This window comes from Pseudomonas sp. S34, from assembly GCF_009866745.1.
GTDB lineage: Bacteria > Pseudomonadota > Gammaproteobacteria > Pseudomonadales > Pseudomonadaceae > Aquipseudomonas > Aquipseudomonas jessenii.
In genome coordinates this window covers 1,271,543-1,329,213 of the sequence record NZ_CP019398.1, presented here as the reverse complement: position 1 = coordinate 1,329,213, position 57,671 = coordinate 1,271,543, and the positions used below count along the sequence as shown (strand labels likewise).

Sequence of the window (57,671 nt, the reverse complement as noted above, 5' to 3'; positions counted from 1 at the left end):
CCGTCAAAGGTTTCGTGAGGCATAAAAAAACGGCCCGCTATCTAAATAGCGGGCCGTTTCAGTTCAATCGTCCATCCCTCGACCGCTGAACAGGCGGTTGATCATTTCCATGGAGTATCCCCGATACGCCAGGAACCTGCCTTGTTTGGCTCGCTCCCGGGCGTCTGCCGGCAATTGCCCGGAGAACTTGCGTCGCCAGGTATCGATCAATTGCTCCTGCCAATCGATACCGCTCTCACGCAGGGCGAGTTCAATATCGGTGCGCTGCAGGCCACGCTGGCCCAACTCTTCACGAATGCGTAAAGGGCCATAACCGGAGCGGGCGCGGTAGGAAACGAAACTTTCCAGGTAACGGGTTTCGGACAACAACCCCTCTTCCGTCAACCGGTCGAGTGCTGTTTCGATCATTTCAGGGAGGGCGCCGCGCTGACGCAGTTTACGCGTCAGCTCGACACGACCGTGCTCGCGTCGTGCGAGCAGGTCCATTGCGGTTCGCCGCACCGCGACGAGTGTATCGAGTACGGCGGTCATCGCTTCGATCAGATATCAGCGTCAGCCAGGTCGTCTTCGGTCTCTTTGACCGCAGAAGCTTTGGCGTCCGCAACCGATGCAGGCGACAGCAGCTTGTCACGCAGTTGCTTCTCCAGCTTTGCCGCGACTTCCGGATTGTCTGCCAGGAACTTGGCCGAGTTGGCCTTGCCTTGACCGATCTTGGTGCCTTCATAGGCATACCAGGCGCCGGATTTCTCGACGAAACCGTGCAGAACACCCAGGTCGATCATCTCACCGTTGAGGTAGATGCCCTTGCCGTAAAGAATCTGGAACTCGGCCTGACGGAACGGCGAAGCCACCTTGTTCTTCACAACCTTGACGCGGGTTTCGCTACCGACGACCTCATCACCTTCTTTCACCGCACCCGTACGACGGATGTCCAGACGAACCGATGCGTAGAACTTCAGTGCGTTACCACCGGTGGTGGTTTCCGGGCTACCGAACATCACGCCGATTTTCATACGGATCTGGTTGATGAAGATCACCAGGCAGTTGGCGTTCTTGATGTTACCGGTGATTTTACGCAGTGCCTGGGACATCAGACGGGCTTGCAGGCCCACGTGCATGTCACCCATTTCGCCTTCGATTTCAGCCTTTGGCACCAGGGCGGCCACGGAGTCGACGATGATCACGTCAACCGCGTTGGAACGCACCAGCATGTCGGTGATTTCCAGGGCCTGCTCGCCGGTATCCGGCTGGGAAACCAGCAGGTCGTCGACGTTGACGCCCAGCTTGCCGGCGTACTCAGGGTCGAGGGCGTGTTCGGCGTCGACGAATGCGCAGGTCGCGCCGGCTTTTTGAGCCTGGGCGATCACGGACAAGGTCAGCGTGGTTTTACCGGAAGATTCAGGACCGTAGATTTCAACAATACGGCCTTTTGGCAGACCGCCAATGCCGAGAGCGATGTCCAGCCCCAGAGAGCCAGTGGAAATGGCCGGGATCGCCTGACGGTCCTGATCGCCCATACGCATTACGGCACCCTTGCCGAATTGACGTTCGATCTGACCCAAGGCCGCAGCCAAGGCTTTCTTCTTGTTGTCGTCCATTAAAGTCCTCACGTAATCAATAAGGCCTGACGGCCAACACCTGTATAAGTAGCCAGTATTATTCCACAGCGTTTCCGGATCGCCTACCCCTGATTTGAGATTTCTGCCGCGGCATAGCGCAGCAGCCCCTCTAGCGCGGCCTTCACCGTTTGTCGGCGGACGTCATCGCGATTACCCGGGAAGTGCTGCCGTTCGCAGAACACCTGATCTCCGACGCCCCAGGCCAGCCACACCGTGCCAACCGGCTTGTTCGCCGTTCCACCATCCGGCCCGGCGATGCCACTGACCGCCACGGAGAAATACGCGCTATTTTTCTCCTGCGCCCCCCGGACCATCGCCTCGACCACCTCGCGGCTGACCGCGCCCACGGTGGTGAACAACTCCACCGGGACATTCAGTTGCAGGGTTTTCTGTCGGTTGGAGTAAGTGACATAACCGGCCTCGAACCAGGCCGAACTCCCGGGGATACGGGTGATTGCCTCGGCGATGCCTCCGCCGGTGCAGGACTCCGCCGTGGTGACGTGGGCATTGAGAACCTGCAGGCGTCTGCCGAGTTCGGCGGCGAGCTGGGTGATTTCGTTCACGGTCATCTCCTGATCGGGCGGGATGAGGTTAACCGTACACGAGCAGACCGCACTTGCAAGCGACAGGAACGATCAAAATGTAAAGAACCGGAGGCTCTGGAAAAGGCCTGTCGGAGAATCAATCCTCCACGTCACCGGAGGGGGTATGGCCGATACCCATGCGCTTGGCCAGCCAACGCTCATACAACCCCAGAACGACGTCTGTCCCGGCCATCGCCGCTAAACAACCACCCGCACAAGCAGCCCAGATGGAAACATTGGCAGCGTGCAGCAGCATGATGACCGAAGCGCCGCAGATCATGCTGGATCCAGACCGCAGGCTCAGGCGCCGGACAAGGGACCAGCCACGAACGCCCTCTTTTTCGGCACGCCACATTTCACCGGTAACGCCACCAAGTATTGGCAGACTGATGACCAGCCACAGAGGCATGTCCAGCAACGCATATTGCTCAGCGGTCATTTCATGCCTCCTTGAGTAGTGATCACAGCGCATTCTTTAATAGTCAGGCAGCAACATTATGCACTTATGCATAATCAGTCAATGCACAAACGCATGATCAAAGGATGTCCAATGCTTTCGGCACACGAAAAAAACCCGCTCGGGAAGCGGGTTTTATCTAAACGGATGAGTGTTAGCGGGCGTACATACCCCACCAGAAGACATGTCCGAGGATAACAATCGGCTCCTCCTGGATCTCCTGAAAGGTGTAATCTTCGTCCGGATGCTCGTCACGGTTGAAGCTGCGCAGGCGAATCCCGGTCGGCAGGCGATAGAGTTGCTTCACCCGCAATTGGCCGTTGTGATTGATTGCATAAAGGTCGCCGTCAACGATATCGCCAATGCCGCACTTGCCGGCATTGACCCCGACCGTGGCGCCGTCGCGCAGCACCGGCAACATGCTGTTGCCCCGCACTGTCACGCATTTGGCCTGGTCGAACTGCACGCCGTTATGGCGCAGGCTCCGCTTGCCGAAGCGCAGGCTAGAGCGCTCGCTCTCCTCGATAACGAATCTTCCCGATCCCGCAGCCAATTCAACCTCGCGAAGAAAGGGGACCGACACCTCGTCGTCATCGACTGGGGTATCGTCGTCCCACAGACTTATATCCTTGAGTTCCGAATGCACAGGAGCACGCCCGGCATTGGCGGCAGACGAGACGTCCGCGCGACCACGCAACTGGTCGGTGCTCAAGGCGAAATACTCGGCAATCTTCGAAATATGTTTATCCGAAGGATCGACGATCTTCCCGCTGAGAATGCGCGAGAGCGTGGATTGAGGCACGCCGGTGCGACGGTGAAGCTCCGTGGGGGAGATCCCGTGCTGATCGAGCAATGCCCTTAATACAGTAGATACGTTGCGCTTTTGCATAACGCGCATAGTGCTTGCACTTTTCGAAGAAGACAATGCCGATTTGCATAATCGATGCATAACATGATTTTGCATCGTAAAGGATGTCACCCGGCCGTGGCGCCTGCGTCGGGCAGACCGCCCATGGTAACCTTGCGCCCATCGCGGAAAAGCCCGGCCGTTGCCCTGCTTTTGCCCCACCTCTTTCAACGAGCTTCCTGACAATCCGATGAATAAAGCCGTCTCCGACCTGTCCTCCCACACCCCGATGATGCAGCAGTACTGGCGCCTGAAAAACCAGCACCCGGACCAGCTGATGTTCTACCGCATGGGCGACTTCTACGAGATCTTCTATGAAGACGCGAAGAAGGCCGCCAAGTTGCTGGACATCACCCTGACGGCCCGCGGGCAGTCGGCTGGCCAGGCGATTCCGATGTGCGGGATTCCTTACCACGCCGCCGAGGGTTACCTGGCAAAACTGGTGAAGCTTGGCGAATCGGTGGTGATCTGCGAGCAGGTCGGCGACCCGGCCACCAGCAAAGGGCCGGTGGAGCGGCAGGTGGTACGCATCATCACGCCGGGGACGGTGAGTGACGAGGCGCTGCTCGACGAGCGCAGGGACAACCTGATCGCCGCTGTCCTGGGCGATGAGCGCCTGTTCGGCCTGGCGGTGCTGGACATCACCAGCGGCAACTTCAGCGTGCTGGAAATCAAGGGCTGGGAAAACCTGCTGGCGGAACTGGAGCGGGTCAACCCGGTGGAGTTACTGATCCCGGATGACTGGCCCAAGGACTTGCCGGCGGAAAAACGCCGCGGCGTGCGTCGCCGTGCGCCGTGGGATTTCGAGCGCGATTCGGCGCTCAAAAGCCTGTGCCAGCAATTCTCGACCCAGGACCTCAAGGGCTTTGGCTGCGAAAACCTGACCCTGGCGATCGGTGCCGCCGGTTGCCTGCTGGCCTACGCCAAGGAAACCCAGCGCACCGCCCTGCCCCACTTGCGCAGCCTGCGTCATGAACGCCTGGACGACACCGTGGTGCTCGATGGCGCCAGCCGTCGCAACCTGGAGCTCGACATCAACCTGGCCGGGGGCCGCGACAACACCCTGCAATCGGTGGTGGACCGTTGCCAGACCGCCATGGGCAGCCGCCTGCTGACCCGCTGGCTGAATCGCCCATTGCGCGACTTGACGGTGCTGTTGGCACGCCAAAGCTCGATCACTTGCCTGCTCGACGGTTATCGCTTCGAAAGACTGCAACCGCAGCTCAAGGAAATCGGCGACATCGAGCGGATTCTTGCGCGGATCGGCCTGCGTAATGCCCGCCCCCGCGACCTCGCCCGGTTGCGTGACGCCCTCGGCGCACTGCCCGAACTGCAAGTGGCAATGACGGAGCTCGAAGCCCCACACCTCCAGCAACTCGCCACCATCACCAGCACCTACCCGGAACTGGCGGCACTGCTGGAAAAAGCCATCATCGACAACCCGCCCGCGGTCATTCGTGATGGGGGCGTGCTAAAAACCGGCTACGACAGCGAACTCGACGAATTGCAGTCGCTGAGCGAAAACGCCGGACAATTCCTGATCGACCTCGAGGCACGGGAAAAGGCCCGCACCGGCCTGTCGCATCTGAAGGTTGGTTACAACCGCATCCATGGTTACTTCATCGAGCTGCCAAGCAAGCAGGCGGAATCGGCACCGGCCGACTACATTCGCCGCCAGACGCTCAAAGGCGCCGAGCGTTTCATTACGCCGGAACTCAAGGCGTTCGAAGACAAGGCACTGTCAGCCAAGAGCCGCGCCCTGGCCCGCGAGAAGATGCTGTACGAAGCGTTGCTCGAAGATCTGATCAGCCAGCTGCCACCTTTGCAGGACACCGCCGGTGCCCTGGCCGAGCTGGACGTCTTGAGCAACCTGGCCGAACGTGCACTGAACCTCGATCTGAACTGCCCACGCTTCGTCAGTGAGCCGTGCATGCGCATCAGCCAGGGTCGTCACCCGGTGGTCGAACAAGTGCTGACCACGCCGTTCGTGGCCAACGACCTGAGCCTGGACGACAACACCCGCATGCTGGTGATCACCGGTCCGAACATGGGCGGTAAATCCACCTACATGCGTCAAACCGCATTGATTGTGCTCCTGGCGCACATCGGCAGCTTCGTGCCAGCGGCCAGTTGCGAATTGTCGCTGGTCGACCGCATCTTCACCCGGATCGGCTCCAGCGATGACCTGGCCGGCGGGCGTTCGACCTTCATGGTGGAAATGAGCGAAACCGCGAACATCCTGCACAACGCCACCGAGCGCAGCCTGGTGCTGATGGATGAAGTCGGGCGCGGCACCAGCACCTTCGACGGTCTGTCCCTGGCATGGGCGGCGGCCGAGCGCCTGGCGCATCTGCGTGCCTACACGCTGTTCGCCACCCACTACTTTGAACTGACCGTCCTGCCGGAAGCCCAGCCGCTGGTGGCCAACGTGCACCTCAATGCCACCGAGCACAACGAGCGCATCGTGTTCCTGCACCACGTGCTGCCCGGGCCGGCCAGCCAGAGTTATGGCCTGGCAGTTGCGCAGCTGGCAGGCGTACCGAGCGAGGTCATCACCCGTGCTCGCGAGCATCTGAGCCGCCTGGAAGACACCGCCTTGCCCCACGAAACACCGGCACCGGCCAAAGGCAAACCGGCCGCGCCGCAGCAAAGCGACCTGTTTGCCAGCCTGCCGCACCCGGTGCTGGATGACCTGGCCAAGCTCGACCTGGACGACATGACGCCACGTCGTGCTCTCGAAATGCTCTATACACTAAAGACACGGATCTAACGCAGCGGCTTGCAAGCTGTTAGAATCTCGCGCGGTTTGGGATGCTGCTGGCTAATAGCCTGGCCAGCAGACTATCGCTCCCGAACCTGGCGACCCCTACGAGAAGGGGCGCAGCAAGCCGCGCCTGAGGAGAAAATTAGAAATGACCTTCGTCGTCACCGACAACTGCATCAAGTGCAAGTACACCGACTGCGTAGAAGTCTGTCCGGTGGACTGCTTTTACGAAGGCCCGAATTTCCTGGTGATCCACCCGGATGAGTGCATCGATTGCGCGCTGTGCGAACCTGAATGCCCTGCCGTGGCTATCTTCTCTGAAGATGAAGTTCCGGCCGGCATGGAAAACTTCATTGAGCTGAACGCTGAGTTGGCCGATATCTGGCCAAACATCACCGAACGCAAAGATCCAATGCCCGATTCCGCAGAATGGGACGGCAAGCCAGGCAAGATCGCAGACCTCGAACGCTGATTACCCCCGCGTTCGCGAAAAAGGCCCCACAAGGGCCTTTTTGCTTTTCTGCGGGCAAAAAAAAGGGGCGGTTTGACCCGCCCACATTTTTTCCCTATTCCCTGTGTTCCTTTTCATCGTCCTGATGAATCGCGTCCTGCGATATCCATATCCCTCATCCATGAAGGACGTGTCTGTCCGTCGACACAACCTCAATACTAGAGTGTTCCCCTCCGGGATCAATCGGCCCCTGGCGCGAGATTCTGGTGTCACACATCATTAATACTAAAAAATATTAATATAAATCAAACATATATATGCGGTCAGCGCTCCGAATGGACGACTGCCGGGGTGTAAAAATAACGAACACTTACGCAAGAGTAAGCCTAGGCTTACAGCACGAAACCAAAATCCCGAGGGGGCTCGGTCTCCTGGCCAGGCAATAAAAAACCCCGAGCCAGTCGGGGTTTTTCATGCCATCGCAGTGAGTGCCTTATTGGAACAGCGACTCGCTCGACAGACCATTTTTTTCCAGGATCTCGCGTAGCCGCTTCAAGCCCTCCACCTGAATCTGTCTGACCCGCTCCCGGGTCAGGCCGATTTCCAGGCCGACGTCTTCAAGGGTGCTGCTTTCATGGCCGCGCAGGCCGAAGCGGCGTACAACCACTTCGCGTTGCTTGTCGGTCAGTTCCGAGAGCCATTGATCGATGCTCTGGGACAGGTCGTCGTCCTGCAACAACTCGCATGGATCGGTTGGACGATCGTCAGTCAGGGTGTCCAGCAGGGTTTTATCCGAATCCGGACCCAGCGAGACGTCGACCGAAGAAACCCGTTCGTTAAGGCCGAGCATACGCTTGACCTCTCCCACCGGTTTTTCCAGCAGGTTGGCGATTTCTTCGGGTGAGGGTTCATGGTCGAGTTTTTGCGTCAGCTCCCGCGCAGCCCGCAGGTACACGTTCAGCTCCTTGACCACATGGATCGGCAGCCGGATGGTCCGGGTCTGATTCATGATTGCGCGTTCGATGGTCTGGCGAATCCACCAGGTCGCGTAGGTCGAGAAGCGGAAACCGCGTTCCGGATCGAACTTCTCCACCGCCCGGATCAAGCCGAGGTTGCCCTCTTCGATCAGGTCCAGCAGCGACAGCCCACGATTGACGTAGCGTCGGGCGATTTTCACCACCAGTCGCAGGTTGCTTTCAATCATGCGTTTGCGCCCGGCCGGATCGCCACTTTGCGACAGGCGCGCAAAATGAACTTCTTCTTCGGGTGATAGCAGGGGAGAGAAACCAATTTCATTGAGATACAACTGCGTGGCATCAAGTGCCCGCGTGTAGTCAATGTACTTGTGCTGTTTCAAGGATGCGGAGTGTTTGGATTTGGCACGAACGGAAGGTGGAGCCGCCCCTTCATCATTCGACATCGAATCCGTATCGATGCTGCTCTCCATCAGGAGAACCTCATCGTCGATGTCAAACTCCGGCACTTCTTTACTGAGAGCCATTGTTATAGTCCTTTGGTGAGTTCGACCTCAAGCTCAAGCGGCGCCTTTCTCCCTGGCAACGCTGGAGCCTGTCCCCTCTACGCGACGGAACAGGCTGGTAGCGATCAACGGCGTGGCAGGAATTGCAGCGGATCTACAGGTTTACCTTGGCGGCGAATCTCAAAATGCAGTTTCACCCGGTCTGTACCCGTTGACCCCATTTCGGCAATTGTCTGTCCGACCTTGACCTGCTGCCCCTCCCGAACCAACAGCCTGCGGTTATGTCCGTAGGCACTGACGTAGGTTTCACTGTGCTTGATGATCACTAATTCGCCGTAGCCCCTTAAGCCACTCCCGGCGTATACCACCGTCCCATCAGACGCAGCTAAAACAGGCTGTCCCAAATCTCCGGCGATATCAATTCCTTTATTCAAACTACCGTTTGAAGAGAATTTTCCAATCAGAATGCCATTAGATGGCCATCCCCAGCCGGTCGGGGCTGGCCCGGGAGGTGGCAAAGGAGCAGGGGCTGGCTTGCTCGCGACGGACGGTACAACCGTCGTTGTGCTGGTGGTCGTACCGTTTGCCGAACGACGGATGACCGTGGTTTTACTCGACGACGAAGGTGTTGAACTGGACGAGCTGACCACCGCCGTCGACGTTGAATTGGTACGACCATCAAAGCGAATCGTCTGACCCGGACGGATGGTGTAAGGCGCAGGAATGTTGTTGCGTGCCGCCAGGGCCTTGTAGTCCCAGCCGTAACGGAAGGCGATGGAGAACAGGGTGTCCTTGGGCCGAACAATGTATTGCCCGGTGGTCACGGCTGGACGCTGAGCCGCGGCATTGTTACGGTCCACGACACGAACATCGCTGGACTTGTTGCTGGAACAACCGACCAGCAAAGTGCTCAAGACAAGGCCAGTCACCAGGCGCTGAAAGCTCGTTTTACTCATACGCTGCGCAATGACTGTGAGACTCACCCGCCGCTCCCTCTGTGGTGGCTGAAAATGTGAAATGCCGGAGTCCGGCATGAACTGTCGCAAGTATAACGGGCCGTGCACGCTTTACCTTTAATGTGGCGAATCGGTGCCGCGCACACGTTTGCTGCCTGACGATGAATCCCGTTTAACACAACGATGCCGCTGTAAGACAAAGGCAATCGAAGAGAATTCAGCGTGCCGAAACAAATGCTCAGGCCAGTGGCCCATTGAGCAGTGGCACGAAGCGCACAGCCCCCAGGACATGCCTGGAAAAACCTTGTTCCTCGCGGATGATCAGCATCAATTGCTGGACTTCGCCGGCCCCGACCGGGATCACCATTCGGCCTCCCGGTGCCAACTGGTCAAGCAATGCCTGGGGCACGTCGGTTGCCACTGCGGTGACGATAATCCCGTTGTATGGTGCCAGTGCCGGCCAACCCTCCCAGCCATCGCCCCAGCGGAACACCACGTTGCGCAGGTTCAGTTCGACCAGGCGTTCCTTTGCCCGATCCTGCAGAACCTTGATGCGCTCGACCGAGAACACACGCTCGACCAGTTGCGACAGCACCGCCGTCTGATAACCCGACCCGGTGCCGATCTCCAGCACCTTGTCGAGGGGACCGGCCTCCAGCAGCAGCTCGCTCATGCGCGCCACCATATAAGGCTGGGAGATGGTCTGGTTGTTGCCAATCGGCAGCGCGGTGTCTTCATAGGCACGGTGCGCCAGCGCTTCGTCGACGAACAGGTGGCGCGGGGTCCGGCGAATGACCTCCAGTACCCTGGCATTGGAGATGCCTTCTTCGTACAGGCGCTGGATCAGCCGCTCCCGGGTTCGCTGGGAGGTCATGCCGATGCCGCGACGCAGCATATCGTCTTGTTCGCGACCCATCAGCGCAGCCCCTCCAGCCAGCCGTCCAGACTTCTGAAGGCATCATTGAAGGTGCGATCCAGTTGCAGCGGCGTGATCGAAACATAACCCTGCATCACTGCATGGAAATCGGTACCCGGGCCGCCATCTTCGGCATCCCCGGCCGCCGCGATCCAGTAACCGGACTTGCCCCGCGGATCCACCACTTTCATCGGTGCCGCGGCTCGGGCGCGATGGCCCAGGCGGGTCAGCTGGATACCGCGGATGCGGTCCAGCGGCAAATTGGGAATGTTCACGTTCAGTACCGTACGCGGTGGCAGATCCAGGTCAGCATGGGCTTCAACCAGTTTGCGCGCGAAATGGGCAGCTGTGGGAAGGTTCTCTACCTGGCGTGAGACCAGCGAAAAGGCAAACGAGGGGTGATTCAGGAAACGCCCCTCGAGGGCCGCCGCCACCGTGCCGGAATACAGGACATCGTCCCCCAGGTTCGCACCCAGGTTTATTCCGGAAACCACCATGTCCGCTTCGCGCTCCAGCAGGCCGTTGAGGCCCAGGTGCACACAATCGGTTGGCGTGCCGTTGAGGCTGATAAAGCCGTTGGCCAGGGTTTGCGGGTGCAACGGACGGTCGAGCGTCAGCGAACTGCTGGCGCCGCTCTTGTCCTGGTCCGGGGCGATAACCACGCACTCGGTGTAATCCGCCAGCGCAGCATAAAGCGCGGCGAGACCGGGTGCGGTTACCCCATCGTCGTTAGAAATCAGAATACGCATGGGCTGTCCGTCTGCCCCACCGGCACCAGATCAACAAGCTCGCGCACCAATACGGTGGCGAAGCATCCGGCCGGCAGGACGAATTCCAGTTGCAGAATGTCAGGCTCGGGATAATGCCACGTCAACCCGCCAATGGGCAGCCGCAGGATGCGACGTTCGTGGCTCATACCGGCGTTAATCAACCAATCGCGAAGGTCCGCTTCGCGCGCGGCGATTGCCTGCTCCAGTTCATGGACAACACCCGTGGCCGGCGAGTCACCTTCGCCCCACTGCGGGCCGGTCGGGTGCAGATCGAGAATCGCCAGGCGCGGGTCGCTGCACTCGGCTTCGCCTGCCGGGAAAAAGCTGCGGCTGTCGGTGAACGCCAGCAGGTCACCGACCTGGGCACGCTGCCAGGTGCCATCGGCGACGCGGGCGGCCAGCACCTGATTGAACAGAAAACTGCGCGCCGTGGAGAGCAGACGCGAGCGCACGTTGCGCTGCTCCGGCAAGGCCTTGCGCGCGGCCCAGGCGCGAGCATCGACGACGTTGCCGCCGTCATGGCCGAAGCGCTGTGCGCCGAAATAGTTAGGGATGCCGTGTTTAACGATCAGTTGCAGGCGTTCTTCGATAGCAGCCTTGTCGCCAGCGAACTGGGTGAGGCGCAAAGTAAAGCCGTTGGCCGAGTGGGCACCGCGTTGCAGTTTGCGCTTGTGGCGGGCGGTCTTGAGGATCTTCAGCGTATCGTTTTCCGCAGCCGACAGATCAGGGTCGGCCTTGCCCGGCAATTGCACGCTGAACCACTGGCGAGTCAACGCCTGACGGTCCTTGAGCCCGGCATAACTGACGGTGCGCAATGGCACGCCGGCAGCCTTGGCAATCCGTCGCGCCGCTTCTTCAGTATTCAGACCACGCTTTTCCACCCAGATCCACAGGTGTTCGCCCTCGCCGCTGAGGGGAATGTCGAGGACTTCGTCGACCTGGAAATCTTCGGCGATCGCTTTCAGGACCGCCGTGCCGAGGGCCTCACCGTACGCCCGCGGGCCGAGCAATTGCAGTTCGTTCATGCGCGCAGCAACAAGGCAACGGAGTGCACGGCAATGCCTTCTTCGCGACCGACAAAGCCGAGCTTTTCGGTGGTGGTAGCTTTCACGTTCACTTGATCCAACTCTACTTGAAGATCCGCGGCAATCAGCGCGCGCATCGATTCGATATGCGGGGCCATTTTCGGCGCCTGGGCGACGATGGTGTTATCGACGTTGCCGACTTTCCAGCCTTTGGCATGGACCAGTGCGACGACGTGACGCAACAGCGCACGGCTGTCGGCGCCCTTGAATTGCGGGTCGGTATCCGGGAAATGCTTGCCGATGTCGCCCAGCGCCGCGGCGCCGAGCAAGGCATCGCTCAAGGCGTGCAAGAGGACGTCACCGTCAGAGTGGGCGAGCAGCCCGAAGCTGTGTGCAATGCGCACACCGCCCAGAGTGATGAAATCGCCTTCAGCGAAACGGTGCACATCATAGCCGTGGCCAATACGCATAAAAAAACGCCCCGATTTTTGTCAGGGCGTGATTCTACCTGCATTAGCCAACCAGAGCATGCGCGTGATGCCGCAAGTGCTCATCGATGAAACTGGCAATGAAGAAATAGCTGTGGTCATAGCCCGGTTGCAGGCGCAACGTCAGCGGGTGACCGGCCAGTTTGGCCGCCTGCTGCAAGGCTTCCGGCTTGAGCTGGTTGGCGAGGAAATCGTCGCGATCACCCTGGTCGACCAACAGCGGCAGCTGTTCATCGGCCTCGGCAATCAACGCGCAGGCATCCCATTCGCGCCATTTCGAACGGTCCTCTCCCAGATAGCGGGAAAAGGCTTTCTGCCCCCACGGGCAATCCATCGGGTTGTTGATTGGCGAGAACGCCGACACCGACAGATAGCGCCCCGGATTGCGCAAGGCGCAGACCAGCGCACCGTGGCCGCCCATGGAATGGCCACTGATACCGCGCCTGTCCGACGCAGGGAAATGGGCTTCGACCAATGTCGGCAATTCCTGCACGACATAGTCATGCATCCGATAGTGACGCGACCAAGGCTCCTGAGTGGCATTCAGGTAAAACCCGGCGCCGAGGCCAAAGTCCCAGGCACCATCCGGATCGCCCGGCACTTCAGGACCGCGAGGGCTGGTGTCCGGTGCGACGATGATCAGCCCGAGCTCCGCGGCCATGCGCATGGCGCCGGCCTTCTGCATGAAGTTCTCGTCGGTGCAGGTCAGGCCGGACAACCAGTACAACACCGGCAGCTTGCCGCCCTGCTCCGCTTGCGGCGGCAGGTAGACGGCGAACACCATGTCGCAGCCGAGTACTTCCGAGCGATGGCGATAGCGTTTGTGCCAGCCGCCGAAGCTTTTCTGGCAGGAGATGTTTTCCAGGCTCATGGCGGACCTCAGAAATGGATGACGGAGCGAATGCTTTTCCCTTCGTGCATCAGGTCAAACGCCTTGTTGATATCTTCCAGGCCCATGGTGTGGGTGATGAAGGTATCCAGCGGAATCTCGCCGGTTTCGGCCATTTCCACATAGCTTGGCAACTCGGTACGGCCGCGCACGCCGCCGAACGCCGAACCGCGCCAGACGCGGCCGGTGACCAGCTGGAACGGACGGGTCGAGATTTCCTGGCCGGCACCGGCAACGCCGATGATCACCGACTCGCCCCAACCCTTGTGGCAGCACTCCAGTGCGGCACGCATCAGTTGCACGTTACCGATGCACTCGAAGGAAAAATCCACGCCGCCATCGGTCATGTCGACGATGACTTCCTGGATCGGACGATCGAAGTCTTTCGGGTTCACACAATCGGTTGCACCCAGTTGCTTGGCGATCTCAAATTTGGCCGGGTTGATGTCGATGGCGATGATGCGGGCAGCCTTGGCTTTTACGGCGCCGATAACAGCCGACAGACCGATGCCGCCAAGACCGAAAATGGCGACCGTATCACCCGGTTTCACCTTGGCGGTGTTGAGCACTGCACCGATACCGGTAGTGACACCGCAGCCCAGCAGGCAGACTTTTTCCAGTGGCGCTTCCTTGGCGATTTTCGCAACGGAAATCTCCGGAAGCACGGTGTACTCGGAGAACGTGGAAGTGCCCATGTAGTGGAAAATCGTTTCGCCCTTGTAGGAAAAACGCGAAGTACCGTCGGGCATCAAGCCTTTGCCCTGGGTCGCGCGAATCGCCTGGCAGAGGTTGGTTTTTCCCGACAGGCAGAATTTGCACTGACGGCATTCCGGGGTGTACAGCGGGATCACATGATCACCGACTGCAACGGAGGTCACACCCTCGCCGATCGCTTCCACGATCGCACCACCTTCATGGCCGAGGATCGACGGGAAGATGCCTTCCGGATCAGCGCCGGACAAGGTGTAGGCATCGGTATGGCAAACACCGGAGGCCACCACGCGCAGCAAGACTTCGCCGGCCTTGGGCATGGCGACATCGACTTCAACGATTTCGAGGGGCTTCTTGGCCTCGAAGGCAACGGCGGCGCGCGACTTGATCATGGTGATTCTCCAGTGAATTAAAACGAGACAAGGAGTGTAATACATGGCTCAACGATGAATAATCGATGCAAATGCAAAATATTATTGCCACACGGGGATAATCATTGATGTCCGAAAATCGCTGGGAAGGGATCGACGAGTTTGTCGCCGTTGCCGAATGCAGCCAGTTCACCGCTGCCGCGCAACGCCTGGGGGTTTCTTCCTCCCATATCAGTCGACAAATCGTACGCCTCGAAGAGCGCCTGCAAACCCGCCTGCTCTACCGCAGCACCCGCCGGGTCACGCTGACCGAGGCCGGGCAAACCTTCCTGCAACATTGCCAACGCTTGCAGGATGGCCGCGAAGAGGCGTTGCGCGCGGTCGGCGATTTGACCAGCGAGCCCAAAGGCATGCTACGCATGACCTGTGCCGTGGCCTATGGCGAACGGTTCATCGTGCCGCTGGTGACCCGCTTCATGGGCCTGTATCCGCAATTGCGCGTCGATATCGAATTGAGCAACCGCCAGCTTGATCTGGTGCATGAAGGCCTCGACCTGGCGATTCGCCTCGGGCGCTTGCAGGACTCACGGCTGGTCGCCACCCGCCTCGCGCCGCGACGCATGTTTCTCTGTGCCTCTCCGTCCTACCTTGAACGGTACGGTCGCCCACACAGTTTGTCGGAACTGAGCCGCCACAACTGCCTCATCGGCAGTTCGGACCTGTGGCAGCTGGAACAGAACGGGCGGGAATATTCGCAACGGGTGCAGGGAAACTGGCGCTGCAACAGTGGGCAAGCGGTGTTGGACGCGGCGCTACAAGGCGTGGGGCTGTGTCAGTTGCCGGACTATTACGTGCTGGAGCATCTGAAGAGCGGTGCGCTGATTTCGCTGCTGGAGGCGCATCAACCACCGAACACAGCGGTTTGGGCGCTGTATCCGCAGCAGCGGCATCTGTCGCCGAAGGTGCGCAAGTTGGTGGATTATTTGAAGGAAGGGTTGGCCGAACGGCCGGAGTACCAGTGCTAGTGTTTTGTTGGTGTGTCAGCGAGATGTCAGCTGCCTGGACCACCGCTTTCGCGAGAAAGCCCGCTCCCACAGGGGATTAGGGTTGTTCACTAGTATTGCGGGTAACGCCGATCAAATGTGGGAGCGGGCTTGCTCGCGAAAGACGCGACGCAGTCCAGCAGTTACCCCCAAAACCCTCTAGCGGCGGTTAGCCCAACGCTGCTTCAACCATTCCAGATCCTCCGGCCGAGTGACTTTGAGGTTGTCAGCTCGACCTTCAATCAAGCGTGGCGCCAGCCCCGCCCACTCCATGGCCGACGCCTCGTCGGTGATCACCGCGTCAGCCACCAGACTGTCCGCCAAAGCCCGATGCAACGCCCCAAGGCGGAACATCTGCGGCGTGTAGGCCTGCCAGATCACACTGCGATCCACGGTTTCGACCACACGACCGTGCTTGTCGACCCGCTTGAGCGTATCCCGCGCAGGAACCGCCAGCAGCCCGCCGACAGGATCGTCAGCCAGTTCAGCCAGCAATTTGTCCAGATCGTCACGGCTGAGGTTCGGCCGTGCGGCATCGTGAACCAGTACCCAATCCTCATCATCAGCGCCCTGCGCATGCAAGTGCAGCAAGGCGTTGAGCACCGACCCGGAACGCTCCGAGCCGCCCTCGACCCGGGCAATACGCGGATCACTGGCACACGCCAGGTTCGGCCAATAAGGATCGTCCACAGCAACACTGACCACCAAACCTTTCAGGCATGGATGATCAAGGAAACAGCCAAGGCTGTGTTCGAGAATAGTGCGCCCGCCCAGTTGCAGATACTGCTTGGGACGGTCCGCGGCCATACGGGCACCGACGCCCGCGGCAGGAATCACGGCCCAGAAGGCCGGTAACGAATTAATCATTGGGCCAACTGGTAAAGGGTTTCACCGTCCTTGACCATACCCAACTCATGGCGAGCCCGTTCTTCGACGGTCTCCATGCCCTTTTTCAACTCACTGACCTCGGCGTCCATCACCCGGTTGCGTTCCAGCAATGCCTGGTTCTCAGCCTGCTGATCCGCAATCTGCTGAGTCAACTCGGCCACTTGCGCCAGACTGCCATTTCCCACCCACAGGCGGTACTGCAGGCCAGCCAGCAACAAAAGCAGGATGAGGAACAACCAATTGGGACTGCGCATCGAATATCAGGTATCCAGTGAAAAAAGACAGCCATGCCAAACGTGAAGCTTCTGATAGCACGAAGCCTGGAAGAACCAGGCTTGTGCATATAAGGCATCAGATTAGTGGCAAAAACGTCGCTGTAGCGATTTTTCCGACACAATCCGGTGTCTTTTTACCAGTTACCGCTTAACCGCGGAACTCGCCGCGACCGTTGTACTTGGCTTTGCCGTTCAACTGCTCTTCGATACGCAGCAGTTGGTTGTACTTGGATACGCGGTCGGAACGGCACAGGGAGCCGGTCTTGATCTGGCCAGCCGAAGTGCCCACGGCCAGGTCGGCAATGGTCGAGTCTTCGGTTTCGCCGGAGCGGTGCGAGATCACGGCAGTGTAACCGGCGGCCTTGGCCATCTGGATGGCTTCCAGGGTTTCGGTCAGGGTGCCGATCTGGTTGAACTTGATCAGGATCGAGTTGGCGATCTTCTTGTCGATGCCTTCTTTCAGGATCTTGGTGTTGGTGACGAACAGGTCGTCGCCTACCAGCTGAGTCTTCTCGCCGATCTTGTCGGTGAGGATCTTCCAGCCAGCCCAGTCGGACTCGTCCAGGCCATCTTCGATGGAGATGATCGGGTAACGCTCGGTCAGGCCTTTGAGGTAGTCAGCGAAACCTTCGGCGGTGAACACCTGGCCTTCGCCGGACAGGTTGTACTTGCCGTCTTCGTAGAATTCGCTGGCTGCGCAGTCCAGGGCCAGGGTCACGTCGGTGCCCAGCTTGTAACCGGCGTTGGCCACGGCTTCGGAGATCACTTTCAAAGCGTCTTCGTTGGAGGCCAGGTTCGGCGCGAAACCACCTTCGTCACCGACGGCAGTGCTCAGGCCACGGGCCTTCAGCACGGCTTTGAGGTGGTGGAAAATCTCGGTGCCCATGCGCAGACCTTCCGAGAAAGACTTGGCGCCAACCGGCTGAACCATGAATTCCTGGATGTCGACGTTGTTATCGGCGTGCTCGCCGCCGTTGATGATGTTCATCATCGGAACCGGCATCGAGTAGACACCCGGGGTGCCGTTCAGGTTGGCGATGTGAGCGTACAGCGGCAGGTCCTGGTCCTGTGCTGCTGCCTTGGCCGCGGCCAGGGAAACGGCGAGGATCGCGTTGGCGCCCAGGGAACCTTTGTTTTCAGTACCGTCGAGCTTGATCATTGCCAGATCGAGCGCTTTCTGGTCGCTTGGGTCCATGCCTTTCAACAGGTCGCGGATCGGACCGTTGATGTTGGCTACGGCCTTCAGAACGCCCTTGCCCAGGTAACGGCTCTTGTCGCCATCGCGCAGCTCGAGCGCCTCACGCGAGCCAGTGGAAGCACCGGACGGCGCGCAGGCACTGCCGATGATGCCGTTGTCGAGAAGCACGTCCGCTTCCACGGTGGGATTGCCACGGGAGTCGAGAACTTCACGACCTTTGATGTCGACGATTTTAGCCATTGTTGTAAACACTCCAAAGTTGACGAAAACGACGCAGCTGTAGGAAATCTTTGATCGTCGGCAAGTGATGTGCAGCGGGCAGTCTTGCAGACGATAAGGCTCAGGCCCGAGGGCCTGAGCGTTAAATCGTGCGGTACTTTACCGGAGAATTGAGGATTACGCGGTTTCTACCGTCGGAAAACTCTTCACCAGTTCGTCCAAAGCTTTGAGCTGGGCCAGGAATGGCTCCAGTTTGTCCAGGCGCAAGGCGCAAGGACCGTCGCACTTGGCGTTGTCCGGATCCGGGTGGGCTTCCAGGAACAGGCCGGCCAGCGACTGGCTCATACCGGCTTTTGCCAGGTCGGTGACCTGGGCGCGACGACCGCCGGCGGAATCGGAGCGACCACCAGGCATTTGCAGCGCGTGGGTCACATCGAAGAACACCGGGTATTCGAACTGCTTCATGATGCCGAAGCCGAGCATGTCGACGACGAGGTTGTTGTAGCCGAAGCTCGAACCACGCTCGCAGAGGATCAACTGATCGTTACCCGCTTCCACGCACTTGTTCAGGATGTGCTTCATTTCCTGGGGGGCGAGGAACTGGGCTTTCTTGATGTTGATCACGGCGCCCGTTTTGGCCATCGCGACCACGAGGTCGGTCTGGCGCGACAGGAATGCCGGCAACTGGATGATGTCGCAGACTTCAGCGACGACCGCGGCCTGGTCAGGCTCGTGGACGTCGGTGATGATCGGCACGCCGAAGGCTTGCTTGATGTCCTGGAAGATGCGCATGCCTTCTTCCAGGCCAGGACCACGATAGGAGGTCACAGAAGACCGGTTGGCCTTGTCGAAACTGGCCTTGAACACGTAAGGGATACCGAGCTTTTCGGTGACCTTCACATACTCTTCGCAAACCTGCATGGCCATGTCACGGCTTTCCAGCACGTTCATGCCGCCGAACAGCACCATGGGTTTGTCGTTGGCAATCTCGATGTCGCCGACGCGGATGATCTTCTGTGCCATCGGGGTTACGCCTTCTTCTGGTGTTGAGCCAACGCGGCCTTGACGAAACCGCTGAACAGCGGGTGACCGTCGCGTGGCGTCGAGGTGAACTCAGGGTGGAACTGGCAAGCGACGAACCATGGGTGATCCGGAGCTTCAACCACTTCAACCAGTGCGCCATCACCGGAACGACCGGAGATTTTCAAACCGGCTTCCATGATTTGCGGCAGCAGGTTGTTGTTCACTTCGTAGCGATGACGATGACGCTCGACAATCACGTCCTTGCCGTAGCAACCGTGGACCAGGGAACCCGGCTCCAGCAGGCAATCCTGCGCGCCCAGGCGCATGGTGCCGCCCAGGTCGGAGGTTTCGGTACGGGTTTCGACGGCGCCGGTGGCATCTTCCCACTCGGTGATCAGGCCCACGACCGGGTGACCGCTTGCACGATCGAACTCGGTGGAGTTGGCGTCTTTCCAGCCCATCACGTTACGTGCGAACTCGATAACGGCCACTTGCATGCCCAGGCAGATACCCAGGTACGGAACCTTGTTTTCGCGAGCGTATTGAACGGCAGTGATCTTGCCTTCAACGCCACGCAGACCGAAGCCGCCCGGTACCAGGATGGCATCGACGCCTTCGAGCAGCGCGGTGCCCTGGTTCTCGATGTCTTCGGAATCGATGTAGCGCAGGTTGACCTTGGTACGGTTGCTGATGCCCGCGTGACTCATCGCTTCGATCAGCGACTTGTAGGCGTCCAGCAGCTCCATGTACTTGCCGACCATGGCGATGGTGACTTCGTGCTCAGGGTTGAGCTTGGCGTCGACCACGGCTTCCCACTCGGACAGATCGGCACCGCCGCATTGCAGGCCGAAACGCTCGACGACGAAATCGTCCAGGCCCTGGGAGTGCAGGATGCCCGGGATCTTGTAGATGGTATCGGCGTCTTCCAGCGCGATTACCGCACGTTCTTCGACATTGGTGAACTGCGCGATCTTGCGACGCGACGACACATCGATCGGGTGGTCGGAGCGGCAGACCAGCACGTCTGGTTGCAGGCCGATCGAACGCAGTTCCTTCACCGAGTGCTGGGTAGGCTTGGTCTTGGTTTCGCCGGCAGTGGCGATGTACGGCACCAGTGTCAGGTGCATCAGCATCGCGCGCTTGGCGCCGACTTCGAAACGCAGTTGGCGGATCGCCTCGAGGAACGGTTGCGACTCGATGTCACCCACGGTGCCACCGATTTCGACCATTGCCACGTCAGCGTCGCCGGCACCCTTGATGATGCGGCGCTTGATTTCGTCGGTGATGTGCGGGATCACCTGGATGGTTGCACCCAGGTAGTCACCACGGCGCTCCTTGCGCAGGACGTGTTCGTAGACACGGCCCGTGGTGAAGTTGTTGTTCTGGGTCATGGTCGTGCGGATGAACCGCTCGTAGTGACCCAGGTCCAGGTCGGTCTCGGCGCCGTCGTGAGTGACGAACACTTCACCGTGCTGGAACGGGCTCATCGTGCCCGGGTCGACGTTGATGTACGGGTCCAGCTTCAGCATGGTGACCTTAAGTCCCCGCGCCTCCAGGATGGCCGCCAATGATGCCGATGCAATGCCTTTCCCCAATGAAGAAACAACACCGCCCGTGACGAATATGTAGCGCGTCATGAAAAACCCTAGAAGTCTGCGTTAAAGCGGTCCGAGCCGCCGGGGAAAGCGAAGGAAGGCCGAAGCCCCCGATCACCTGCATTAATCACAGTGCACCTTTCGAAAAAACCGCCGCGTTGGGACAGACCGGAAAATGAAACACCGGTTCGTTGCTCGCTACACATTTTTTGGAATCGCCCAGCAAAGACTGCTTGGTAATCGGCAACTCCTGCAATTCAGGCGAATCCACAGAAGTTGTATCAAGAAGGGAGCGTAGTCTACCGGAAAGCCCCTTTCAGCTCAAACCTTGATCTTCGTTCAGTGGCTGCCAATGCAAATGCCAGTCGCCGAGTGCACCACCATCGAGCCCCTTGAGGTTCGCTACCGCCAGCAGTTGCCCGTCTTTGTAGAGCAGCGGCAATCTGCCGCGTACGAAGGACGGTACAGCGCTTTCATTGAGCAAACGTTTCAGGTCCCTATGGCCGCGGCCTGGCAATGCCATGACCTCTCCCCCTTCACGATAGCGGATATGCAGCGGGCCATCGGGGATTTGCCCGGTCAGCGAAAGCACGCCGCTGCCCGGGATAACCAGCGGTGAAGCCGGATCCAGCCACACCCCGGCGCCGGGCAGAGGCCTCAGCCAGTGGCCGGACAGCCACCAGATCCGCCCGCCCGCCCGATGCAGTTCGCCATCGGCCAGCCGCCACACCGGGCAGGCATCGCCGGTGGCATCGCGCAAATCCTCCCAACCCGACCAATGGTCAGTGTCCGGCAAGCGGGTCAGCGGTTCGAGCCAATGACTCAAGGCATTGCGCTGCCGGGCACCGGACATTTGCGCAAGCGGCGCCAGCTCAAGCGACCGCAAGCCCAGCCAGGCAAACTCACTGGCAGAGCTGGCCTCACGCAAATCCATGTCCGCCAGTTCTTCAAGCAGTCCCTGAGCCTCACTCAAATGCGTCGCGCTGCGGGCCATGGTCGCCACCGCTTGCGGCCAGCGCTGGATCAGCACGGGCAAGACTTGATGCCTAAGGTAATTGCGCGAGTACTGCCGATCCTGATTCGAGGGATCTTCGACCCAGCTCAAGCCATGCGCACTGGCATAAGCCTCCAACTCAGCCCGCGTGACATCAAGCATTGGCCGCAGCAAATGCCCCTTGCCCAAAGGGCGCTGACGCGGCATCCCGGACAGTCCGCGCACGCCCGCTCCGCGCAACAAGCGAAACAGCAGCGTTTCCGCCTGATCGTCGCGGTGCTGGGCCGCCAGCAGCACTTCGTTGGCCTGAAGGGCTTCAGTGAAGGCGTGATACCGCGCATCCCGGGCTGCACGTTCAAGGCTGGCACCCGGTTGCACCTGCACGCGAACCACTTGCAGCGGCACGCCCAGCGCAGCGCACACGGCACGACAATGTTCCGGCCACGTATCGGCTACGGCTTGAAGGCCGTGATGCACATGGATGGCGTTGAGCGCCGGCAGGGATTCGGTTTGGGAGAGTGTTGCCAGAAGGTGCAGCAGGACAGTGGAGTCGAGGCCGCCGGAGAAGGCGATGCGCCAGGTCGCAGCATTGCGCCACGAGGCAAGATTCAACAAGAGTCTGGCGGGCAAATCAATATTGGACCGACTCATATCCATCACCTTGCACAAATCAAATGTGGGAGCGGGCTTGCTCGCGAAGGCGGATCAACATTCAACGCACCCGTTGACTGTTATACCGCTTTCGCGAGCAAGCCCGCTCCCACATGGGCACTGCGTGTACGGCTTAGAGACCGTAGCTCATCAGTCGATCGTAGCGGCGCTTGAGCAGCGCGTCGTTATCGAACTTCTTCAGCATCGCCAGTTGCGAGCTCAGCTCGGCGCGAATCGATGCGGCTGCGGCGGCCGGGTCGCGGTGCGCGCCGCCCAGTGGCTCGCCAATCACCTTGTCCACGATGCCCAGGCCTTTGAGGCGCTCGGCGGTGATGCCCATCGCTTCTGCGGCATCCGGTGCCTTCTCGGAGGTTTTCCACAGAATCGAAGCGCAACCTTCCGGCGAAATCACCGCGTAGGTGGAGTATTGCAGCATGTTCAACTGGTCGCAGACACCGATCGCCAGTGCACCACCGGAACCACCCTCACCGATCACGGTGGCGATGATTGGGGTTTTCAGGCGGGCCATGACACGCAGGTTCCAGGCAATCGCTTCGCTCTGGTTGCGCTCTTCAGCGTCAATGCCAGGGTAAGCGCCCGGAGTGTCGATGAAGGTCAGGATCGGCATTTTGAAACGTTCGGCCATTTCCATCAGGCGGCAAGCCTTGCGGTAGCCTTCCGGACGCGGCATGCCGAAATTGCGGCGAACTTTCTCGCGCACTTCACGGCCTTTCTGGTGACCGATGATCATCACCGGCTTGTCGTCCAGACGGGCAATACCGCCAACGATGGCAGCGTCGTCCGAGAAGTGACGGTCACCGTGCAGTTCGTCGAACTCGGTGAAGATGTGTTCGATGTAGTCCAGGGTATACGGACGTTTCGGGTGACGCGCCAGACGTGCGATCTGCCAGCTGGTCAGCTTGCCGAAGATGTCTTCGGTCAGCGTTTTGCTCTTGTCCTGCAGGCGGGAGATCTCATCGCCGATATTCAGCGAATTGTCATTACCGACCAAGCGCAACTCTTCGATCTTGGCTTGCAGGTCGGCGATCGGCTGTTCGAAATCTAGAAAATTCGGGTTCATAGGCGTCCGTCTTGGGTCGAGTCCCAAGGGTTCTTGGGCCGGCCGGTTGTCTATTCGCGCCCTACCTTAAGGGACAGGCGCGTTGAGGTCGAGATTAAAAATTCAGGTCAAGGTCAGGGCAATCTGATAGCACTGACCGTCAACGGTATTGGAGGAAGACGTTGTCTCGCCCGAACTGGTCACGCAGGGCTTGAATCAACGCATCCGCCGGATCGATTCGCCAGCCTTCGCCGAACTGCAACAAGGCCTTCGCATCGGGGCTGGTGTAGTCCAAGGTGATCGGGCACGCGCCGCGGTGACGCTTCAACAGTTCACCCAGCCAGCGTAGCTGATCGCCCTTGAGGTCCTTGGTATGCAACTTCAGGCGCAGGCTTTCGGCCAGATTGGTGCGCGCATCCTCCATGCTCATCACCCGCTTGACCCGCAATTTCAGGCCACCGGAGAAGTCGTCGTTGCTGACCTCGCCTTCGACCACCACCATCGCGTCGGTCTGCAACAACGATTGCGCGGAATGGAACGCCTCGGAAAACAGCGAGGCCTCGATTCGTCCGGAGCGGTCGTCGAGGGTGATGAACCCCATCTTGTCGCCCTTTTTGTTCTTCATCACCCGCAAGGCGATGATCATCCCGGCAACGGTCTGGGTATCACGCGCCGGTTTCAGGTCGATGATGCGCTGGCGGGCGAAGCGACGGATTTCACCTTCGTACTCGTCGATCGGGTGACCGGTCAGGTACAGGCCGAGGGTATCTTTCTCCCCCTTCAGGCGCTCCTTGAGGGTCAGTTCCTTGGCCTTGCGGTGATTGGCGTAGACGTCGGCGTCTTCTTCGACAAACAGACCGCCAAACAGGTCGGAGTGACCGCTGTCCTGGGTGCGCGCGGTCTGTTCGGCCGCCTTGATCGCCTCTTCCATGGCCGTCAGCAGCACCGCGCGATTGCGGTCGATGTTGGCCTGGTAGGCTTTCTGCTCGTCGTGGAAATACGGCCCGAGGCGATCCAGGGCGCCGCTGCGGATCAAACCGTCGAGGGTGCGCTTGTTGATGCGCTTGAGGTCGACCCGTGCGCAGAAATCGAACAGATCCTTGAACGGACCGGCCAGACGCGCTTCGGTGATTGCCTCGACCGGACCTTCACCCACGCCCTTGATGGCGCCCAGGCCGTAAATGATCCGGCCTTCGTCGTTCACCGTGAACTTGAACTCGGACGTGTTCACGTCCGGCGCGTCGAGACGCAGCTTCATCGTCCGCACTTCTTCGATCAAGGTCACGACCTTGTCGGTGTTGTGCATATCCGCAGAGAGTACCGCGGCCATGAACGGCGCCGGGTAGTGCGCCTTCAGCCATGCGGTCTGGTACGACACCAGGCCATAGGCGGCGGAGTGGGATTTGTTGAAGCCGTAACCGGCGAATTTTTCCACCAGGTCGAAAATGTTACCGGCGAGGTCCGCGTCGATATTGTTGGTGGCGCAACCTTCAATGAAGCCACCGCGCTGCTTGGCCATTTCCTCGGGTTTTTTCTTACCCATGGCTCGACGCAGCATGTCCGCACCACCGAGGGTGTAACCGGCCATGACCTGGGCAATCTGCATCACCTGTTCCTGGTACAGGATGATGCCGTAAGTCGGTGCCAGTACCGGCTTGAGGCCTTCGTACTGGTAGTCCGAGTGCGGATACGCCAGCTCGGCGCGACCGTGCTTACGGTTGATGAAGTCGTCCACCATGCCCGATTGCAGCGGGCCCGGACGGAACAGTGCCACCAGTGCGATCAAGTCTTCCAGGCAGTCGGGCTTGAGCTTTTTGATCAGCTCCTTCATGCCCCGGGATTCAAGCTGGAACACCGCCGTGGTTTCGGCTTTTTGCAGCAAGGTGTAGGTCGGTTTGTCATCCAGCGGGATGAACGCGATATCCAGCGGCGGTTCGTTGACCTTGGCACGGTCGCGGTTGATCGTTTTCAGCGCCCAGTCGATGATCGTCAGGGTCCGCAGGCCGAGGAAGTCGAACTTCACCAGGCCGGCCGCCTCGACGTCATCCTTGTCGAACTGGGTTACCAGGCCATCACCGGCTTCGTCGCAATAGATCGGCGAGAAGTCGGTCAGCTTGGTCGGGGCGATTACCACACCACCGGCGTGCTTGCCGACGTTACGCACAACGCCTTCGAGCTTGCGGGCCATCTCCCAGATTTCTGCGGCCTCTTCATCGACCTTGATGAAATCGCGCAGGATCTCTTCCTGCTCATAGGCCTTTTCCAGGGTCATGCCGACTTCGAACGGAATCATCTTCGACAGACGATCCGCCAGGCCATAGGACTTGCCCTGCACCCGCGCCACGTCGCGGACCACCGCCTTTGCCGCCATGGAACCGAAGGTGATGATCTGGCTCACGGCGTTGCGGCCGTACTTCTCGGCTACGTAGTCGATTACCCGGTCGCGACCGTCCATGCAGAAGTCGACGTCGAAGTCGGGCATGGATACCCGTTCCGGGTTGAGGAATCGTTCGAACAGCAGGTCATATTCCAGCGGGTCGAGGTCGGTGATCTTCTGCACATAGGCCACCAGCGACCCGGCACCCGATCCACGGCCAGGACCCACCGGTACGCCGTTGTTCTTGGCCCACTGGATAAAGTCCATCACGATCAGGAAGTAACCGGGGAACCCCATCTGGATGATGATATCCAGCTCGAAATTCAGCCGGTCGACATAGACCTGGCGCTTGGCCTCGTAGTCTTCGGTGGTGTCCTTGGGCAGCAGAACGGCAAGGCGCTCTTCCAGACCGTCGAAGGACACCTTGCGGAAGTACTCGTCGATGGTCATGCCATCGGGGATCGGGAAGTTGGGCAGGAAGTGCGTGCCCAGCTTCACTTCAATGTTGCAGCGCTTGGCGATCTCGACGGTGTTTTCCAGCGCTTCGGGAATGTCGCTGAACAGCTCGGCCATTTCCTCGGCGCTTTTGAGATACTGCTGATCGCTGTAATTCTTCGAACGCCGCGGATCGTCGAGGGCGCGGCCCTCACCGATGCAAACGCGGGTTTCGTGGGCAGCGAAGTCTTCCTGCTTGATGAAGCGCACGTCGTTGGTCGCCACCAGCGGCGCACCGAGCTTCTCGGCCAGGGCCACGGCACCGTGCAGTTGTTCTTCATCGTTGGGGCGGTTGGTGCGCTGGATTTCCAGATAGAAACGATCCGGAAACACGTCCATCCATTCGCGGGCCAGGGTTTCGGCCTCGGCGGGGTTGCCGCTGAGCATGGCCTGGCCGATCTCGCCTTCTTTGGCCGCCGACAGCATGATCAAGCCCGAGTTGGCTTCAGCGACCCATTCGCGCTCGATGATGATCGCGCCGTTGCGCTGACCATCGATAAAGCCGCGGGAAATCAGTTCGGTGAGGTTGCGATAGCCTTCGGCGTTCATCACCAGCAGGCTGATCCGGCTCAGGGGGTTGTCCGGATCCTTGTTCGACAGCCACAGGTCGGCGCCGCAGATCGGCTTGATCCCGGCACCCATGGCGTTTTTATAGAATTTGACCAGGGAACACATGTTGTTCTGGTCGGTGACCGCCACGGCAGGCATGTTCATGCCCACCAGGGTCTTGACCAGCGGTTTGATCCGCACCAGACCGTCGACCAGAGAGTATTCAGTGTGCAGGCGTAGGTGAACGAATGAAGCCGGCATAGTGATCCTGTCTATAAACATGAAGACAACAAGGCCCGGATTGTACCGGGCCTTGGTAAAAAAAATCAGCCTTGCGACTAACTCTCTACGGCGCTCTCTAGCGCCTCATACGCCAGCCGCACCGGGGCAAACGAACGCCGATGAATCGGGGTCGGCCCAAGCCGTGCAAGCGCTTCCAGATGAACAGGCGTCGGGTAGCCTTTGTGCCCGCCGATGCCGTAACCCGGGTAGATCAATTCGAACGCGGCCATTTCACGATCACGGCTGACCTTGGCCAGAATCGATGCGGCGGCGATGGCTGGAACCTTGCTATCGCCCTTGACCACGGCTTCGGAGCGCATCGGCAGTTTCGGGCAACGATTACCGTCGATCATCGCCAGCTTCGGCTGAACGTGCAGCCCGGCGACCGCGCGCTGCATGGCCAACATGGTGGCGTGCAGGATATTCAGTTCGTCGATTTCTTCGACTTCGGCGCGAGCGATGCACCAGCTCAGGGCTTTTTCGCAGATTTCGTCGTAGAGCTTTTCGCGACGGGCTTCGGTGAGTTTCTTCGAGTCATTCAGGCCGAGGATCGGACGGTTCGGATCGAGGATCACCGCCGCTGTCACCACCGCACCACAGAGCGGACCGCGACCCACCTCATCGACACCGGCAACCAACTCTTCGATTTCAGCGACCAAGGTGAAATCCAGCCCCATCTGCATATTCGTTTTACTCATTTTACTTGGCCGATCAGGTTCAGCACTGCGTCCGCAGCCTGGTTGGAGGCATCCAGACGCAGGGTCCGGTGAATCTCGTCAAAACCGCGGGTCTGCTCTTCCCCATCCTCGATCAGTGGCGACAAGGTCTGGGCCAGCGCTTCGACCGTGGCATCGTCCTGCAACAACTCGGGCACCAACAGACGTTGGGCCAACAGGTTCGGCAACGAAATGTAGGGGCTTTTCACCATGCGCTTGAGAATCCAGAACGTCAGCGGCGCCAGGCGATAGGCGACCACCATCGGTCGCTTGTACAGCAGCGCTTCAAGCGTCGCGGTACCGGAGGCGATCAACACCGCATCGCACGCTGCCAGGGCCAGATGAGATTGCCCGTCGAGCAGGGTCAGCGGCAGATCGCGACCGGCCAACAGTTCTTCGAGCTGTGCGCGACGTTGCGCACTGGCGCACGGCATGACAAACCGCACCCCCGGGCGCAATGCCCGCAGGCGCTGCGCCGTATCGAGAAACAATGAACCGAGCCGGCCAACTTCACCGCCACGGCTGCCTGGCATCAACGCCACCAGCGGCCCGTCAGGCAAACCGAGTTCGGCCCGCGCAGCAGCGCGATCGGCCTGCAGTGGAATGGCATCGGCCAGGGTATGGCCGACGAAACGCACCGGCACGCCTTTCTCTTCGTAGAATCTGGCTTCGAACGGGAACAGCGTGAGCATCAGGTCGCAGCCTTCGCGAATCTTCAGCACGCGTTTCTGACGCCAGGCCCAAACCGACGGGCTGACGTAATGCACCGTCTTGATCCCGGCCTGGCGCAGCTTGAGTTCGATATTGAGGTTGAAGTCCGGCGCGTCGATACCGATGAATACATCGGGTTTCGCGTCGATCAGGTCGGCGACCAGCTTCTTGCGCCGAGCCAGCAACTCGCGCAATCGGCCCAGCACTTCCACCAGGCCCATGACGGACAGACGCTCCATCGGGAAATACGAGGTCAGGCCTTCAGCCTGCATCAACGGACCACCGACACCGATGAACTCGACCGCCGGGTGGCGAGTCTTGAGCGCGCGCATGAGACCCGCACCCAGAATGTCACCGGAAGCCTCACCCGCTACCAGCGCAATACGCAGATTGGCCATGGTTAGCGGGTGATGCCGCGGGTCGAAGACTGGATGGAGTCACGGAACACCGCTACTTCCGGGAACTGCGCAGATGGCTCCGCCAGTTCGGCGAGCGCCTGCTCCACGGTCAGGCCCTGGCGGTACACCACCTTGTAGGCACGACGCAGCGCGTGGATCGCATCTTCGCTGAAGCCCCGACGGCGCATGCCCTCGAAGTTCATGCTCCGGGCTTCGGCTGGGTTGCCGAACACCGTGACATACGCAGGAACATCCTTGCCGATCGCTGTACCCATACCTGAAAAGCTGTGGGCGCCAATGTGGCAATACTGGTGAACCAGGGTAAAACCGGAAAGGATCGCCCAGTCTTCCACATGCACATGGCCCGCCAGTGCGGTGTTGTTCACCAGGATGCAATGGTTGCCGATAACGCTGTCGTGGCCTATGTGGGCATAGGCCATGATCAGGTTGTGGTCGCCCAGGGTCGTTTCCGAGCGGTCCTGGATGGTGCCACGGTGAATCGTCACACCTTCACGGATGACGTTGTGGTCACCGATCACCAGGCGGGTTTCCTCGCCCTTGTACTTCAGGTCGGGTGTGTCTTCGCCCACCGAGGAAAACTGGTAGATGCGATTGTGCTTACCGATTCGGGTCGGGCCCTTGAGAATCACGTGTGGCCCGATGATTGTCCCCTCGCCGATTTCCACACCTGCGCCGACGATCGACCACGGGCCGACTTCGACGCCGTCAGCCAGAACGGCTGCCGGATCGATGATTGCACGAGGGTCAATCAAACTCATAGCTTGCGTTCCGCACAGATGATTTCAGCCGAGCAGACAGGCTTGCCATCGACCGAAGCCTGGCACTCGAACTTCCAGATCTGACGCTTGCAGCTGATGAACTTGGCCTCAAGGATCAGCTGATCGCCCGGCAAAACCGGCTGGCGGAAGCGCAGCTTGTCGGACCCGACGAAGTAATAGAGCGTGCCGTCAGCCGGTTTCACGTCAAGCATTTTGAAACCAAGGATCCCGGCAGCCTGAGCCATTGCCTCGATGATCAATACGCCCGGCATGATTGGATGCGCAGGGAAGTGACCATTGAAGAACGGTTCGTTGATGCTGACATTCTTGTAGGCGCGAATGCGCTTGCCTTCAACATCCAGCTCCACTACCCGGTCCACCAGCAGGAACGGGTAACGGTGAGGCAGGTATTCGCGAATCTCGTTGATGTCCATCATTTCGGGGGGAAGCCTATGTAAAGATTGGGAGCGCACGACTGACACACGCCCCTCTAGCAAATCAAGCAGGCCGTCTAACGGCTGTGCACACTTGATATGGAAATGGTATCAGCCATCTGATGAAGCATTACCGTCAGGGGTCACTTCCCCTACACGCTTTTCCAGCTGTCGCAGGCGCCGCGCGATGTCATCGAGCTGACGGATGCGAGCCGCGCTTTTGCGCCATTCGGCTGCTGGCTGCATTGCCGTTCCGGAAGAATAGGAACCCTTTTCGGTAATCGAGTGGGTCACCATGGTCATTCCGGTGATGAAAACGTTGTCGCAAATTTCGATATGCCCCACCAGCCCTACACCGCCAGCGAGCATGCAATGCTTGCCGATTTTGGTGCTGCCGGAGATCCCGACGCAGGCGGCCATGGCGGTGTGATCACCGACCTGAACGTTGTGGGCGATCTGGATCTGGTTGTCGAGCTTCACACCATTACCGAGAACGGTATCGGCCAATGCGCCGCGGTCGATAGCGGTATTCACGCCAATCTCTACATCGTCACCGACCAACACACCACCGATCTGGGCAATTTTCTGCCAGACACCTTTCTCATTGGCAAAACCGAAACCTTCGCCACCAAGCACGGCACCTGACTGAATGACCACACGCTTGCCGATGCGCACGTCGTGGTACAGCGTGACCCGCGGGGCCAGCCAGCCGCCTTCGCCAATTTCGCAACGGGCACCGATGAAGCAATGCGCACCGATGGTCACACCCGCAGCAATACGTGCCGCGCTTTCGATCACCGCAAAGGCACCAATACTCGCAGCCGGGTCAACCACCGCGTCCTCGGCCACAACGGCTGTCGGGTGAATGCCGGCAGCCGCTTTCGGCTTTGGATCGAACAGGTGGGAAACACGCGCGTAGGCCAGATACGGATCAGGCACCATCAGCGCATTACCGGCAAAACCTTCGGCATCAGCAGCCTTCAGTAACAGAGCTGCGGCCTGGCTATCTGCCAGGTACTTACGGTATTGAGGGTTTGCGAGAAAGCTCAACTGAGCTGGGCCAGCCTCTTGCAAAGTGGCTAGCCCAGTAATTTCTTTCTCCGGGTCGCCACGTAGCGTGGCGCCGAGGAACTCGGCCAATTGGCCGAGCTTTATAGTCGCGGTCATAGTTACTTCAGCTGATTCATGCGCTCGATAACCTGGCGAGTGATGTCGTACTGAGGCTTGACATCAATCACTGCGCCACGCTCGAAGACCAGGTCAAAAGCACCTTTCTTGATGACTTCTTCCACAGCGCTGTCCAGTTTCGGCTTGAGCTGCTTCAGCATTTCACGGTCGGCAACGGCTTTGGCTTCGTTCAGTTCCTTGGACTGGAACTGGAAGTCACGGGCCTTTTGCTTGAATTCAAGCTCCAGACGCTCGCGCTCGCCCTGCTGCATTTTGTCGCCACCGGCCATCAGGCGGTCCTGAATGCCCTTGGCGCTGCTTTCCAGCGTCTTGAGCTTGGTCAGCTGAGGACCGAACTTCTTCTCGGCATCCACGGCGTATTTCTTGGCCGCGTCGGACTCCAGCAGAGCCATCTGATAGTTCAGAACAGCAATTTTCATGTCGGCGAACGCCGGACCAGCGACCAGTACGCTGGCCAGGAGAACCAATTGAGTCAACTTACGCACGATGCACCCCTACAAAATTCATTGTCGTTATCTGGGTCAGACGCTTAGAACGTCTGGCCGAGAGAGAATTGGAACACTTGAGTTTCAGCGTCATCCGGTTTCTTGACTGGCATGGCCAGGGCGAAACTCAGAGGACCCAGTGCGGTGACCCAGGTCACACCCACACCGACGGAACTGGCCATGTTGCTCAGACTGATATCGTTGCACTTGGTGTTGGACTTCGAGCCATCCGCGTTTGTGGTATCCGAGCAAGATGAATCGAACACGTTACCCACATCCCAGAATACCGAGGTCCGCAGGGAGCGTTGATCCTTGATGAACGGCAGCGGGAACAGAACCTCCACACCACCCTGGATCAGGACGTTACCACCGAACGGCAGCGGATCCTGGTCCGGATCGACCGCTGTACCAGGGTTCTTGCCGGTACTTGGTGTACTGCGAGGCCCCAGAGTGCTGTCCTTGAAGCCACGAACCGAGTTGAAACCACCAGCATAGTAGTTTTCATAGAATGGCAAGCCATCCGTCGACCCGTAGCCATCGCCATAACCCAGCTCGGTGTGCAGGCGCATGGTGTAGTTCTCGCTCAATGGCTGGAACAACTGGCCACGGTAGTCGAGCTTGAAGAACGACAGGTCGCTGCCTGGAATCGTGGATTCCAGCACCAGGCTCTGGGAATGACCACGGGTAGCGAGCACACCCTTGTTCAGGGTGGACTCGGACCAACCGGCCGAAGCCTTGAAGTTCAGGTACTTGTCGCCTTCCTTGTTAACGAAGTCGAAGATCTCGTCAACGGTGTACACACCTGTCTTGATCTCGTCCTGCTGAGCCGTCAGGCCAAAGGTCAGACGCGAAGTCTCGCTGATCGGGTAGCCAACGCTCACGCCTGCACCCAGGCTGTCTACGGCGTAGCTGGCGATGTCAGTATCGAGCTCGTCATAGTCAGTCGTGCGGTAGAACGCGTTGTAACCCAGGCTCACGCCGTCGGCGGTCCAGTAGGGGTCGACAAAGCCGAAGTTATAGCGGGTCTGGTATTCGCTTTTGGTCAAGCCGACGCTGACCTTGTTACCGGTACCCAGGAAGTTGTTCTGGGTGATCGAACCACCGAGGATCAGACCGGCGCTCTGGGCGAAACCGACGCTGGCGGTAATCGAACCGGAGGCTTGTTCTTCAACGCTGTAGTTGACGTCCACCTGGTCATCGACACCCGGCACGGCCGGGGTCTCAACGTTGACTTCCTTGAAGAAGCCCAGACGTTCAAGACGGGTCTTGGATTGGTCGATCAGGTAAGTGGAAGCCCAGCCGCCTTCCATCTGACGCATTTCACGACGCAGCACTTCGTCTTCGGACTTGGTGTTGCCACGGAAGTTGATGCGGTTCACGTAGGCACGCTTGCCCGGATCGACCGCGAACAGGATGTCTACGGTGTGATCTTCGTCGTGCGGTTGAGGCACACCGTTGACGTTGGCGAAGGTGTAACCCTCGTTACCCAGGCGACGGGTGATCAGTTCGGAGGTGGTGGTCATCAGCTTGCGCGAGAACACCTGGCCTTTTTGCACCAGCAACAGGGACTTGATCTGGTCTTCAGGGACTTTCAGGTCACCGCTGAGCTTGACGTCACGAACGGTGTACTTCTCGCCTTCGTTGACGTTGACGGTGATGTAGACGTGTTTCTTGTCTGGCGTAATGGAGACCTGAGTCGAAGCGATATCCATGTTGATGTAGCCACGGTCCAGATAGTAGGAACGCAGGCGCTCCAGGTCACCGGACAGCTTTTCACGGGCGTACTTGTCGTCGTTCTTGAAGAACGACAACCAGTTGGTGGTCTTGAGTTCGAACAGGTCGATCAGGTCTTCGTCAGGGAAGACCGTGTTGCCCACCACGTTGATGTGCTGGATAGCCGCAACGGTGCCTTCGTTGATGTTGACCTTCAGGCCGACGCGGTTACGCGGCTGCGGCACCACTTCGGTGTCGACGGTAGCCGAGTAGCGACCCTGGGCGACGTACTGACGTTGCAGCTCGTTACGCACACCTTCGAGGGTGGCACGCTGGAAGATCTCGCCTTCGGCCAGACCGGATTGCTTGAGGCCTTTCATCAGGTCTTCGGTAGAGATCGCCTTGTTGCCTTCGATCTCGATACTGGCGACCGACGGGCGCTCGACTACCGTGATGACCAGGACGTTGCCATCGCGGCCCAGCTGGATATCTTGAAAGAAACCGGTTTTGAACAACGCACGAGTGGATTCCACCAGGCGACGATCATCCGCCTGTTCACCGACGTTCAACGGCAAAGCACCAAAGACGCTACCCGCGGAGACCCGCTGGAGGCCATTGACGCGAATATCAGAGATAGTGAAGGACTCGGCGTGAACTTCGGCGATCATCAATACGGTGAGAACCGCAGTTAGCAGCAGACGTTTCATGAAGTCCTTTCTTATTCCAACTGGCAATAAACAAACTGCCGCAAAATGCGGCAGATTCGCAATTCAGCGAAGCGTTACAGTCGACCCAGATCATTAACCAGAGCAAGCAACATCACCCCGATCACCAAACTGATACCGATCTGTATCCCCCAACCTTGCACCCGATCTGACAAGGGACGACCACGCACCCACTCGATCAGATAAAACAACAAATGCCCCCCATCCAGTACCGGAATGGGCAACAAATTCAGAACGCCCAAGCTAATACTCAGATAAGCAAGGAAATTCAGGAAATCAGCAACACCCGACTGGGCCGAAGCGCCCGCCACTTTAGCAATGGTTATCGGTCCACTCAAGTTTTTTACCGAGAGCTCGCCGAACAACATTTTCTTCAGTGAATCGAGGGTCAACACGCTCATGGTCCAGGTGCGTCGAGCCCCCTCGCCAATTGCTGCCAATGGCCCGTAGCTGACCTCGCGGATCATCTCCGGCGGCCAGTCGATCGCTTTCACCCCTGCCCCCAAATAACCGCTGGGTGACTTGCTCTCGCCACGAGCGGCAAGTGTTACCGGGACGTCGATCTGAGCACCGTCGCGCTCAACCCGCAGCATGATTTTGGTATCAGGATGCATACGGACGGTATCGACAACCTGCTGCCAGTCATCGAGCGTACGACCATCGAGCGCGAGCAACCGGTCACCGGTCTTCAGGCCGGCAGCCTTGGCCGGCCCCTTTGGATCGAGTTCGGCCAGGACAGGCGGCAATGCCGGACGCCACGGACGAATCCCCAACGAATGGATAGGGTCGGGCTCGTCAGCCCCTTTGAGCCACTTGTCCAGCACAAGTTCACGAGGAGAGTCGGCCGTGGAACCCTGTTCGCGCACCACTATCTGCAACGAACCGCTTTCGCCCAGGCGACGCACCAGCTGCAGGTTCACCGCAGCCCAGCCGGAAGTCGCCTCACCATCAATGGCCACGATTTCCTGGCCGGGGCTCAAACCTGCCTTGGCCGCAATACTCCCGGACTCGACAGCGCCGATGACCGGACGCACCTGCTCGCTGCCGAGCATTGCCAATACCCAGAAGAACGCCAATGCCAGCAGGAAGTTGGCAATCGGCCCCGCCGCTACGATGGCAATGCGCTGACGAACGGATTTACGATTGAAGGATTGATCAAGCTGATCGAGCGGTACTTCACCTTCGCGCTCGTCGAGCATCTTGACGTAGCCGCCCAACGGGATGGCGGCGACGACAAATTCGGTGCCCTGCTTGTCGTGCCAACGCAGCAAAGGCATGCCGAAGCCTACGGAGAAACGCAGCACTTTGACCCCACAGCGACGCGCGACCCAAAAATGGCCGAACTCGTGGAAGGTAACCAGCACACCCAGAGCGACCAGGGTGCCGACAATCATATAGAGCGCGCTCATCTACTTTCTCCGCATTCCTATCCGCTGCTGCCTGGGCCAACTATCCGCAGCATTTACCGCCCGTGACGGCTCAACCATTGTCCGGCCAGCAATCGGGCCTTCGCGTCTGCCGTGAACACCGCATCGAGATCATCCACTGCCACTACGGGCTCCAGATTCAGTACTTCCTCGATGATACTCGCGATTTCCGGGTAACGAACCCGTTCGTCGAGAAATGCCGCTACAGCCACTTCGTTCGCCGCATTGAGCATGGCTGGCGCGCTGTTACCCGCTTCGGCCGCCTGACGAGCCAGACGCAGGCACGGGAAACGTTTTTCATCGGGCGCCTGGAAGTCCAGCCGCGCAATGGCAAACAGGTCCAGCGGCGCCACGCCCGAGTCAATCCGCTCCGGCCAGGCCAGGGCATTGGCGATGGGCGTGCGCATATCCGGATTACCCAGCTGTGCCAGAACAGAACCATCGACGTAGTCGACCAGCGAATGGATCACACTTTGCGGGTGAATCACCACCTCGACCTGCGAAGGCTTGGCATCGAACAGCCAGCAGGCTTCGATCAACTCAAGCCCCTTGTTCATCATGCTGGCCGAGTCAACGGAGATTTTTCGCCCCATGGACCAATTCGGATGAGCACACGCCTGATCGGGAGAAACATGCGCCAGCTCAGCCATGGGCGTCTGTCGGAACGGACCGCCGGAAGCCGTCAGCAGAATCCGACGCACGCCAACCGCCTCAAGGCCACGGGCATAATCGAGCGGCATGCACTGGAAAATGGCGTTGTGCTCGCTATCGATCGGCAGCAACACCGAACCGCTCTTGCGCACGGCCTGCATGAACAGCGCGCCGGACATGACCAGCGCTTCTTTATTGGCCAGCAGTATCTTCTTGCCGGTCTCCACCGCCGCCAGTGTCGGGCGCAAACCCGCCGCACCGACGATGGCCGCCATGACCGTATCGACTTCCGGATCGGAAGCGACCTGACACAAACCTTCCTCACCCACCAGAACACGGGTCGAGAGACCCGCCGCGCGCAAATCATCTTGCAGGGTGCGGGCAGCTGCGACCTCAGGCACCACGGCAAATCGTGGGACATGGCGCACGCAGAGCGCCAGCAATTCACTCAAGCGGGTGAAGCCAGTCAAGGCAAAGACCTGATACCGATCAGGGTGACGAGCGATGACGTCGAGCGTGCTCAGGCCAATCGAGCCGGTCGCCCCCAAAACGGTAATCTGTTGCGGGCGGCTCATGGGGCAGCCATCCACAGCAGCACCGCAAACACCGGAATCGCTGCCGTCAGGCTGTCGATACGATCCAGAACGCCGCCGTGACCCGGAAGCAGATTACTGCTGTCCTTGATCCCGGACTGACGCTTGAACATGCTTTCAGTGAGATCGCCCACCACCGAAATGAACACGATCAGCGCGGCACCGATCAACCCTTTGAGCAGCTCGGCCACCGTCCAGTCGCGTACCAGACCAACGATTGTGGTAATCACCAGGCTCAGCGCCAGACCACCGTACACGCCCTCCCAGCTTTTGCCCGGACTGACCTGTGGTGCGAGCTTGCGTTTGCCGAAAGCGCGACCGGAGAAGTAGGCGCCAATATCGGCACCCCAGACCAACACCATCACCGCCATGATCAGCCAGTTACCCAGCGGGTATTGCTTGATCTGCACCAGACCTTGCCAGGCTGGCAGGAGAATCAACAGACCGATCACCAACTTGGTCGCCGCACTGGACCATTGCTCGCTCGAGCGCGGATAGGTCAGCACCAGATACGTCGCCACTGCCCACCACAGCACTGAAGCGCCCAACACCCAAGGCGCAAGGCCGGGCAGGATGTACATGAGGAACAGCACCAAAGCGACCACAGCGGCATAGCCGACGCGGTACGCTTGAGCGGCAAAACCCGCCAGACGCGCCCATTCCCAGGCACCAAGGGTCACGACCAGCCCGATGAACAGTGCAAAACCGGAACCTTCAAGCAGGAAAAATCCGCACAAGGCAATCGGCAACAGGATCAGTGCGGTGATGATTCGTTGTTTAAGCATTAAACCCGGGCCCCAGCCTCGACCTGCTCGCTCGTTTTACCGAAGCGGCGCTGGCGGGAAGCGAAATCGGCCAGCGCATTGCGCATGGCGTCGTGTTTGAAGTCCGGCCAGAACAGGTCGGAGAAATACAACTCGGCATAGGCCAGTTGCCAGAGCAGGAAGTTGCTGATGCGGTGCTCGCCACCGGTGCGGATGCACAGGTCCGGCAACGGCAGATCGCCCGTGACCAGGCAGGTCTGCAGCAGATCAGGCGTGATGTCTTCCGGACGCAAGTGCCCGGCCTGAACTTCTCGCGCCAGTCGTTGCGCAGCTTGCGCGATATCCCACTGACCGCCGTAATTGGCGGCGATCTGCAGAACAAAACGATTGGCACCAACCGTCATGGCCTCGGCTTCACGCATGGCAGCCTGCAGCTCAGGATGAAAACGCGAGCGGTCACCAATGATGCGCAGGCTGATGTTGTTGTCGTTGAGGCGTTTGGCCTCACGACGCAGCGCCCTGAAGAACAGGTCCATCAAAGCGCTGACCTCATCGGCAGGACGCTGCCAGTTCTCACTGGAGAAGGCGAACAGGGTCAGCACCTCGACCTTGGCCTCGGCGCAGACTTCAATGACTGCACGTACCGCATCCACGCCCGCTTTATGCCCGGCGACACCAGGCATAAAGCGCTTCTTCGCCCAGCGATTGTTACCATCCATGATAATCGCGACATGGCGCGGCACCGCGGACGGTGCTGTCTGCTTAGTCTTTTCCATGAAAACACAACCCTTTATACGGCCATCAGGTCTTTTTCTTTCTGCGCCAGGTCCGCGTCGATTTTAGCCACGAATTTTTTGGTCAGGTCGTCGATCTCGCCAGTCGCACGACGCTCTTCGTCTTCACTGATCTCTTTTTCCTTGACCAGATCCTTGAGCTGACTGTTGGCATCACGACGAATGTTGCGCACGGCAACACGGGCATCCTCTGCAACGTCACGAGCCTGCTTGGTGAAGCCCTTACGGGTTTCTTCGGTCAGGGCAGGCATGGAGATCAGCAGAAGCTCGCCGAGGTTGGTCGGGTTCAGGTTCAAACCTGCGCTACCGATCGCCTTGTCGACGGCACCCAGCATGTTGCGCTCGAAAGCAACGACTTGCAGGGTACGGGCGTCCTTGACGGTGATGTTGGCCACTTGCTTGATCGGGGTGTCGGAGCCGTAGTACGGCACCATCACACCTTCCAGGATGCTCGGGTGCGCCTGGCCGGTACGAATACGGCCGAAGTTGTGCGCGAGCGACTCCACGGACTTCTGCATGCGCTCTTGAGCGTCTTTCTTGATTTCGTTGATCATTGTGCGCCTTCCTCGATCAGGGTCCCTTCCGCGCCGCCATGTACGATATTCAGCAGGGCGCCGGGCTTGTTCATGTTAAATACGCGTAGTGGCATCTTGTGGTCGCGGCACAGGCAAATGGCCGTCAGATCCATCACACCCAGCTTGCGATCCAGCACTTCATCATAAGTCAGATGATCGAACTTCTCGGCATGCGGGTCTTTGAACGGGTCAGCGGTGTAGACACCATCGACTTTGGTCGCCTTGAGCACGACATCGGCATCGATTTCGATTGCACGCAGGCAGGCTGCCGAATCCGTCGTAAAGAACGGGTTGCCGGTACCGGCCGCGAAAATCACCACGTCCTTGGAGTTCAGGTGACGCATGGCCTTGCGACGATCGTAGTGATCGGTCACGCCAACCATGGAAATAGCGGACATCACGATGGCCGAGATGTTGGCGCGCTCAAGGGCGTCGCGCATGGCCAGGGCGTTCATCACAGTGGCCAGCATGCCCATGTGGTCGCCGGTGACCCGGTCCATGCCAGCCTTGCTCAGCGCTTCACCGCGGAACAGGTTGCCACCACCGATAACCAGGCCAACCTGAACGCCGATGCCGACCAGTTGGCCAACTTCCAATGCCATGCGATCCAGAACTTTCGGATCGATCCCGAACTCTTCCGAGCCCATCAGGGCCTCGCCGCTAAGCTTGAGTAGAATGCGTTTATAGCGAGCCTGATAACCACTGCCCTGCTGAGCCATTGCGAATCTCTCCTGCGGCGTATTTTAAAAAAAATTCTTTGCGAGCTGTTTACAGCTGACGCTCACTCTAGCTTGGCACTGCTTCAGCGCCATCGGAACACGGCTTTGTAAGCCAGTTCCAAAGGGAAACCAAATAAAAATTGATACCCCATCTGAAAAGAGGCTGCGCGCGTGAGCGGGCAGCCTCTTCTGGGCGACAGTTAAAAAACCGTCTTATTGCTTGGCGGCAGCCAGCTGGGCAGCAACTTCTTCTGCGAAGTTGTCCACTGGCTTCTCGATGCCTTCGCCTACTTTGAAGTAAGTGAAGGAAACGATTTCAGCGCCGGCTTTCTTGGCCAGGGCACCAACGGTGACTTCCGGGTTCATCACGAAAGCTTGCTCTACCAGGCTGGCTTCAGCCAGGAACTTGGTGATACGGCCGGCAATCATCTTCTCGACGATTTCAGCTGGCTTGCCTTTCATCTTGTCTTCGTTCAGGGTCAGGAAAACGCCCTTCTCGCGCTCGATGGCTTCTGGCGAAACCTGCGATGGCAGCAGGAACTCAGGGTTGCTTGCCGCCACGTGCATGGCGATCTCTTTGGCCAGCTGAACATCGCCGCCCTTGAGAACAACAGCAACACCGATCTTGTTACCGTGCAGGTAGGTGCCGACAACGTCGCCCTCTACGCGTACCAGGCGACGAATGTTGACGTTCTCGCCTACTTTGGCGACCAGAGCTTCACGAGCCGATTCCTGAGCGGCGATCAGCGGAGCTGCGTCGGTCAGTTTTTCGTCGAAGGCTTTTTCTACGCAGGCAGAAACGAAGTTCTTGAAGTCGTCTTGCAGGGCCAGGAAGTCGGTCTGCGAGTTAACTTCCAGCAGCACGGCTGCCTTGTCGTCAGCCTTGATGGCGATAGCGCCTTCAGCGGCAACGTTGCCAGCTTTCTTGGCAGCCTTGATGGCGCCCGAAGCACGCATGTCATCAATGGCTTTCTCGATGTCGCCGCCAGCCTTGGTCAAGGCCTTTTTGCAGTCCATCATGCCTTCGCCAGTACGCTCGCGCAGTTCTTTGACCAACGCTGCAGTAATCTCTGCCATTTCAAAATCCTCTTGGATAGGTTTTCAACCATTCCACCCGATCGAACGGGCGATCAATTCTTCCCGAACCACCCTTGTTAGCTGCCGCACGTTACAGATAGAGCAGTGGGCGCCGACAAATGGTTTTCGAGGTGGCAAAAAGGGGGCCAAGCCCCCTTTTTGCTTACTGAGTCAACGCCAAGGCGTCAATTACTCAGCTGCTGCTACCGGAGCTTCTTCAACGAAAACTTCGGTGCCGCCGGCAACATTGTTGCGACCGCGGATGACAGCGTCAGCCATCGAACCCATGTACAGCTGGATAGCGCGGATTGCGTCATCGTTGCCTGGGATGATGTAGTCAACGCCTTCCGGGCTGCTGTTGGTATCGACTACGCCAATAACCGGGATGCCCAGCTTGTTGGCTTCGGTGATCGCGATGCGCTCGTGATCAACGTCGATAACGAACAGAGCGTCTGGCAGACCGCCCATGTCCTTGATACCACCCAGGGAACGATCCAGCTTTTCCAGGTCACGAGTGCGCATCAGCGCTTCTTTCTTGGTCAGCTTGGCGAAAGTACCGTCTTCGGCTTGTACTTCAAGGTCACGCAGACGCTTGATGGAAGCACGGATGGTCTTGAAGTTGGTCAGCATGCCGCCCAACCAGCGGTGATCGACGTACGGCGAACCGCAACGTGCTGCTTCTTCAGCAACGATCTTGCCAGCGGAACGCTTGGTGCCGACGAACAGAATCTTGTTTTTGCCCTGGGCCAGACGCTCTACGAAAGTCAGAGCTTCGTTGAACATTGGCAGGGTTTTTTCAAGGTTGATGATGTGGATCTTGTTACGCGCACCGAAAATGTACTTGCCCATTTTCGGGTTCCAGTAACGGGTCTGGTGACCGAAGTGCACACCGGCCTTCAGCATATCGCGCATGTTGACTTGGGACATGATAGTTCCTTAATAAGTCGGGTTTGGCCTCCACGTATCCCAATGACCAACCAGCAGCATCAGCTGAAGGCACCCAGGTCATCGTGTCGACACGTGTGTGGATTTAGGCTTCCCGGGACATCCCCGGAAAGCGGCGCATTTTATATCACAAGACAGGGCAAAACGGAACCCGGATTCTGAAATCCTGGCGAGCGTTTTGTTCCACCCCTTGGAATCCGCCAAGAATGCACCATTCTATAGAGAGAAGCGATGCACACAGCCGCAGATTTGCGCTGATCGTCTGGTAGAATCGTATTTTTCAGGGCTGCGAAGTTCGATCGCGCGCTGCCCTTTCCGTTTAGAAAGCGCCGCCTGGCGCAGAGAGAGCCTGTATGACCGTCACCCTCAAAACCCCCGAGGATATCGCCAAAATGCGTATCGCCGGCAAACTGGCCGCCGATGTGCTGGAAATGATTGCCGAATACGTCAAGCCGGGCGTTACCACCGATCAACTGAACCAGATCTGCCACGACTACATCGTCAATGAGCAGAAAGCCATCCCGGCCCCGCTCAATTACAAGGGCTATCCAAAGTCGATCTGCACGTCGATCAACCATGTGGTCTGCCATGGCATTCCAAACGACAAGCCGCTCAAAGATGGCGACACCCTGAACATCGACGTCACCGTCATCAAGGACGGTTTCCACGGTGATACCAGCCGGATGTTCCACGTCGGCAACGTACCGGTCTGGGCCGAGCGCCTGTCCCAGGTGACCCAGGAATGCATGTACAAGGCGATCGAGATCGTCAAACCCGGCTGCCGCCTGGGCGACATCGGCGAAATCATCCAGAAGCACGCGGAAAAGAACGGCTTCTCGGTGGTTCGCGAATTCTGCGGCCATGGTATCGGCAAGGTGTTCCACGAGGAGCCGCAGATCCTGCATTACGGCCGCGCTGGCACCGGCATGGAACTCAAGGCTGGCATGACCTTCACCATCGAGCCGATGATCAACCAGGGCCGCGCCGACACCAAGGTACTGGGCGACGGCTGGACCGCGATCACCAAGGACCGCAAGCTCTCGGCACAGTGGGAACACACCCTGCTGGTGACCGAAACCGGTTACGAGATCTTCACCTTGCGCAGCGATGACACCATCCCTCGCGTTTCGGCCTGATCCCGCTACCGTACATCGCCTATAGAAAGGAAAGCCAATCGATGCCGCAGGTGGATCCCGAACTCTTCGACCGCGGCCAGTTCCAGGCTGAACTGGCCCTGAAGGCAAGCCCGATCGCGGCCTTCAAGAAGGCGATCCGTCAGGCCCGCGAAGTGCTCGACACGCGTTTTCGCAATGGCCGGGACATTCGCCGGCTGATCGAGGATCGCGCCTGGTTCGTCGATAACATCCTGCAAAAGGCCTGGGAGCAGTTCAGCTGGAGCGAGGACGCCGACATCGCGCTGGTCGCGGTCGGCGGCTACGGCCGTGGCGAATTGCACCCTTATTCCGATATCGACCTGCTGATCCTTCTGGACAGCGCCGACCACGAGGTTTTCCGCGATTCCATCGAGCGTTTTCTGACGCTGTTGTGGGACATCGGCCTGGAGGTCGGTCAGAGCGTTCGCTCGGTCGAAGAATGCGCCGTCGAGGCCCGCGCCGACCTGACGGTCGTCACCAACCTGATGGAAAGCCGCACCATCGCGGGCCCCGAGCGTTTGCGCCAGCGCATGCTGGATGTCACCAGCACCGGGCACATGTGGCCGAGCAAGGACTTCTTCCTGGCCAAGCATGCCGAACAAAAGGCTCGCCACCACAAGTACAACGACACCGAATACAACCTGGAACCCAACGTCAAAGGCTCACCCGGCGGCCTGCGGGATATCCAGACGATTCTGTGGGTGGCCCGTCGCGAGTACGGCACCCTGAACCTGCGGGCACTGGCAGGCGAAGGATTCCTGGTAGAGAGCGAAAACGCCCTGCTCGCCTCCTCCCAGGAGTTCCTGTGGAAGGTTCGCTATGCCCTGCACATGCTGGCCGGCCGCGCCGAAGACCGCCTGCTGTTCGATCACCAGCGCACCATTGCCGGGCTGCTGGGCTTCAAAGGCGACGACGCCAAGCAAGCCATCGAAAACTTCATGCAACAGTATTATCGGGTGGTCATGAGCATCGCCCAACTCAGCGACCTGATCATCCAGCACTTCGAGGAAGTCATCCTCGCACCGGAAGACGAAGCGCCACCGCAGCCGATCAACTCGCGTTTCCAGTTGCATGACGGCTACATCGAGGCACGCAACGACAACGTCTTTCGCCGCACGCCGTTCGCCATGCTCGAAATCTTCGTGCTGATGGCCCAGCAGCCCGAAATCAAGGGTGTGCGCGCCGACACCATTCGCCTGCTGCGGGAACACCGCCACCTGATCGACGACGACTTCCGCAACGATATTCGCAACACCAGCCTGTTTATCGAATTGTTCAAATGCAAGATCGGCATCCACCGCAACCTGCGGCGAATGAACCGTTACGGCATCCTTGGGCGTTATCTGCCCGAATTCGGTTTTATCGTCGGGCAGATGCAACACGATCTGTTCCACATCTATACGGTCGATGCCCACACCCTGAACCTGATCAAACACCTGCGTAAGTTGCAGTACACCCAGGTGTCGGAAAAGTTCCCGCTGGCCAGCAAAGTCATGGGCAAGCTGCCCAAGCCCGAGCTGATCTACATGGCCGGCCTGTACCACGACATCGGCAAAGGCCGGCATGGCGATCACTCGGACATCGGTGCCGTGGATGCCGAGGCCTTTTGCCAGCGTCATCAACTGCCCACGTGGGACAGTCGCCTGATCGTGTGGCTGGTGCAAAACCACCTGGTGATGTCGACCACCGCCCAGCGCAAGGACTTGTCCGACCCGCAGGTGATCCACGATTTCGCCCAGATCGTTGGCGACGAAACCCGCCTCGACTACCTGTATGTGCTGACTGTCGCCGACATCAACGCCACCAACCCGACCCTGTGGAACTCCTGGCGCGCCAGCCTGCTGCGCCAGCTCTACACCGAGACCAAGCGCGCCCTGCGCCGTGGCCTGGAGAACCCGGTGGATCGCGAAGAGCAGATCCGCCAGACCCAGAGCGCCGCCCTGGATATCCTGGTGCGCGGCGGCACCGACCCGGACGATGTCGAGCAGTTGTGGGCGCAGTTGGGTGATGACTATTTCCTGCGCCACACCGCCGGCGACGTGGCCTGGCACAGCGACGCGATACTCCAGCAACCGGCCGACGGCGGACCACTGGTGCTGATCAAGGAAACCACCCAGCGCGAGTTCGAAGGTGGCACGCAGATCTTCATCTATGCCCCGGACCAGCACGACTTCTTTGCCGTGACCGTGGCAACGATGGACCAGCTCAACCTGAACATTCACGACGCCCGGGTCATCACCTCCAGCAGCCAGTTCACCCTCGACACCTATATCGTGCTCGACACCGACGGCGACTCGATTGGCGATAATCCGGCGCGGGTCAAACAGATCCGCGAGGGTCTGACCGAAGCCCTGCGCAACCCGGACAACTACCCGACCATCATCCAGCGCCGGGTGCCACGTCAGCTCAAGCATTTCGCCTTTGCACCACAAGTGACGATCCACAACGACGCCCAGCGCCCGGTGACGGTACTGGAACTCACCGCGCCCGACCGCCCGGGCCTGCTGGCGCGGATCGGCACGATCTTCCTGGAGTTCGATCTGTCGTTGCAGAACGCCAAGATCGCCACCCTCGGCGAACGCGTGGAAGACGTGTTCTTCATCACCGACGCCAACAATCAGCCGTTGTCCGACCCGCTGCTGTGCAGCCGCCTGCAGGATGCGATCGTCGAACAACTGAGCGTCAACCAGGAACCCGATATCAAACTGTCGCGCATCAGCATCTGAATCAACAAATTTCCCCCTGTGGCAACGGACTTCCTGTGGCGAGGGGGCTTGCCCCCGTTGGGTCGCGGAGCGGCCCCAAAACCTGCAAACGCGGCGTATCAGGTACACCGCACACCATGGTTTTACGACTGCTACGCAGCCGAACGGGGGCAAGCCCCCTCGCCACACAAGCCTGCTCCCACATTGAACGAGGCCACCATGAACAACGCTCTGTCCCAGCTCCAGCCCTACCCGTTCGAGAAGCTCCGCGCCCTGCTCGGCAGCGTGACGCCCAATCCGGACAAGCGTCCGATCGCGCTGTCCATCGGCGAGCCGAAACACCGTTCACCAAGCTTTGTCGCCGAGGCCCTGGCCGGCAATCTGGAAAAAATGGCCGTGTACCCGACCACACTCGGTATCCCGGAGCTGCGTGAAGCCATCGCGGCATGGTGCGAGCGTCGCTTCGATGTGCCCAAGGGCTGGATCGACCCGGCGCGCAACGTGCTGCCGGTCAACGGTACCCGCGAAGCGCTGTTCGCTTTCACCCAGACCGTGGTCAACCGTGGCGATGATGCGCTGGTGGTCAGCCCGAACCCCTTCTACCAGATCTACGAAGGCGCGGCGTTCCTCGCCGGGGCCAAGCCGCATTACCTGCCATGCCTGGACGAAAACGGCTTCAACCCGGATTTCGACGCCGTATCGCCGGACATCTGGCAACGCTGCCAGATCCTGTTCCTGTGCTCTCCGGGCAATCCGACCGGCGCCCTGATCCCGGTCGAGACCCTGAAAAAGCTGATCGCCCTGGCCGACGAATACGACTTCGTCATTGCCGCCGATGAGTGCTACAGCGAGCTGTACTTCGACGAACAAACGCCGCCGCCAGGCCTGCTCAGCGCTTGCGCGGAACTGGGTCGCAAGGACTTCAAGCGTTGCGTGGTGTTCCACAGCCTGTCCAAGCGTTCGAACCTGCCAGGCCTGCGCTCGGGCTTTGTGGCCGGTGATGCCGACGTCCTCAAGGGCTTCCTGCTCTATCGCACCTACCATGGCTGTGCGATGCCGGTTCAAACCCAACTGGCCAGCGTAGCCGCGTGGAATGACGAAGTGCACGTGCGCGCCAACCGGGCGCTGTATCGCGAGAAGTTCGATGCGGTGCTGGAAATCCTCAGCCCGGTGCTGGACGTACAGCGTCCGGATGGCAGTTTCTACCTGTGGCCGAATGTCGCCGGTGACGACGCTGCGTTCTGCCGAGACCTGTTCGAGCAGGAGCACGTGACCGTGGTGCCGGGTTCTTACCTGTCGCGGGACGTCGATGGCGTCAATCCAGGGGCCGGGCGTGTGCGCATGGCGCTGGTTGCGCCGTTGGCAGAGTGCGTTGAAGCCGCCGAGCGGATTCGCGATTTCATCCAGCGCCGCAAATAACTCCCCCACGGGGGGCAGGTGTTACTTCACCTGACCGAGTTTCGCCTCGCTCAGGTCCAACTCCCCCAACACCTCACGCAACACGTCATCACCAATCTGGTGATGACGACTGAGGCTGTACAACTCCAGGCGCTGCGCCCGCAGCGCCTTCAAGCGCAAGCGCCGCTCCAGCAAATCCATCTGAAACGCCAGGGCTTGCGCCTCAGCGGAGTCGTTGAACACCTCCAACTGATGTCGGTACTCGGACATGATCCGCGCCTTGAGCTCGACGGCCAGTGCGGACTGGGCGGCGTCCTGCGGATTGACCTCTTCTGTCTCAAGCGCATGAATGGCCGCCTCGGCGGTCTTGCGCCAGGCATCGCGCACTTCGTTGCGCCGCTTGTCGTCCGGACTGGCTTCGATGCCACGCAACAACAGTGGCAGCGCGATGCAGGCCGCAATCAACGAAAGCAGAATCACCCCGGCGGCGATGAAAATCAGCAGATCGCGCTCGGGAAATGCGCTCTCGCCCATGAGCATCGGCACCGACATCACACCCGCCAGCGTCACGGCCCCGCGCACGCCGCCCACGGTCAGCAACCAACAGGATCGCGCCGTCGGCACCCGGGTCACTTCACCCTTGCCACGCAAGCGCCGCAGCAGTACCGACAATCGCCAGATGCTTTGCACCCAGACGAACCGCAAAACCAGCAGCACCAGGAAAATCGCCACCACGTCGAGCCCGCGATACAACAACGTCGGCCATAGCGAAGTTTCGTGACTGGCCACCGCCTTGATGATGTCCGGCAACTGCAAACCCAACAGCAGGAAGATCAAACCGTTGAACGCGAACTCCAGCAGCGACCAGACACTTCGGTTGAGCAAGCGCGTGTTGGTCTGGCGCGGCAACAGGTCGAGCCAGCTCTGCATCATTCCCGCCGCCACCGCCGAGAGGATGCCCGACACTTCCATGCGCTCGGCCAGCACGTAGGCCGCAAACGGCAGCAGCAACATGAACACCACATGCGTCGCCGGATCATCCCAGCCCCGCTCGATCATCCACGCCCGCAGACGGCCGACCAGCCAACTCAAAGCCACCCCGACCGCCAGGCCACCGACAGCGACCAACACGAACGTCAGGCTGGCATTGGCCAGCGAGAACACACCGGTCACCGCCGCCACCAGGGCAAACTTGAATGTCACCAGGCCCGAGGCGTCGTTCATCAGCGCCTCGCCCTGCAAGATGTGCATCAAGGGCGTCGGCAGTCTGTTGCGGGAAATGGCCGACACCGCCACCGCATCCGTCGGTGACAGCACCGCTGCCAGGGCGAACGCCACCGGCAACGGCACACCGGGCAGCAACCAGTGAATGAAATACCCGGCGCCGACCACGGTGAACAGCACCAGGCCCACTGCCAGGGTCAGGATCGGGCCGCGCAAGTGCCAGAATTCGCGTTTGGGCATGCGCCAGCCGTCGGAGAACAACAGTGGTGGCAGGAACAGAAACAGGAACAGTTCGGGATCGAGGGCTACATGGAGGCCGAGCGTCGGCCAGGCAAGCAAGGCCCCAGCGGCAATCTGCACCAATGGCAACGGCAGCGGAACCACCCGTCCGATCAGGCGCGAAACGCCAACCAGCATCAACAGGATCAGAACGGTATAAGCGGTTTGCATAAAGCGTGGTTCCCGGACAATCGACAGCATTGAAGTGCCATATTAGCCGCTTAGACTTCGGGCGACCCTTGCACCTATGTCGCACGCAGGTCGCCGAGCACCGTATTCCCTGTGGGAGCGAGCTTGCTCGCGATAGCGGAGGGTCTATCGACATGGATGTTGAATGTTATTGCGCCATCGCGAGCAAGCTCGCTCCCACAGGATTTGCGCTTCCATGGCATAATCCGTCACCTTTTATTTACGGCACCTGCAAAGGGGGCAATTCCTTGACCGTTTCAAGTAAAACGTTGCACCTTTTCGGCATCAAAGCCTGCGACACCATGAAAAAGGCGCGCACCTGGCTCGATGAACACGCTGTCAGTTATGACTTTCATGATTACAAAGCGGTCGGTATCGACCGTGAACACCTGACCCAATGGTGCAACGAGCACGGCTGGGAAGTGGTGTTGAACCGTGCAGGCACGACCTTTCGCAAGCTCGACGACGAATGCAAAGCCGATCTCGACCAGACGAAAGCCATCGAACTGATGCTCGCACAACCCTCGATGATCAAGCGCCCGGTGCTTGATCTCGGTGACCGAACCCTGATTGGCTTCAAGCCAGATATCTACGCGGCCGCGCTCAAGTAAGCAGCCCGTTTCAATTTGCTAGAGGTATCAACATGTCTACTACCCTGTTCAGCCTGGCCTTTGGTGTCGGCACTCAAAACCGTCAAGGCGCATGGCTGGAAGTGTTCTACGCCCAGCCACTGCTCAACCCGTCCGCCGAACTGGTCGCCGCCATTGCGCCGATCCTCGGTTACAGCGAAGGCAACCAGGCCATCACCTTCACCACCGCGCAGGCCGCGCAACTGGCTGAAGCCGTGAAAGGCATCGACGCGGTACAAGGCAAACTGCTGACCCGCCTCGCCGAGAGCCACAAACCGCTGGTTGCCACCTTGCTGGCCGAAGACGCCCAGCTGTCGTCCACCCCTGAGGCCTACCTCAAGCTGCACCTGCTGAGCCATCGCCTGGTCAAGCCACACGGCCTGAACCTGGCCGGGATCTTCCCGCTGCTGCCGAACGTGGCCTGGACCAGCCAGGGCGCTGTCGACCTGAGCGAACTGGCCGAACTGCAACTCGAAGCCCGCCTGCGCGGCGAGCTGCTGGAAGTGTTCTCGGTGGACAAGTTCCCGAAAATGACCGACTACGTGGTTCCGGCCGGCGTGCGTATCGCTGACGCTGCGCGCCTGCGTCTGGGTGCCTACGTGGGCGAAGGCACCACCGTGATGCACGAAGGTTTCATCAACTTCAACGCCGGCACCGAAGGCCCGGGCATGATCGAAGGCCGCGTATCCGCTGGCGTATTCGTCGGCAAGGGTTCGGACCTGGGCGGCGGCTGCTCGACCATGGGTACCCTGTCGGGCGGCGGCAACATCGTGATCAAGGTCGGCGAAGGCTGCCTGATCGGCGCCAACGCCGGTATCGGTATCCCGTTGGGCGACCGCAACACCGTCGAGTCGGGCCTGTACGTGACCGCCGGCACCAAAGTGGCGCTGCTGGACGAAAACAATCAGCTGGTCAAAGTGGTCAAGGCCCGTGAACTGGCCGGCCAGCCAGACCTGCTGTTCCGTCGCAATTCGGAGACCGGTGCCGTGGAATGCAAAACCCACAAATCGGCCATCGAACTGAACGAAGCGCTGCACGCTCACAACTAAGCCACACGATCCCTGTTCCTGTAGGAGCGAGCCTGCTCGCGATGGACGTCAACCATAACGCGGGGCATCAGACAGCCCGTGTCGTCCAAGCGATCATCGCGAGCCAGCTCGCTCCTACAGGGATCAAGTGCATAGGCCGAACAGCATGATGATTCTCTCCCCCTGGCGTGTCGATTTTCCGGCCATCGCCGCCCTGCAACGGCAAGACCAGACCTATCTGGACAACGCTGCCACCACGCAAAAACCTCAAGCCCTGCTCGATGCCCTGGCGCACTACTATGCCAACGGCGCGGCCAACGTGCATCGGGCGCAGCATTTGCCCGGCGCCCACGCCACCCAGGCGTTCGAGGACAGCCGCCGCAAAGTCGCGCAATGGCTCAATACTGGCGATTGCGGGCAGATCATATTTACCCACGGCGCGACGTCCGCGCTGAATCTCCTGGCCTATGGCCTGGAACATCTTTTCAATCCGGGCGACGAGATTGTCATCAGCGCCCTGGAGCATCACGCCAACCTGCTGCCCTGGCAGCAACTGGCGCACCGTCGCGACCTGAAACTGGTGATCCTGCCGCTGGATGCCGACGGCGTGATCGACCTTGAAGCCGCCGCCGGTTTGATCGGCGCACGCACGCGTCTGTTGGCGGTCAGCCAGCTGTCCAACGTGATTGGCGCATGGCAGCCGCTGCCGCAATTGCTGGCACTGGCCAAGGCGCACAACGCCCTGACCGTGATCGACGGCGCCCAGGGCGTGGTCCATGGTCGCCACGACGTGCAGGCGCTGGGCTGCGATTTCTATGTGTTCTCCAGCCACAAGCTCTACGGCCCCGATGGCCTGGGTGTGCTGTTCGGGCGCAACACAGCACTGCAACAACTGCGTCCCTGGCAGTTCGGTGGTGAAATGGTGCTCGATGCCAATTATCACGACGCACGCTTTCGCCCGGCACCGCTGGGTTTCGAGGCCGGTACGCCGCCGATTGCCAGCGTGATCGGCCTGGGAGCGACCCTGGACTACCTCGCCGGGCTCGATCAGGACGCCGTGTCTGCCCATGAAGCTGCGTTGCATGCCTGTCTGCTCAAGGGCCTGGAGGCGCGCAACGGCATTCGCCTGTTGGGCAAGCCGCAAGTGGCACTGGCCAGTTTCACCGTCGAGGGTGTGCATAACTCCGATCTCGCGCATTTGCTGACCGAACAAGGGATCGCGGTGCGTGCCGGCCACCACTGCGCGATGCCGCTGCTCAAACGCTTCGAACTGGCCGGAGCGATTCGGGTGTCGTTGGCGCTGTACAACGATTCCGAAGACCTGGAGCGGTTCTTTGAAGCCCTGGATCAGGCGCTGGAGCTATTGCGATGAAACTGCCTGCCGATGCCGTGACGGCACTCGATATCTTTCAGAAAGCGGCAGGCTGGGAACAACGCGCGCGCCTGCTGATGCAATGGGGCGAGCGCCTGCCCGCGTTGAGCGACACGCAAATGTGCGACGCCAATCGGGTACACGGCTGTGAAAGCCAGGTGTGGCTGGTGGGCGAGTTGCGCGACGGTCATTGGCAGTTCAGCGCCAACAGTGATGCACGGTTGATTCGCGGGTTGGTGGCGTTGCTGCTGGCGCGGGTCAACGGCTTGTCCGCAGCCGAGTTGCAACAGGTGGATTTGCCGGACTGGTTCAATCAGCTGGGGTTGGGACGGCAGTTATCCGAGTCCCGCAGCAATGGCTTGAATGCGGTGCTTCAGCAAATGCGGGAGTTGGCCGGTTAATCGCCTTCGCGAGCAAGCCCGCTCCCACATTGGACTTCGGTCGTACACAAAAACTGTATTCACTGAAGATCAAATGTGGGAGCGGGCTTGCTCGCGAAGAGGCCATCAGCAACAACCTCAGGCCTGCGACTTGACCCGCTCCGCCGGCCGCCGCACACCCGCGACAATCTTGTCCACAGCCTTGGTCGCCGCGACCATGCCAAACGTCGCCGTCACCATCATCACTGCGCCAAACCCGCCGGCACAGTCGAGCTTCACGCCATCACCTACAAAACTCTTCTGCAGGCAAATGCTGCCGTCCGGTTTCGGGTAGCGCAGTTGCTCGGTGGAAAACACGCACGGCACGCTGTAGTGGCGGGTCACGGTGCGTGAGAAGCCGTAGTCGCGGCGCAGCGTGGAGCGCACCTTCGACGCCAATGGATCATTGAACGTGCGATTGAGGTCGCAGACTTGGATCAACGTCGGGTCAATCTGCCCGCCCGCGCCGCCGGTAGTGATGATCTGGATCTTGCGCCGCTTGCACCAGGCGATCAACGCGGCCTTGGCGTTGACGCTGTCGATGCAGTCGATCACGCAGTCGATGTTCGGCGTGATGTACTCGGCCATGGTGTCGCGGGTGACGAAGTCAGGCACCGCATGCACCGTGCAGTCCGGGTTGATCCCGCGCAGACGCTCGGCCATCACCTCGACCTTGGGCTTGCCCACCGTGCTGTCCAGCGCGTGCAACTGGCGGTTGGCGTTGCTGACGCAGACATCATCGAGGTCGAACAGCGAAATTTCGCCAACGCCACAACGGGCCATGGCTTCCGCCGCCCAGGAACCGACGCCACCGACGCCCACGATCGCCACATGGGCCGCTTTCAGACGCTCAAGGCCTTCGATGCCATACAAGCGGGCGATGCCAGCAAACCGCGGATCTTCTGTACTCATGACCATTACCCCAAAAACCGGCGCGCATTATAGGGCCGTCGACGCCCAAGAGCATCATTGCGCTATGAACGGGCAACATCCACGAAAACTAAATCGAACAAAGATTCGTCCTACACGCTCTAAAGAAAGAACTTAAACCGACTTGGATTGCCCAATGTCCGGCAATTCCCTGTCCGCTGTACGACCAGAGAATGCCCGGTGTAGGATGCGCGCCCCTTGGCGACCGCCAACCGTTCCTTCGTTCCACAGTCTTTGGAACCCGAAATAACTATGTCATCGCGTAAATTTGGACTCAACCTGGTCGTGGTGCTCGCCATCGCAGCCTTGTTTACCGGCTTCTGGGCGCTGATCAACCGCCCGGTCACCGCCCCCAACTGGCCTGAACAGATCTCCGGCTTCTCGTACTCGCCATTCCAGCAGGGCCAGTTCCCGCAGAAAGACCAGTTCCCGACCGACGATCAAATGCGTCGCGACCTGGAGATCATGAGCAAGCTGACGGACAACATCCGCATCTACTCGGTCGATGGCACGCTGCAGAACATCCCGAAGCTGGCGGAAGAGTTCGGCTTGCGGGTGACCCTAGGGATCTGGATCAGCCCGGACCTGGAACGCAACGAACGGGAAATCACCCGCGCCATTGAAATCGCCAACTCCTCGCGCAGCGTGGTTCGCGTGGTGGTCGGCAACGAGGCCATTTACCGCAAGGAAATCACCGCCCAGGAACTCAGCGTCATGCTCGATCGCGTGCGTGCCGCCGTGAAAGTGCCGGTGACCACGTCCGAACAGTGGCACGTGTGGGAAGAACACCCGGAACTGGCCAAGCACGTCGACCTGATTGCCGCGCACGTCCTGCCTTACTGGGAATTCGTCCCGATGGACAAGGCCGGGCAGTTCGTCCTCGACCGCGCCCGCGACCTGAAAAAGATGTTCCCGAAAAAACCACTGCTGCTGTCCGAGGTGGGCTGGCCGAGCAACGGCCGCATGCGTGGTGGCGCCGACGCCTCTCCGGCGGACCAGGCGATTTATCTGCGAACCCTGGTCAACAAGCTCAATCGCCAGGGCTTCAACTACTTCGTGATCGAAGCGTTTGACCAGCCGTGGAAAGCCAGCGACGAAGGTTCCGTCGGCGCCTACTGGGGCGTGTTCAACGCCGCGCGCCAGCAGAAGTTCAACTTCGAAGGCCCGGTGGTGGCGATTCCGCAATGGCGCGTGTTGGCCATTGGTTCGGTGGTATTGGCGCTGTTGTCGCTGACCCTGCTGATGATCGACGGCTCGGCCCTGCGCCAGCGTGGCCGTACCTTCCTGACCTTCATTGCGTTCCTGTGTGGTTCGGTGCTGGTGTGGATCGGTTACGACTACAGCCAGCAATACAGCACCTGGTTCAGCCTGACGGTGGGCTTCTTGCTCGCCCTCGGTGCGCTCGGGGTGTTTATCGTGCTGCTGACCGAAGCCCATGAACTGGCCGAAGCGGTGTGGGTGCACAAGCGCCGGCGCGAGTTCCTGCCGGTGGAAGGCGACTCCAGCTACCGCCCGAAAGTGTCGATTCACGTGCCCTGCTACAACGAGCCGCCGGAGATGGTCAAACAGACCCTCAACGCCCTGGCCAACCTCGACTATCCGGACTTCGAAGTCCTGATCATCGACAACAACACCAAGGACCCGGCGGTCTGGGAACCGGTGCGCGATTATTGCGAAACCCTCGGACCGCGCTTCAAGTTCTTCCACGTGGCACCACTGGCCGGCTTCAAGGGCGGCGCGCTGAACTACCTGATCCCGCACACCGCCAAGGACGCCGAAGTGATCGCGGTGATCGACTCCGATTACTGCGTGCACCCGAACTGGCTCAAGCACATGGTGCCGCACTTCGCCGACCCGAAAATCGCCGTGGTGCAGTCGCCGCAGGATTACCGCGACCAGAACGAAAGCACCTTCAAGAAGCTCTGCTACGCGGAATACAAAGGCTTCTTCCACATCGGCATGGTCACCCGCAACGACCGCGACGCGATCATCCAGCACGGCACCATGACCATGACCCGTCGCTCGGTGCTCGAAGAACTGGGCTGGGCCGACTGGTGCATCTGCGAAGACGCCGAACTGGGCCTGCGGGTATTCGAAAAAGGCCTGTCGGCAGCGTACTACCACACCAGCTACGGCAAGGGCCTGATGCCCGATACCTTCATCGACTTCAAGAAACAGCGTTTCCGCTGGGCCTACGGAGCGATCCAGATCATCAAGCGCCACACCGCCAGCCTGCTGCGCGGCAAGGACACCGAGCTGACCCGTGGCCAGCGCTACCACTTCCTCGCGGGCTGGTTGCCATGGGTGGCGGACGGCATGAACATCTTCTTCACCGTCGGCGCGCTGTTGTGGTCGGCGGCGATGATCATCGTGCCGCAACGGGTCGATCCGCCGCTGCTGATCTTCGCAATCCCGCCATTGGCGTTGTTCGTGTTCAAGGTCGCCAAGATCATCTTCCTCTACCGTCGTGCGGTCGGGGTGAATCTGAAGGACGCCTTCTGCGCGGCGCTGGCCGGTCTGGCGTTGTCCCACACCATCGCCAAAGCGGTGCTGTACGGCTTCTTCACCAGCAGCATTCCGTTCTTCCGTACGCCGAAGAATGCCGACAACCACGGCTTCTGGGTGGCGATTTCCGAAGCCCGGGAAGAGATGTTCATCATGCTGCTGTTGTGGAGCGCGGCCCTGGGGATCTACCTGGTGAACGGCATGCCGAGCAACGACATGCGCTTCTGGGTCACCATGCTGCTGGTGCAGTCGCTGCCGTACGTCGCGGCGCTGATCATGGCGTTCCTGTCGTCGCTGCCGAAACCGGCCGCCGAGCCTGAAACGGCACCTGTCGTCTAAATCTGCGCGGATGCACTAAACGGCGGCCAATGGTCGCCGTTTTGCTTTAAGATAAGCGCCATTTTGCAGGGCTTGGCGTGATACAGGTCGTACTGACCGCACACAATTCCTGTGGGAGCGGGCTTGCTCGCGAATGCGTTGTAACAGTCGAGGAGTATGTTGACTGACACACCGCATTCGCGAGCAAGCCCGCTCCCACATTAAAAGCCAAAGCCCATATCTAATGATTCCGGAGTTTTCCATGACGGCCCACGCCGACCTTTCGCCGACCCTCCAACTCGCCATCGACCTGATCCGCCGTCCGTCCGTGACGCCGATCGACGCCGATTGCCAGAAGCAGATGATGCAGCGCCTGGGCGATGCCGGTTTCACCCTGGAACCGATGCGCATCGAAGATGTGGATAACTTCTGGGCCACACACGGCCAGGACGACGGTCCGGTGCTGTGCTTCGCCGGCCACACCGACGTGGTCCCGACCGGCCCGGTGGCGGCCTGGCAGATCGAACCGTTCAACGCGCTGATCGACGAACACGGCATGCTCTGCGGCCGTGGCGCCGCCGACATGAAAGGCAGCCTCGCCGCCATGACCGTCGCCTCCGAGCGTTTTGTCACCGACTACCCGAATCACAAGGGCAAAGTCGCCTTCCTGATCACCAGCGACGAAGAAGGCCCGGCGCACCACGGCACCAAGGCCGTGGTCGAACGCCTCGCCGCGCGCAAGGAACGTCTGGACTGGTGCATCGTCGGCGAACCGTCGAGCACCACCCTGGTGGGTGACGTGGTCAAGAACGGTCGTCGCGGCTCCCTCGGCGCCAAGCTGACCGTGCGCGGTGTGCAAGGCCACGTGGCCTACCCGCACCTGGCCAAGAACCCGATCCACCTCGCTGCCCCGGCCCTGGCCGAACTGGCTGCCGAGCACTGGGACCACGGCAACGATTTCTTCCCACCGACCAGTTTTCAGATCTCCAACGTCAACTCCGGCACCGGTGCGACCAACGTGATCCCGGGTGACCTGGTGGCGGTGTTCAACTTCCGTTTCTCCACCGAATCGACGGTCGAAGGCCTGCAAAAGCGCGTCGCCGACATCCTCGACAAGCATGGCCTGGACTGGCACATCGACTGGGCGCTGTCCGGCCTGCCGTTCCTCACCGAACCAGGCGCACTGCTCGACGCGGTGTCGGCGAGCATCAAGGACATCACCGGTCGCGAAACAAAAGCGTCCACCAGCGGTGGTACCTCCGATGGCCGCTTCATCGCGACCATGGGTACCCAGGTTGTTGAGCTGGGCCCGGTCAACGCGACCATCCACCAGGTCAACGAACGCGTGCTGGCAGCCGATCTCGACGTGCTGACCGAAATCTACTACCAGACCCTGATCAAGTTGCTCGCCTGATGCTTGCGTGCCCGATCTGCAGTGAGCCGCTCAATGCGGTGGACAACGGCGTAGCCTGCCCCGCCGGGCATCGTTTCGACCGTGCGCGCCAGGGTTACTTGAACCTGTTGCCGGTGCAGCACAAGAACAGCCGTGACCCTGGGGATAACCAGGCAATGGTCGAAGCCCGTCGCGACTTCCTGAATGCCGGGCACTACGCCCCGGTGGCCAAGCGTCTGGCGGAGCTGGCTGCCAGTTATGCACCACAGCACTGGCTGGACATCGGTTGTGGCGAGGGTTACTACACCGCGCAAATCGCCGAGGCACTGCCAGATGCCGAAGGTTATGCCCTGGACATCTCCCGGGAAGCGGTCAAACGCGCCTGCAAACGCAACCC

General features: G+C 59.7%; 52 protein-coding genes (2 of these 52 running past the window's edge). 14 read left to right on the top strand and 38 right to left on the bottom strand.

Features of this window, described 5'->3' with window-relative positions; genetic code table 11:
- A protein-coding gene (locus PspS34_RS05715) for a TIGR00730 family Rossman fold protein (protein ID WP_154861807.1) crosses the window boundary here: on the top strand, positions 1 to 18 show its final stretch. 1,101 nt of this gene lie to the left of the window's left edge; the window shows 18 of its 1,119 coding nt (coding positions 1,102–1,119); its start codon lies off the left edge, out of view; it ends in the stop codon at positions 16 to 18.
- 45 nt (positions 19 to 63) lie between these two features.
- Here PspS34_RS05715 and recX read toward each other — a convergent pair whose 3' ends face one another.
- The 5 genes from recX to PspS34_RS05690 all read right to left on the bottom strand — a co-directional run bounded on the left by recX (position 64) and on the right by PspS34_RS05690 (position 3,549).
- Positions 64 to 531: a recombination regulator RecX gene (gene recX / locus PspS34_RS05710; RefSeq protein WP_056720921.1), complete on the bottom strand. Its 468-nt coding sequence runs from the start codon at positions 529 to 531 to the stop codon at positions 64 to 66.
- An 8-nt stretch (positions 532 to 539) separates the two neighbouring features.
- Positions 540 to 1,598 (bottom strand): recombinase RecA, encoded by a 1,059-nt coding sequence (gene recA / locus PspS34_RS05705; RefSeq protein WP_007996915.1) that lies wholly within the window; start codon positions 1,596 to 1,598, stop codon positions 540 to 542.
- Between the two features lie 83 nt (positions 1,599 to 1,681).
- Entirely contained in the window at positions 1,682 to 2,182 is a 501-nt protein-coding gene (locus tag PspS34_RS05700; protein WP_057716659.1) for a CinA family protein, read from the bottom strand.
- A 118-nt stretch (positions 2,183 to 2,300) separates the two neighbouring features.
- Positions 2,301 to 2,642 (bottom strand): phage holin family protein, encoded by a 342-nt coding sequence (locus PspS34_RS05695; protein WP_150812918.1) that lies wholly within the window; start codon positions 2,640 to 2,642, stop codon positions 2,301 to 2,303.
- Between the two features lie 172 nt (positions 2,643 to 2,814).
- Positions 2,815 to 3,549, bottom strand: a complete 735-nt coding sequence (locus PspS34_RS05690; protein ID WP_150812917.1) for an XRE family transcriptional regulator — start codon at positions 3,547 to 3,549, stop codon at positions 2,815 to 2,817.
- Positions 3,550 to 3,757: 208 nt separating this feature from the next.
- Here PspS34_RS05690 and mutS point away from each other — a divergent pair, with 208 nt between their 5' ends.
- Together mutS and fdxA are read left to right on the top strand one after the other, a co-directional pair.
- Positions 3,758 to 6,337 (top strand): DNA mismatch repair protein MutS, encoded by a 2,580-nt coding sequence (mutS, locus tag PspS34_RS05685; RefSeq protein ID WP_154861808.1) that lies wholly within the window; start codon positions 3,758 to 3,760, stop codon positions 6,335 to 6,337.
- Positions 6,338 to 6,479: 142 nt separating this feature from the next.
- Positions 6,480 to 6,803, top strand: a complete 324-nt coding sequence (gene fdxA, locus PspS34_RS05680) for a ferredoxin FdxA (RefSeq protein ID WP_007970729.1) — start codon at positions 6,480 to 6,482, stop codon at positions 6,801 to 6,803.
- A gap of 472 nt (positions 6,804 to 7,275) precedes the next feature.
- Here fdxA and rpoS read toward each other — a convergent pair whose 3' ends face one another.
- The 8 genes from rpoS to PspS34_RS05640 form a co-directional block, all read right to left on the bottom strand.
- Entirely contained in the window at positions 7,276 to 8,283 is a 1,008-nt protein-coding gene (rpoS, locus tag PspS34_RS05675; RefSeq protein ID WP_007990225.1) for an RNA polymerase sigma factor RpoS, read from the bottom strand.
- Positions 8,284 to 8,387: 104 nt separating this feature from the next.
- Complete coding sequence (locus tag PspS34_RS05670; protein ID WP_090453404.1) at positions 8,388 to 9,245, bottom strand: peptidoglycan DD-metalloendopeptidase family protein; 858 nt, start codon at positions 9,243 to 9,245, stop codon at positions 8,388 to 8,390.
- A 211-nt stretch (positions 9,246 to 9,456) separates the two neighbouring features.
- Positions 9,457 to 10,092: a protein-L-isoaspartate(D-aspartate) O-methyltransferase gene (locus PspS34_RS05665; RefSeq protein ID WP_172435346.1), complete on the bottom strand. Its 636-nt coding sequence runs from the start codon at positions 10,090 to 10,092 to the stop codon at positions 9,457 to 9,459.
- 41 nt (positions 10,093 to 10,133) lie between these two features.
- Positions 10,134 to 10,883: a 5'/3'-nucleotidase SurE gene (surE, locus tag PspS34_RS05660; protein ID WP_057716156.1), complete on the bottom strand. Its 750-nt coding sequence runs from the start codon at positions 10,881 to 10,883 to the stop codon at positions 10,134 to 10,136.
- Entirely contained in the window at positions 10,871 to 11,929 is a 1,059-nt protein-coding gene (truD, locus tag PspS34_RS05655; protein WP_057716157.1) for a tRNA pseudouridine(13) synthase TruD, read from the bottom strand. Before truD ends, surE begins: the two co-directional genes overlap by 13 nt.
- Positions 11,926 to 12,399, bottom strand: a complete 474-nt coding sequence (ispF, locus tag PspS34_RS05650) for a 2-C-methyl-D-erythritol 2,4-cyclodiphosphate synthase (protein WP_007970721.1) — start codon at positions 12,397 to 12,399, stop codon at positions 11,926 to 11,928. Before ispF ends, truD begins: the two co-directional genes overlap by 4 nt.
- Positions 12,400 to 12,442: 43 nt before the next feature.
- Entirely contained in the window at positions 12,443 to 13,288 is an 846-nt protein-coding gene (fghA, locus tag PspS34_RS05645) for an S-formylglutathione hydrolase (RefSeq protein WP_154861809.1), read from the bottom strand.
- Positions 13,289 to 13,296: 8 nt separating this feature from the next.
- On the bottom strand, positions 13,297 to 14,409 hold the full coding sequence (locus PspS34_RS05640; protein WP_015093777.1) for an S-(hydroxymethyl)glutathione dehydrogenase/class III alcohol dehydrogenase: 1,113 nt from the start codon (positions 14,407 to 14,409) through the stop codon (positions 13,297 to 13,299).
- 107 nt (positions 14,410 to 14,516) lie between these two features.
- Between PspS34_RS05640 and PspS34_RS05635 the strand changes: the two genes are divergently transcribed.
- Positions 14,517 to 15,413: a LysR substrate-binding domain-containing protein gene (locus PspS34_RS05635; protein WP_154861810.1), complete on the top strand. Its 897-nt coding sequence runs from the start codon at positions 14,517 to 14,519 to the stop codon at positions 15,411 to 15,413.
- A gap of 177 nt (positions 15,414 to 15,590) precedes the next feature.
- Here the strand turns inward: PspS34_RS05635 and ispD are convergent, their stop codons facing one another.
- The 23 genes from ispD to rpsB form a co-directional block, all read right to left on the bottom strand.
- Positions 15,591 to 16,298 carry a 2-C-methyl-D-erythritol 4-phosphate cytidylyltransferase gene (gene ispD / locus PspS34_RS05630; protein ID WP_154861811.1) on the bottom strand — a complete coding sequence of 236 codons (708 nt, stop codon included), beginning with the start codon at positions 16,296 to 16,298 and terminating at the stop codon, positions 15,591 to 15,593.
- Positions 16,295 to 16,573: a cell division protein FtsB gene (gene ftsB, locus PspS34_RS05625; protein WP_007970710.1), complete on the bottom strand. Its 279-nt coding sequence runs from the start codon at positions 16,571 to 16,573 to the stop codon at positions 16,295 to 16,297. The genes ispD and ftsB overlap by 4 nt, the downstream gene beginning before the upstream one ends.
- Positions 16,574 to 16,742: 169 nt before the next feature.
- Entirely contained in the window at positions 16,743 to 18,032 is a 1,290-nt protein-coding gene (gene eno, locus PspS34_RS05620) for a phosphopyruvate hydratase (protein WP_008019783.1), read from the bottom strand.
- Between the two features lie 156 nt (positions 18,033 to 18,188).
- Positions 18,189 to 19,034: a 3-deoxy-8-phosphooctulonate synthase gene (gene kdsA / locus PspS34_RS05615; protein ID WP_015093773.1), complete on the bottom strand. Its 846-nt coding sequence runs from the start codon at positions 19,032 to 19,034 to the stop codon at positions 18,189 to 18,191.
- A 5-nt stretch (positions 19,035 to 19,039) separates the two neighbouring features.
- Positions 19,040 to 20,671 carry a CTP synthase gene (locus tag PspS34_RS05610; RefSeq protein WP_057716161.1) on the bottom strand — a complete coding sequence of 544 codons (1,632 nt, stop codon included), beginning with the start codon at positions 20,669 to 20,671 and terminating at the stop codon, positions 19,040 to 19,042.
- Positions 20,672 to 20,945: 274 nt separating this feature from the next.
- On the bottom strand, positions 20,946 to 22,274 hold the full coding sequence (tilS, locus tag PspS34_RS05605) for a tRNA lysidine(34) synthetase TilS (protein WP_159389529.1): 1,329 nt from the start codon (positions 22,272 to 22,274) through the stop codon (positions 20,946 to 20,948).
- 133 nt (positions 22,275 to 22,407) lie between these two features.
- A complete protein-coding gene (locus PspS34_RS05600; protein ID WP_057716163.1) occupies positions 22,408 to 23,355 on the bottom strand; it encodes an acetyl-CoA carboxylase carboxyltransferase subunit alpha in 948 nt (315 codons plus the stop codon).
- A 139-nt stretch (positions 23,356 to 23,494) separates the two neighbouring features.
- Positions 23,495 to 27,016 (bottom strand): DNA polymerase III subunit alpha, encoded by a 3,522-nt coding sequence (gene dnaE, locus PspS34_RS05595; RefSeq protein ID WP_057716164.1) that lies wholly within the window; start codon positions 27,014 to 27,016, stop codon positions 23,495 to 23,497.
- Positions 27,017 to 27,093: 77 nt separating this feature from the next.
- On the bottom strand, positions 27,094 to 27,720 hold the full coding sequence (gene rnhB, locus PspS34_RS05590; RefSeq protein WP_150812975.1) for a ribonuclease HII: 627 nt from the start codon (positions 27,718 to 27,720) through the stop codon (positions 27,094 to 27,096).
- Between the two features lie 11 nt (positions 27,721 to 27,731).
- The gene (gene lpxB, locus PspS34_RS05585) at positions 27,732 to 28,862 is read right to left on the bottom strand and encodes a lipid-A-disaccharide synthase (protein ID WP_150812909.1); all 1,131 of its coding nucleotides are present in this window, start codon (positions 28,860 to 28,862) and stop codon (positions 27,732 to 27,734) included.
- 2 nt (positions 28,863 to 28,864) lie between these two features.
- On the bottom strand, positions 28,865 to 29,641 hold the full coding sequence (gene lpxA, locus PspS34_RS05580) for an acyl-ACP--UDP-N-acetylglucosamine O-acyltransferase (protein WP_150812908.1): 777 nt from the start codon (positions 29,639 to 29,641) through the stop codon (positions 28,865 to 28,867).
- Entirely contained in the window at positions 29,638 to 30,078 is a 441-nt protein-coding gene (gene fabZ, locus PspS34_RS05575) for a 3-hydroxyacyl-ACP dehydratase FabZ (protein ID WP_007978374.1), read from the bottom strand. Before fabZ ends, lpxA begins: the two co-directional genes overlap by 4 nt.
- 108 nt (positions 30,079 to 30,186) lie before the next feature.
- Positions 30,187 to 31,242, bottom strand: coding sequence for a UDP-3-O-(3-hydroxymyristoyl)glucosamine N-acyltransferase (gene lpxD / locus PspS34_RS05570; RefSeq protein WP_090453388.1), 1,056 nt, complete (start codon positions 31,240 to 31,242; stop codon positions 30,187 to 30,189).
- A gap of 2 nt (positions 31,243 to 31,244) precedes the next feature.
- On the bottom strand, positions 31,245 to 31,748 hold the full coding sequence (locus PspS34_RS05565) for an OmpH family outer membrane protein (protein ID WP_007990260.1): 504 nt from the start codon (positions 31,746 to 31,748) through the stop codon (positions 31,245 to 31,247).
- Between the two features lie 44 nt (positions 31,749 to 31,792).
- On the bottom strand, positions 31,793 to 34,168 hold the full coding sequence (gene bamA, locus PspS34_RS05560) for an outer membrane protein assembly factor BamA (RefSeq protein WP_057716169.1): 2,376 nt from the start codon (positions 34,166 to 34,168) through the stop codon (positions 31,793 to 31,795).
- Between the two features lie 74 nt (positions 34,169 to 34,242).
- A complete protein-coding gene (rseP, locus tag PspS34_RS05555; RefSeq protein ID WP_150812906.1) occupies positions 34,243 to 35,595 on the bottom strand; it encodes a sigma E protease regulator RseP in 1,353 nt (450 codons plus the stop codon).
- A 53-nt stretch (positions 35,596 to 35,648) separates the two neighbouring features.
- The gene (ispC, locus tag PspS34_RS05550; protein ID WP_150812905.1) at positions 35,649 to 36,839 is read right to left on the bottom strand and encodes a 1-deoxy-D-xylulose-5-phosphate reductoisomerase; all 1,191 of its coding nucleotides are present in this window, start codon (positions 36,837 to 36,839) and stop codon (positions 35,649 to 35,651) included.
- Positions 36,836 to 37,642 carry a phosphatidate cytidylyltransferase gene (locus PspS34_RS05545; protein WP_057716172.1) on the bottom strand — a complete coding sequence of 269 codons (807 nt, stop codon included), beginning with the start codon at positions 37,640 to 37,642 and terminating at the stop codon, positions 36,836 to 36,838. Before PspS34_RS05545 ends, ispC begins: the two co-directional genes overlap by 4 nt.
- Complete coding sequence (gene uppS, locus PspS34_RS05540) at positions 37,642 to 38,397, bottom strand: polyprenyl diphosphate synthase (RefSeq protein WP_150812904.1); 756 nt, start codon at positions 38,395 to 38,397, stop codon at positions 37,642 to 37,644. Before uppS ends, PspS34_RS05545 begins: the two co-directional genes overlap by 1 nt.
- Before the next feature lie 14 nt (positions 38,398 to 38,411).
- The gene (gene frr / locus PspS34_RS05535) at positions 38,412 to 38,969 is read right to left on the bottom strand and encodes a ribosome recycling factor (RefSeq protein ID WP_008000041.1); all 558 of its coding nucleotides are present in this window, start codon (positions 38,967 to 38,969) and stop codon (positions 38,412 to 38,414) included.
- The gene (gene pyrH / locus PspS34_RS05530; RefSeq protein ID WP_056720982.1) at positions 38,966 to 39,709 is read right to left on the bottom strand and encodes a UMP kinase; all 744 of its coding nucleotides are present in this window, start codon (positions 39,707 to 39,709) and stop codon (positions 38,966 to 38,968) included. The genes frr and pyrH overlap by 4 nt, the downstream gene beginning before the upstream one ends.
- A gap of 213 nt (positions 39,710 to 39,922) precedes the next feature.
- Positions 39,923 to 40,786, bottom strand: a complete 864-nt coding sequence (gene tsf, locus PspS34_RS05525; protein ID WP_150812903.1) for a translation elongation factor Ts — start codon at positions 40,784 to 40,786, stop codon at positions 39,923 to 39,925.
- A gap of 189 nt (positions 40,787 to 40,975) precedes the next feature.
- A complete protein-coding gene (rpsB, locus tag PspS34_RS05520) occupies positions 40,976 to 41,713 on the bottom strand; it encodes a 30S ribosomal protein S2 (RefSeq protein ID WP_007978390.1) in 738 nt (245 codons plus the stop codon).
- Between the two features lie 371 nt (positions 41,714 to 42,084).
- Here rpsB and map point away from each other — a divergent pair, with 371 nt between their 5' ends.
- The 3 genes from map (at position 42,085) to dapC (ending at position 47,009) form a co-directional block, all read left to right on the top strand.
- On the top strand, positions 42,085 to 42,867 hold the full coding sequence (gene map, locus PspS34_RS05515; protein ID WP_057716174.1) for a type I methionyl aminopeptidase: 783 nt from the start codon (positions 42,085 to 42,087) through the stop codon (positions 42,865 to 42,867).
- Positions 42,868 to 42,908: 41 nt separating this feature from the next.
- On the top strand, positions 42,909 to 45,611 hold the full coding sequence (locus PspS34_RS05510; RefSeq protein WP_150812902.1) for a [protein-PII] uridylyltransferase: 2,703 nt from the start codon (positions 42,909 to 42,911) through the stop codon (positions 45,609 to 45,611).
- A 198-nt stretch (positions 45,612 to 45,809) separates the two neighbouring features.
- Positions 45,810 to 47,009: a succinyldiaminopimelate transaminase gene (dapC, locus tag PspS34_RS05505; protein ID WP_150812901.1), complete on the top strand. Its 1,200-nt coding sequence runs from the start codon at positions 45,810 to 45,812 to the stop codon at positions 47,007 to 47,009.
- Positions 47,010 to 47,030: 21 nt separating this feature from the next.
- Here the strand turns inward: dapC and PspS34_RS05500 are convergent, their stop codons facing one another.
- Entirely contained in the window at positions 47,031 to 48,662 is a 1,632-nt protein-coding gene (locus PspS34_RS05500; protein WP_154861813.1) for a Na+/H+ antiporter, read from the bottom strand.
- Positions 48,663 to 48,928: 266 nt separating this feature from the next.
- On the opposite strand from PspS34_RS05500, the gene PspS34_RS05495 reads away from it, so the two are divergent.
- The 4 genes from PspS34_RS05495 (at position 48,929) to PspS34_RS05480 (ending at position 52,110) form a co-directional block, all read left to right on the top strand.
- Positions 48,929 to 49,291: an ArsC family reductase gene (locus PspS34_RS05495; RefSeq protein WP_154861814.1), complete on the top strand. Its 363-nt coding sequence runs from the start codon at positions 48,929 to 48,931 to the stop codon at positions 49,289 to 49,291.
- A 32-nt stretch (positions 49,292 to 49,323) separates the two neighbouring features.
- A complete protein-coding gene (gene dapD, locus PspS34_RS05490; protein WP_008019559.1) occupies positions 49,324 to 50,358 on the top strand; it encodes a 2,3,4,5-tetrahydropyridine-2,6-dicarboxylate N-succinyltransferase in 1,035 nt (344 codons plus the stop codon).
- A gap of 145 nt (positions 50,359 to 50,503) precedes the next feature.
- Positions 50,504 to 51,709 (top strand): cysteine desulfurase, encoded by a 1,206-nt coding sequence (locus PspS34_RS05485; RefSeq protein ID WP_150812897.1) that lies wholly within the window; start codon positions 50,504 to 50,506, stop codon positions 51,707 to 51,709.
- Positions 51,706 to 52,110: a SufE family protein gene (locus PspS34_RS05480; protein ID WP_154861816.1), complete on the top strand. Its 405-nt coding sequence runs from the start codon at positions 51,706 to 51,708 to the stop codon at positions 52,108 to 52,110. The genes PspS34_RS05485 and PspS34_RS05480 overlap by 4 nt, the downstream gene beginning before the upstream one ends.
- Before the next feature lie 117 nt (positions 52,111 to 52,227).
- On the opposite strand, the gene tcdA is transcribed toward PspS34_RS05480, so the two are convergent.
- Positions 52,228 to 53,046, bottom strand: coding sequence for a tRNA cyclic N6-threonylcarbamoyladenosine(37) synthase TcdA (tcdA, locus tag PspS34_RS05475; RefSeq protein ID WP_154861817.1), 819 nt, complete (start codon positions 53,044 to 53,046; stop codon positions 52,228 to 52,230).
- Positions 53,047 to 53,310: 264 nt separating this feature from the next.
- On the opposite strand from tcdA, the gene PspS34_RS05470 reads away from it, so the two are divergent.
- The 3 genes from PspS34_RS05470 to PspS34_RS05460 form a co-directional block, all read left to right on the top strand.
- A complete protein-coding gene (locus tag PspS34_RS05470) occupies positions 53,311 to 55,902 on the top strand; it encodes a glycosyltransferase (protein WP_154861818.1) in 2,592 nt (863 codons plus the stop codon).
- A 241-nt stretch (positions 55,903 to 56,143) separates the two neighbouring features.
- Positions 56,144 to 57,295 (top strand): succinyl-diaminopimelate desuccinylase, encoded by a 1,152-nt coding sequence (gene dapE, locus PspS34_RS05465; protein WP_057716181.1) that lies wholly within the window; start codon positions 56,144 to 56,146, stop codon positions 57,293 to 57,295.
- A protein-coding gene (locus tag PspS34_RS05460; protein ID WP_057716182.1) for a putative RNA methyltransferase crosses the window boundary here: on the top strand, positions 57,295 to 57,671 show its start. It continues 433 nt past the right edge of the window; 377 of the gene's 810 nt are visible here — the first part of the coding sequence; it begins with the start codon at positions 57,295 to 57,297; its stop codon lies off the right edge, out of view. Before dapE ends, PspS34_RS05460 begins: the two co-directional genes overlap by 1 nt.

What these genes read in the sequence shown, in the direction of transcription:
- lpxD (WP_090453388.1), bottom strand. Translation starts at nt 31,242, where the DNA reads ATGACCGCGACTATAAAGCTCGGCCAATTGGCCGAGTTCCTCGGCGCC.
- lpxB (WP_150812909.1), bottom strand. Translation starts at nt 28,862, where the DNA reads ATGGCCAATCTGCGTATTGCGCTGGTAGCGGGTGAGGCTTCCGGTGAC.
- fabZ (WP_007978374.1), bottom strand. Translation starts at nt 30,078, where the DNA reads ATGATGGACATCAACGAGATTCGCGAATACCTGCCTCACCGTTACCCG.
- PspS34_RS05665 (WP_172435346.1), bottom strand. Translation starts at nt 10,092, where the DNA reads ATGACCTCCCAGCGAACCCGGGAGCGGCTGATCCAGCGCCTGTACGAA.
- uppS (WP_150812904.1), bottom strand. Translation starts at nt 38,397, where the DNA reads ATGGAAAAGACTAAGCAGACAGCACCGTCCGCGGTGCCGCGCCATGTC.
- tilS (WP_159389529.1), bottom strand. Translation starts at nt 22,274, where the DNA reads ATGAGTCGGTCCAATATTGATTTGCCCGCCAGACTCTTGTTGAATCTT.
- mutS (WP_154861808.1), top strand. Translation starts at nt 3,758, where the DNA reads ATGAATAAAGCCGTCTCCGACCTGTCCTCCCACACCCCGATGATGCAG.
- ftsB (WP_007970710.1), bottom strand. Translation starts at nt 16,573, where the DNA reads ATGCGCAGTCCCAATTGGTTGTTCCTCATCCTGCTTTTGTTGCTGGCT.
- fdxA (WP_007970729.1), top strand. Translation starts at nt 6,480, where the DNA reads ATGACCTTCGTCGTCACCGACAACTGCATCAAGTGCAAGTACACCGAC.
- PspS34_RS05485 (WP_150812897.1), top strand. Translation starts at nt 50,504, where the DNA reads ATGATGATTCTCTCCCCCTGGCGTGTCGATTTTCCGGCCATCGCCGCC.
- PspS34_RS05610 (WP_057716161.1), bottom strand. Translation starts at nt 20,671, where the DNA reads ATGACGCGCTACATATTCGTCACGGGCGGTGTTGTTTCTTCATTGGGG.
- rpoS (WP_007990225.1), bottom strand. Translation starts at nt 8,283, where the DNA reads ATGGCTCTCAGTAAAGAAGTGCCGGAGTTTGACATCGACGATGAGGTT.
- kdsA (WP_015093773.1), bottom strand. Translation starts at nt 19,034, where the DNA reads ATGGCACAGAAGATCATCCGCGTCGGCGACATCGAGATTGCCAACGAC.
- lpxA (WP_150812908.1), bottom strand. Translation starts at nt 29,641, where the DNA reads ATGAGTTTGATTGACCCTCGTGCAATCATCGATCCGGCAGCCGTTCTG.
- dapE (WP_057716181.1), top strand. Translation starts at nt 56,144, where the DNA reads ATGACGGCCCACGCCGACCTTTCGCCGACCCTCCAACTCGCCATCGAC.
- fghA (WP_154861809.1), bottom strand. Translation starts at nt 13,288, where the DNA reads ATGAGCCTGGAAAACATCTCCTGCCAGAAAAGCTTCGGCGGCTGGCAC.
- ispD (WP_154861811.1), bottom strand. Translation starts at nt 16,298, where the DNA reads ATGATTAATTCGTTACCGGCCTTCTGGGCCGTGATTCCTGCCGCGGGC.
- frr (WP_008000041.1), bottom strand. Translation starts at nt 38,969, where the DNA reads ATGATCAACGAAATCAAGAAAGACGCTCAAGAGCGCATGCAGAAGTCC.
- dnaE (WP_057716164.1), bottom strand. Translation starts at nt 27,016, where the DNA reads ATGCCGGCTTCATTCGTTCACCTACGCCTGCACACTGAATACTCTCTG.
- rnhB (WP_150812975.1), bottom strand. Translation starts at nt 27,720, where the DNA reads ATGCAGATGGGGCTGGATTTCACCTTGGTCGCTGAAATCGAAGAGTTG.
- PspS34_RS05635 (WP_154861810.1), top strand. Translation starts at nt 14,517, where the DNA reads ATGTCCGAAAATCGCTGGGAAGGGATCGACGAGTTTGTCGCCGTTGCC.
- PspS34_RS05470 (WP_154861818.1), top strand. Translation starts at nt 53,311, where the DNA reads ATGTCATCGCGTAAATTTGGACTCAACCTGGTCGTGGTGCTCGCCATC.
- ispF (WP_007970721.1), bottom strand. Translation starts at nt 12,399, where the DNA reads ATGCGTATTGGCCACGGCTATGATGTGCACCGTTTCGCTGAAGGCGAT.
- pyrH (WP_056720982.1), bottom strand. Translation starts at nt 39,709, where the DNA reads ATGGCTCAGCAGGGCAGTGGTTATCAGGCTCGCTATAAACGCATTCTA.
- truD (WP_057716157.1), bottom strand. Translation starts at nt 11,929, where the DNA reads ATGAACGAACTGCAATTGCTCGGCCCGCGGGCGTACGGTGAGGCCCTC.
- recX (WP_056720921.1), bottom strand. Translation starts at nt 531, where the DNA reads ATGACCGCCGTACTCGATACACTCGTCGCGGTGCGGCGAACCGCAATG.
- PspS34_RS05500 (WP_154861813.1), bottom strand. Translation starts at nt 48,662, where the DNA reads ATGCAAACCGCTTATACCGTTCTGATCCTGTTGATGCTGGTTGGCGTT.
- recA (WP_007996915.1), bottom strand. Translation starts at nt 1,598, where the DNA reads ATGGACGACAACAAGAAGAAAGCCTTGGCTGCGGCCTTGGGTCAGATC.
- PspS34_RS05640 (WP_015093777.1), bottom strand. Translation starts at nt 14,409, where the DNA reads ATGATCAAGTCGCGCGCCGCCGTTGCCTTCGAGGCCAAGAAGCCCCTC.
- dapD (WP_008019559.1), top strand. Translation starts at nt 49,324, where the DNA reads ATGTCTACTACCCTGTTCAGCCTGGCCTTTGGTGTCGGCACTCAAAAC.
- tcdA (WP_154861817.1), bottom strand. Translation starts at nt 53,046, where the DNA reads ATGGTCATGAGTACAGAAGATCCGCGGTTTGCTGGCATCGCCCGCTTG.
- eno (WP_008019783.1), bottom strand. Translation starts at nt 18,032, where the DNA reads ATGGCTAAAATCGTCGACATCAAAGGTCGTGAAGTTCTCGACTCCCGT.
- PspS34_RS05480 (WP_154861816.1), top strand. Translation starts at nt 51,706, where the DNA reads ATGAAACTGCCTGCCGATGCCGTGACGGCACTCGATATCTTTCAGAAA.
- map (WP_057716174.1), top strand. Translation starts at nt 42,085, where the DNA reads ATGACCGTCACCCTCAAAACCCCCGAGGATATCGCCAAAATGCGTATC.
- bamA (WP_057716169.1), bottom strand. Translation starts at nt 34,168, where the DNA reads ATGAAACGTCTGCTGCTAACTGCGGTTCTCACCGTATTGATGATCGCC.
- PspS34_RS05690 (WP_150812917.1), bottom strand. Translation starts at nt 3,549, where the DNA reads ATGCAAAAGCGCAACGTATCTACTGTATTAAGGGCATTGCTCGATCAG.
- rpsB (WP_007978390.1), bottom strand. Translation starts at nt 41,713, where the DNA reads ATGTCCCAAGTCAACATGCGCGATATGCTGAAGGCCGGTGTGCACTTC.
- PspS34_RS05545 (WP_057716172.1), bottom strand. Translation starts at nt 37,642, where the DNA reads ATGCTTAAACAACGAATCATCACCGCACTGATCCTGTTGCCGATTGCC.
- PspS34_RS05600 (WP_057716163.1), bottom strand. Translation starts at nt 23,355, where the DNA reads ATGAACCCGAATTTTCTAGATTTCGAACAGCCGATCGCCGACCTGCAA.
- rseP (WP_150812906.1), bottom strand. Translation starts at nt 35,595, where the DNA reads ATGAGCGCGCTCTATATGATTGTCGGCACCCTGGTCGCTCTGGGTGTG.
- dapC (WP_150812901.1), top strand. Translation starts at nt 45,810, where the DNA reads ATGAACAACGCTCTGTCCCAGCTCCAGCCCTACCCGTTCGAGAAGCTC.
- surE (WP_057716156.1), bottom strand. Translation starts at nt 10,883, where the DNA reads ATGCGTATTCTGATTTCTAACGACGATGGGGTAACCGCACCCGGTCTC.
- ispC (WP_150812905.1), bottom strand. Translation starts at nt 36,839, where the DNA reads ATGAGCCGCCCGCAACAGATTACCGTTTTGGGGGCGACCGGCTCGATT.
- tsf (WP_150812903.1), bottom strand. Translation starts at nt 40,786, where the DNA reads ATGGCAGAGATTACTGCAGCGTTGGTCAAAGAACTGCGCGAGCGTACT.
- PspS34_RS05695 (WP_150812918.1), bottom strand. Translation starts at nt 2,642, where the DNA reads ATGACCGCTGAGCAATATGCGTTGCTGGACATGCCTCTGTGGCTGGTC.
- PspS34_RS05510 (WP_150812902.1), top strand. Translation starts at nt 42,909, where the DNA reads ATGCCGCAGGTGGATCCCGAACTCTTCGACCGCGGCCAGTTCCAGGCT.